A 41729-nucleotide genomic window follows, 5' to 3' on the forward strand; every position below is an offset into this window, starting at 1 on the left:
GTCGATGAAATTGACCCCGAGTTCGGGCAGCCGGCGCAGCACGGCGAGGGCTTCGCGCCGGTCGGCCGGTTCGCCCCAGACGCCCTTGCCGACGATCCGCATGGCGCCGAAGCCAAGCCGACGCACCGTGGCGGCCCCGAGATGAAAGGCGCCTGACGGCGCGGCGTTGAGCGTCATGTTGGTCTCCCTGCGCAAGAGCGGCGCGCCGGACCCTAAGCCATCAGGCGCCCTTCGTGAACCGGCGCCCGCATGACGATCTGGAGCGCGGCGCCGGCGCGCGTCCCCGCTCTGGCGGCGCCGGCGCCGCGCGCGTTATGATTTTTGCGCCATTATTCTTTCGCGACATGATTCTTTCGCGACATGATTCATGGACCGGGGGCGACGGGGCGGCGGCGTTCGCCGTTGGCCGGACAGGCGCGGCGCAGGCCCCGCCGGGAGCGATGACATGTCCGACATCAGGAAGCACGACGCGGCCGACGGCGCACGGGCGACCGTGCTCGCGCGTTTCGCCGGGCGCATGGTGGCCTTCGCCGAGCGCTGGTTTCCTGACGCCTATGTGTTCGTGCTCATCGCCGTGACGGCGGTGGCGGCCGGCGCGATCCTGCACGGCGCCGCGCCGATCGCCGTCAGCCGCGCCTTCGGCGACGGCTTCTGGAACCTCATCCCCTTCACCATGCAGATGGCCTTCGTCGCCATCGGCGGCTATGTCGTCGCGGTGTCGCCGCCGGCGGCGAAGGCGTTGCGCCGCCTCGCCCTGGCGCCGAAGACCGCGCGCGGCGCGGTCGTCTTCATCGGCCTGCTCTCGATCCTTCTGTCGCTCGTCAACTGGGGCCTGAGCCTCATTTTTTCGGGCCTTCTCGTGAGGGCGATCGCGCGCCGCGCCGACATCCGGCTCGACTATCGCGCCGCCGGCGCGGCCGGCTATCTCGGCCTCGGCTGCGGCTTCACGCTCGGCGTCTCCTCCTCGGCCGCGCAGCTCCAGGCCAACGCCGCCTCGATCCCGCCGAGCCTGCTGCCGATCACCGGCGTGATCGGCTTCAACGAAACCATCCTCACCTGGCAGAACGGCGTGACGCTTCTCGTCGTGCTCGCCCTGTCGGCGGCGATCTGCCATTTCAGCGCCCCTGCGGAAGGCGCCGGAAAGACTGCGCAGGACCTTGGCGTGGCCCTTGACGACGACGCCCCGGCCACGCCGCCGCGCGCGACCCGGCCGGGCGATGTCCTCGAACATTCGCCGGTCCTCACCGTGGTCGTGGCGCTGCTCGCCGGGGGCTGGCTGTGGCTGACGTTTTCGTCGGGCAATCCGCTCATCGCCCTGTCGGGCCTCAACACCTATAATTTCGTCATCCTGACGCTCGGCGTCCTGCTGCACTGGCGCCCGCGCAGCCTGCTCGACGCCTTCTCCCGCGCCATGCCGAGCGCGGCGGGCGTGCTGCTGCAGTTTCCCTTTTATGCGGGCATCGCGCAGATCCTGACCAAGGCGCAGAACGGCGCCGGCCACAGCCTGTCCGACTCGATCGCCCACGGGTTCGTCGGCGCCTCTGCGGGCGCGACGAGCTTTTCGTTTGTCGTCGGGCTCTATTCCGCGCTGCTCGGCTTCTTCATTCCGTCGGCCGGCGGCAAATGGGTGATCGAGGCGCCTTACGTGATGAAGGCGGCCAATGAGGTCGGCGCCCATCTCGGCTGGACGGTGATGGTCTACAACATCGCCGAGACCCTGCCGAACCTCCTCAATCCGTTCTGGATGCTGCCCCTGCTCGGCGTCCTCGGGCTGAAGTCGAAAGACCTCGTCGGCTACACGTCGGTGCAGTTCCTCATCCATTTTCCGGTCGTGCTGACGCTCGCGGCGGCGCTGATGGCGACCTTCGCCCATCATCCGCCGGTCATGCCATGACAGGTCCGGCGCCCTCAGGCGCGCAGCGGCGAAGGCTCGCGCCCGCTTTACGCAGGCGCGGAGCCCCTGGCCTCGTCCGCTCACCGTCGTCAATGAAGTGACGGAGGGCGACTGCGGCCATGCGGGGCGCCCGATCAGCCTCGAGGCGATCGCGGCCGCGGTGGGGCAGCCGCAGGACGCCCCCCGGATGCGATGGTCGCGGGCTTATTTTGCGCGCGCCATGAAGGCTGCGGCCTATCCAGCCGACGTGCTAGAATGGCGCCGGCGCGGCGCGGTTCGATCCTGCGGGGACGCAGAAGCTTTAATGGACAGAGGGCCGGCGGCATGAAACCTTTCTCGCCGCCGGCGCGGGCGTCGGACGGCCGCCCTGCGGCCCTGGAGACAGAAAGAGTCACATCGATGCGCGCAAACGCCTTTCTGGCCTGCGTCGCGGCCGCGGCTGCGGGTTTCCACGCCCCCGGCGCCCTGGCCGTCGAGGCGCGCTATCTCTGCGACGACGGCTCGAAAATCGCCGCGAGCTTCGTCGGGGGAATTGAGGCGCCCGGCGCCGTCACGCTGCGCTTTGCGGACGGACGAACGGTCACGCTCGCGCAAGCCGCCTCGGCGGACGGAGGCCGCTACGCCGACGCGGCCATGGAGTTCTGGTCGAAAGGGCGCGGCGCGACCCTGACGCGCGAAGGCCACGCCACGTCCTGCCGCCCTGCCCCCTGAGCGCCCGTTGCGGCGCGAGCCGGCTGACGACGGCCGGCGCCCGCGCCTCACCCGGTCGAGGCGTCCGTCAATTCGGCGATGCGGTCGTCAGCGCGGCGGAGCCGCCGACAAAGCTCACGGTTGATGTTCAGCATCACCATTACATAGGCGTGGATGTCCGCCTTGTAGTAAGCGTAAAGGTTTCGGGCTGTCAGCTCATACAGCAGAGTCGGACTTTCCGCGACGACGGTGGCCGATCGATTGTGCATTTCGATGAGCGTCATCTCGCCGAAGAAATCGCCCGGCCCGAAGCCCGCCATGCGGATCACGCGCCCGGAGCGCCCGAGCTTGCTCACGGCGAGCTCGCCGGCGTGAACGACATACATCGACCGGCCGGGCTCTCCCTCGGACACGACGACGGCTCCGACGTCGAACCGGCGCTCGACCAGCATCGAGATCAGCAGATCAAGGCTTGCGTCCGAAAGGCCGCCGAAGAAAGGCGTGGAGACGAGAAACGCTTTCAGATCGGGCGAGCTGTCGGCCATAGGGCCAATATAGGCGCGCGCTCCGGACTTGGAAGCGCCCTGTCGCCGCCTGAACGCGACGCGGCGCGATCGGGAAAACGCCCGCCGGTCCGCCAAAGCTCCCGCGCCCCACGGGGGCGGCTTCGATCCAAACGACGGCGACTCCGGCGCTCCCGGGCCGGAGATGACGCCCTCGCCTATGCCGGCATGATGATCACCTTCGTCTTGACCGGCGTGCGGTCATAAAGGTCGATCATGTCCTGCGTGAGAAGGCCGGTGCAGCCGCTGGTGACGCCCTTCCCGATCGACTCGGGGTCGCTGGTCGCATAGATCGTGCAGACCGTGTATTTGCCGTTCTGATAAAGATAGAGCGTGCGGGCGCCGAGCGGATTGTCGAGGCCGCCGGGCATGCCGGCGGCATATTTGGCCGCTTCCGGCTGCCGCTGGATCATCTCCTTGGGCGGGGTCCAGGTCGCCCATTCCGCCTTGCGCCCGACGTAAACGTCGCCGTTCCACAAAAAGCCCTTGCGGGGAACATTGGCGCCGTAGCGCGTGGCGTTTCCGTCGCCTTCGATGCGGTAGACATAATAATTTGCGGGATCGATGACGATCGTGCCGGGCGCCTCCCTGCTGTCGTAGCGCACCGTCCGGCGAACATATTTCGGATCGAGCTTGGCGACGTCGACGGCCGGGATCGGGAATTTCTTGTCGGGCACGGGCCCGTAGAGCTTCGCCGCTTGGGCCCGGACCAGATCGTCAGTCGTCGCGCAGCCGGCGAGCCCGAGCGCGCCGAGGCCGGCGGCGGAGCCGGTCAGGAACGTCCGGCGGCTGAAAAATTCCGGCCGAAGCCCATGCGAAGCCGCGTCGTCGCGCTCGCCGGCTTCGGTGATTTGACCGTTCGTGACCATGATATCGGAGTTTCCCATGTCCTGTCGTCCGGCCAGAGAATGCTTCGGCATTATTAAGATCAAGCTGAGATTGCCGTTACACGGCGCGATTGGCAAACTCAAGCCGCGCCGCGCCGTCAGGGTGAACTCAGAGCTGCAAGCCGCCGCCGTCCGAAAGCATGAACAGCTTCGCGCCCGGCTTGGCCTTCTTCAGTTGGATATCGGAAAGCGCCATGTTGGTACGGGGCGGAGTTGGTGTCGCAGGACACCAACAAACCTACCAACGATTTTGCTGGATTCAAGCGGACCGCGCGGGACAGGCTCGCACACGGAACGCGCGAAAAGCTTTATATATCTGTCATTTACGGATATGATCAGACGTTGCCGGAAAGGATTTTGGTGCCCAGGGGCGGAATCGAACCACCGACACTGCGATTTTCAGTCGCATGCTCTACCAACTGAGCTACCTGGGCCCTCGCGCCTTCGGCGCTTGCGAGAAGCGCCTTATAGGGGAGCCTCCGCGCTTTTGTCCAGCGTGAAAACACGCTTTTTCACGCCGACCAGCGCTGCGAGCGGAAAGCCTTCGCGATCGCCGCCGCGCGCGCGGCGCGCGTCGCTTCGAGCGCTTTCTCGGCGTCGAGGCCCGCCCTGAGCGCGTTCTCGTCGATCTCCGCGCAGGCCGCCCGCGCCGTTTCGAGCAGCGCCGCCTTGGGATAGGGCTGGCCCGCGCGGCCGGGATAGGCGCCATAGTCGCAGGCGCAGGCCTGCAGCAGCGCGTCGTAAAGCCCGGGCGCGTCGAAGGCGCCAAGACGCTCCAGCATCATGGCCACGGGGCCGGCGCGGACCTCGGAGGCGCGATGGACGCGCTCGCATTCGGCGAGCGTCAGGAGCGCCAGTTCGCGGCAGTCGTGCGGCGCGCCAAACCGCGCGGCGACGTCCTCGATGCGCGGGCGCCCGCGCTCGATATGGCGATAATGCGCCGGCAAATGCTCGGGCGGCGAATCCGACTTGCCGAAATTCATGACGAGAAGCGCGAAGCGCACGGGCAGCGGCGCGTCGCGGCGCGCCGCCTCGTCGAGCGCGTTCTGCAGATGCTCGCCAAGATCGACCCCCGCCGGATCGTCGGCGATCTGCGGCACGCCATAGAGCGCGTCCGCTTCGGGCAGCGCGACTTCGAGCGCGCCGCTGTCGCGCAGCGCGCGGATCATGCGCGACGGGAACGGCGCCATGAGGCCGCGCACGAGCTCGGGCCACATCTCGGCCGGCGCGACGCGCCCCAGAGCGCCCCGCTCGGTCTGGTCGAACATGGCTTCGAGCGCGTCGTCGTCCGGCTCGCCGGCGCTTTCGGCGAACAGCGCCGCCATCCGCAGCACGCCAAGCCCGGGACGGGTCTGCGCGAGGTCGGGCGGCAGAAAATTGGGTTCGTGATTCATGCGGCGAACGTCCTTCGTGGCGCGTCAGGCGCGTCAATGTGGAATCGGGCCCTCAGCCGAAAGACGCTTCATAGAGCTCCGGCCTGAACCCGACGACGAGCTGTTCGCCGAGATCGAGCACGGGGCGCCTGATCATGGACGGCTGCGCCAGCATCAGGGCGATCGCCCTTTTTTCGTCGAGGCCCGTCTTCTCGGCCTCGGGCAGCTTGCGGAAGGTGGTCCCGGAGCGGTTGAGGAGCTTCTCCCAGCCGATTTCGCGCGTCCAGGCTTCGAGGCGGGCCCGGTCGATCCCCGCCGCCTTGTAGTCGTGGAAGGCGTAGGCGACGCCGCGGCCGTCGAGCCAGGCGCGCGCCTTCTTCATCGTGTCGCAATTTTTTATGCCGTAGATCGTCGCCGTCATCGCGCGCTTCCCGCCGTGTCCCGGTCGAGATGAAGCCCGGGCGCGACCGCGGTCAAGCCTCGACCGCCCGCTCTGGCGCGATGCGCGAAAATACCGCAAAACCCGGGTGAGCCGAGCCGCGCGAAACCGCGGCCGCAGCCCCTCAATCGAGAGATGAGCCCATGCGAACGAAAGCCTATGCGGCGCAGGCGGCGACGACGCCGTTCGCGCCCTTCGAGATCGACCGCCGCGCGCCGGGCCAAAGCGACGTCGCCATCGACATTCTCTTCTGCGGCGTCTGCCATTCCGACCTTCACACCGCGCGCGGCGAATGGCCCGGCACGCGTTACCCCTGCGTTCCCGGCCATGAGATCGTCGGCCGCGTCGCCGCCGTCGGCGGCGACGTGACGAAATTCAGGGTCGGGCAATATTGCGAGCATGGCTTCGTCGCGACCTACAACGGCGCGACGACCGGCGTCGGCGAGAACACCTATGGCGGCTATTCGGCGCACATCGTCGTCGACGAACGCTTCGTGCTGAAAGTCAGCCACGCGGAGACCGATCTCGCCGCCGTCGCGCCCCTGCTCTGCGCCGGAATCACCACCTGGTCGCCGCTGCGCAAATGGGGCGCCGGCCCCGGCAAAAAGGTCGGCGTCGTCGGCATCGGCGGGCTCGGCCACATGGGCGTCAAGCTGTCTCATGCGCTCGGCGCCCATACGGCGGCCTTCACCACCTCGCCGGGCAAGGTCGCGGCGGCCAGGGCGCTCGGGGCCGACGAGGTGATCGTGTCGAAAAATCCCGACGAGATGGCCGCGCACGCCAATTCCTTCGACTTTATTTTGAACACGGTGGCCGCGCCGCACGATCTCGACCCGTTCATCGCGCTGCTGAAGCGCGACGGGACGATGACCGTGGTCGGCGTGCCGGCGACGCCGCATCCCTCCCCCAACGTCGCCGGCCTCATCTTCGGGCGACGCTCGCTCGCCGGCTCGCTGATCGGCGGGATCGCCGAGACGCAGGAGATGCTCGACTTCTGCGCCGAGCGCGGCCTCGTCGCCGACGTCGAGATGATCGCGATGCGGGAAATCGACAGGGCCTATGGGCGGATGCTGAAGAGCGACGTCAAATATCGCTTCGTCATCGACATGGCGACGCTGCAGAACGCCGCCTGAAGGCGTGCGGGCGGGCTGAGGCGCGCGCCTCAGCCGGCCGTCTCGAGCTCGGCCGCGCAGGCGGCGATCATGCGTTTCATCTCGGGGATGCAGGAGCCGCAGTTCGTTCCGGCCTTGAGCCGCGCGCCGATCGCCGCCGGATCGCGGCAGCCGTCCCTGATGGCGGCGAGAATCGCGCCTTGCGGCACGCCGAAGCAGGCGCAGACGTTGGGGCCGAGATCCGGGCCGCCGCCGACGCTCCGGCCGGAAAGCATGGTCCGGCGCGTCGCGGCGTCGAGGGTGTCGGCGGCGAAGGCGCCGCGCAGCGCGGTCCAGCCCGTCGCGTCGCCCGCGGGCGCAAGAAACAGGGCGGCGGCGAGCCGGCCGCCCGAGACGAGCGCCGCGCGACGGACGCCGCGCGCCGCGTCCGCGAAGCTGACCAATTCGGCGTTTTCGGGCGCGAGCGTCCGCAGGGCGGCGACCCAGAACTCGTCCGCGGCGTCGGTTTCGAGCTTCGCCGCATAGCCGCCCTGAACCGCCTCCCAGACCCAATAGGAGTCGCGCGGGAGGCGGGCGCGGGCGCGCGCCAGAAGGAAGCCCGTCCGCGCATGGGAGACGGGGGCGACCCGCGCCGGCGTCGCCTTGGAGTCCGGCTGTTTCGAGAAGGGGTCGACGAAGGGGTGGACCAGCGCGCCGGTGCGCGCGAAGCTCGCCGTCTCGTCGTTCCAGTGGATCGGCGCGAAGATCGCCCCTTCCTCCTGCGCGGGCGTGACGGCGACGCGGTAGATCGCCGCGCCATGGGCGCTCGAAACCCGCGCGAGGCCGCCGTCCGCGACGCCCGCCCGCGCCGCGTCGGCCGGATGGATCGAAAGCTTCGGCTCGCTCATGTGGCCGCCGAGGCGCTGCGACAGGCCGGTGCGGGTCATGGTGTGCCACTGGTCGCGCATGCGTCCGGTGTTGAGCAGAAGCGGATAGTCTTCGCTCGTCTCTGCGGGCAGGCGCGGCCGCTCGACGGCGATGAAACTGGCCCTGCCGCCCGCGGCGAAGAACCCGCCCTCGGCGAAGAAGCGCTTCTGGCCTCCGGAGGCCTCGGGCCGCAGCGGCCACTGCGCCGGGGCCATATGGTCATAGGCCTCGGGGCTCAGGCCGACGAGGCCCGAAAGGTCGAAATCGCGCGTCCCGTCGTTCTCGAAGGCGGACAGCCTTGCATGTTCGGCGAAGATTTCGGCCGGGCTCTCATAGTCGAAGCCCGAAAATCCCATCTTTTTGGCCACGCCGCACATCGCCCGCCAGTCTGGCCGAACCTCGCCCGGCAGCGGCAGGAACGCGCGCTGGCGCGAGATGCGGCGCTCCGAATTGGTCACGGCGCCGTCCTTTTCGCCCCAGGCGGCGGAGGGGAAGACGACATGCGGGCGCGCGTCCAGCGTGTCGTTGGAGGCGACGTTCTCCGAAACCACGAACAGCTCCAGCCGGCGCATGGCCTCGCGCGCATAATCGGCGCGCGGCAGGCTGACGGCCGGATTGGTGCCCATGACCCACAGCGCCTTGATCTCGCCGCGCGCGATCGCGTCGAACATCGGGACCGCCGTCAGGCCTTCCTCCCGCGCCATGCGGGGCGCGTTCCAGAAGCGGCGCACGCGGTCGATTTCGGGCGGCGAGAAGCCCATATGCGCCGCAAGCTGGTTGGCGAGCCCGCCGACCTCGCGCCCGCCCATGGCGTTGGGCTGGCCGGTGAGCGAGAACGGCCCCATGCCCGGCCGGCCGATGCGGCCCGTCGCCAGATGGCAGTTGAGGATCGAGACGACCTTGTCCGTTCCCTGCGCCGACTGGTTGACGCCCTGGCTGTAGAGCGTGACCACGCGCTCGGTCGAAGAAAACATCTCGAAGAAGCGCGCCACGTCCTCGGGCGCGAGGCCGGTTTCGGCGGCGGTCGCGGCGACGTCCGGCGCAAGCTCGCGCGCCCGCGCCAGCGCCGCGTCGAAGCCCTGCGTATGGTCGGCGATGAAGGCGCGGTCGAGCCGGCCGGCGTCGGCGAGATGCGCGAGAAGCCCGCAAAACAGCGCGGCGTCCTTGCCAGGGCGGATCGAAAGCTCGAGCGCCGCCGCCTCGCTCGTCGCGGTGCGGCGCGGATCGACGTTGACGATCTTCGCGCCGCGCGTCTCCTGCGCCTTGACCATGCGCTGGAACAGGATCGGATGGCACCAGGCGGCGTTGGAGCCGACGAGGACGAGCAGATCGGCCTCGTCGAGATCCTCGTAGCAGCCGGGCACGGTGTCGGCGCCGAAGACGCGCTTGTGGCCGGCGACCGACGACGACATGCACAGGCGCGAATTGGTGTCGACGTTGGCCGAGCCGATGAAGCCCTTCATGAGCTTGTTGGCGACATAATAATCTTCGGTGAGCAGCTGGCCCGAAAGATAGAAGGCGACCGCGTTCGGCCCGTGCTCGGCGACGATGCGCGAAAAGCCTTCGGCCACACGGTCGATGGCGTCGTCCCACCCGGCCCGCGCCCCGTCGATCATGGGGAAGAGCTGGCGCGTCTCGAGCCCCAGCGTCTCGCCGAGCGCCGAGCCTTTTGAGCACAGCCGTCCGAAATTCGCCGGATGTTCGGGATCTCCCGCGATCTGCGCCCCGCCATAGCCGTCCGGCGACGCGAGCACGCCGCAGCCGACGCCGCAATAGGGGCAGGTCGTGCGCGTCGCCGAATTGCGCGCGAGCGCGGCGGCGGCGCGGAGGGAGCTTTGTTCGTTCATGCGGCCTCGCTTTCGACGACCGAGCGGCCGAAGATCAGTGTGTCGCGGAAACCTTCGATCGAGGCGCCCTCGCGGATCAGCGCCTGGTGCCACAGCCCGTCGCCGGCGTCGCCATAGAGCACCGAGCCGACGAGCCGGCCGTCGCTGACCACGAGCTTCTTGTAGATTCCGGCCGAGGGGTCGTCGAAGACGATCGTCTCCTTGCCCTCGCCCTCGCCCATGAAGTCGCCGACCGAAAACAGCGAGACGCCGGCGACCTTGAGGTTCGTCGCCAGCACGGCGCCGGCGAAGGCGGCCGAAAAGTCGCCCGAGAGCCTGCGCGCCAGAATCGCCGCCTGCTGATAGGCGGGCTCGACGAGGCCATAGGCGACGCCGCGATGCTCGGCGCATTCGCCGAGCGCGAAAATGTCGGGGTCGGAGGTTCCCATGGCGTCGTCGACCAGCACGCCGCGGTTGGCCTCAAGCCCGGCGGCGCGGGCGAGGTCGGCGTTCGGCCGCACGCCGACCGCGCAGACGACGAGATCGACGGGAATCGCGCGGCCGTCGGTCAGGCGCACCGTCTCGGCCCGGCCGTCGCCCTCGACCGCCGCCGTGTCGGCGCCGAGCAGGACCTCGACGCCCCTGGCCTCCATCGCCTTGAGCAGGAGCTTCGCCGCCGGCGCGTCGAGCTGGCGCTCCATCAGCCGGTCCATGAGATGCAGCAGCGTGACCTTCGCGCCCGATTTGGCGAGTCCATAGGCCGCCTCGAGCCCGAGCAGACCGCCGCCGACGACCACGGCGCGGCGCCCCGGCTGGGCTTCGGCCAGCATGGCGTCGACGTCGCCCATGGTGCGGAAAGTGATGACGCCGGGCAGGTCCATGCCGGGCTTCGGCAGCCGGATCGGATGCGAGCCGGTCGCGAGCACGAGCTTGGCGTAGGAGAGCGTCGCGCCGTTCTCCAGGGTCACGGTCTTTCCGGCGCGGTCGATCGACGCGACCGACGCGCCGAAGAGATTGGTGACGCCCCGGCCGGCCCACCAGTCCTGCGGCTTCAGCTCGAGGTCGGCCGCGGCGATCTCGCCCGCAAGCAGCGACGACAGCATGACCCGGTTATAGGCGCGAAACGGCTCGGCCCCGATGACGATGACGGCGTAGCGCCCGAGCGCCCGTTTCGACAGCTCCTCGACGAACCGCGTGGCGGCCATGCCCTGGCCGACGACGACGAGCGCTTCACTCATGACGCCTCATGTCTTCGCGAAAACCCCGGAGCCCGAGGTTGCGTCTGCAAAAAAAGACGCCGCGCATCGAACGCCCGGAGGCATGATGAACGCGGCGTTGCTCAAGTTGGGGACCTGCCATTGAACGCGACCATCCATGCAAGCGTGGCGCCAGAGCCTTCGCGCAGGAGGCGGCCCGGCGCGGGCCGGCGCGGCGGGCGCGAGAGTGGCCTTGGGGCCACATTTGCGGGCGAAATGCACATCGGGCGCGCAGGAGGCGCGGAGCGAGCGGCGAAGCTCGCGCTCACGCCTTGCCGGGCCGGCGGCGGCGTGACAAAATCGACGGGAGATTCACGGATTGTCTTTTCAGGGGTGGCGGCCGATGGCGCGCAGCAAGCTTGTTTCCAGCCTCTTCGGCCTCGCGCTCGCCGCGGCGGCGCCCGCCGCGGCCTTCGCCAATTCGCTCGGCGACGTCGATGGCATGCCTTTCTTCGGCCGGCCCTACCCGTACGGCTATGTCTATCATCGTCCGCCGGCGGAATGCTTCGACGTGCGCCCGGTCGACACCCCGGCCGGCTGGCGCTGGCGGGTGACCTGGATCTGCGACGGCAACGTCACCGCGCGCTACTGAGGCGCATGCGCCAACGGCCCGCCTTTCGCGGCGGGCCGTCGCAAATGAGGACCCGCGACCGCGTCCGGCCGGACGCGGTCAGTTTTTTGAGGGGGCGGCGGGCGCCTCCGGCTTCGCCGCGGGATGGGCGGCGACGGCGAGTTCGGCGCGCAGCGCCTGCGGCGATTCGAGGCGGAATCGCGCCCGGGTCACGACGTCCGGCCCGCCGATCTTGACCGAGACGCCGCCATGGGCGTCCACATAGCAAAATCCGGCCTCGTCGGTCAGATCGTCGCCCGCAAACAGCGGCGCGCGCCCCGCGCAGGGAGCCTGCGCCATCAGCGCGGCGATCCCCGTCGCCTTGCTGTGGCCGGCCTGCTTCAGCTCCGCGACCATCTTGCCCGGCTGGACGACGAGGTCCGGCCCGTCGGCGAGCGCCTCCATGAACGCGAGGGCCTCCGCCGCAAGGTCCGGCCGCTGCCGGTAATGCAGCGCGATCGCCGCGCCCTTGTCCTCGACGCGCAGGCCCGGATGGGCGGCGGCGAAGACGCGCAGGCGGGCGCGGGCGAAATCGGCGATCACCTCGGCGGCGGCCTCGCGCGTCCCGTCGAAAAAGCGGATCTCCGCCCCGTGCAGCCCCGCCGCCGGCAAAACCAGCGGCGCGAAAATGCGGTCGAGGTCGTCGATGGCGCGGCCGCTGACGAGCGCCAGCGCCCCCCCGGCCTCGCGCGCGAGCGTTTCAATGAGCGTCCTGAGCCCGGGGTCGGCGCGCACGTCCTCGGGCCGGGGCGCGATGTCGAGCAGGGTGCCGTCGACGTCGAGGAAATAGGCGCTGCGCCCGGGCGGGGCGCGATCCGCCACTTCGCCCGGGCGCAGCAGGATCGGAGGGCGCTCCACCTACCAGACTCCCGTGTTGGCCATGGAGGCCCAGGGCTCGCGCGGCGGCAGCGCGCCGCCCTTCTGCAGAAGCTCGATCGAGATCGCGTCGGGCGAGCGCACAAAGGCCATGCGCCCGTCGCGCGGGGGCCGGTTGATCGCGACGCCGGCCGTCATCAGACGATCGCAGACGGCGTAGATATCGTCGACGGCGAAGGCGAGATGGCCGAAATTGCGGCCGCCCCCATAGGTCTCCGCGTCCCAGTTGTAGGTCAGTTCGAGCATCGGCGATTTCTCGGCGCGCGCCCTTTCGACGTCGCCAGGCGCCGCGAGGAAAACCAGCGTATAGCGCCCCGCCTCATGGTCGCTGCGGCGCACCTCCTCTAGGCCGAGCAGGCGCGTATAGAACTCGAGCGATTTTTCAAGATCGGACACCCGCACCATGGTGTGGAGATATTCCATGACGATACTCCCGCGCCAAGCGCGCTTATTGCAAGGGCGCGCGCGATATAGCATGGAAAGCTCGCGGCGTCCGCCGCGGTTCTGCGAGGCGTCATGTCCCATCCCCCGAGCCCCGCCGCCCCGGGCTCCGCGCCAGGCGGAGACCGCGGCGACGCCCAGGCGCGCAAGGAGCGCGTCGCGCTGGTCTCGATCTTCATCAGCCTCGGCATGGCGTGCCTCAAGCTCGCCGCCGGCGTCGTCTCCGGCTCGCTCGCCGTCATGTCGGAGGCCGGCAACAATTTCGGCGACGTCGTCACCACGACCCTCACCTATTTCGCCATCCGCGTCTCGAACAAGCCGGCCGACGACGACCACCCCTATGGCCATGGCAAGGTCGAGCCGCTCGCGGCGCTGATCGAGACGGGCTTTCTGTTCGCGCTCGCCGCCTTCATCCTGATCGAGGCGACACGCCGGTTTCTCGCCGGCGACGTCGAGGTCGAGGCGAGCCCGCTCGTCTTCGCCGTCCTGTTCGGCTCGATCGCGGTCGATTCCTGGCGCTGGCGCGTGCTGAGCCGGGTCGCCCGGGACACGGGAAGCGAGGCGCTCGCCGCCGACGCGCTGAATTTTTCGAGCGACATCGTCGCCTCCTCGCTCGCCATCCTGGGCCTCGCCGCCGCCCGCTTCGGCTATCCCCAGGGCGACGCCGTCGCCGCCCTCTGCGTCGCCGGCTTCATCGGCGTCGCCGGCTTCAACATCGGCCGGCGCACCGTCTCCGCGCTGACCGACGCCGCGCCGCACGGCCTCACCGAAAAGGTCTGGCGCGTCGCCGCCGAGGTGCAGGGCGTCATCAGGATCGATTCGCTGCGCCTGCGCCCGGCCGGAGCCGAAGTCCTGGGCGAGCTCGAGATCGCCGTGCCCCGCACGCTGGCGCAGGAGCATGTCGCCACGATCAAGGCGCGCGCGGCCGGCGCCGTCAGGGCCGCCCATCCCGAAGTCTCGCTCACCGTCGGGGCGAGGCCGGTCGCGCTCGACAGCGAGACGATTCTCGAACGCATCCTGCTGATCGCGGCGAAGCGGCGGGTGCCGATCCATCACGTCACCGCGCAGGAGATCGCCGGCCACGCCTCGGTCAGCTTCGACCTCGAGGTCGACGGACGCATGTCGCTCGGCGACGCGCATGAGATCGCCTCGATCCTCGAAGCCGAGATTCGCCGCGAGCTGGGCGCGAACGTCGAGGTCGAGAGCCATATCGAGCCGCTCGAGCCGCGCCAGCTCCCCGGCGCCGACGCGCCGGCCGAGACCCTGACCCGGATCGAGCAGACGCTCGGCTGGATCGCGCGCGAGCTCGGCGCGCCCTCGAACGTGCATGACGTGCGCGTGCGCGAGACCCCGGCCGGCCTGTTCGTCAATTATCACTGCTGCGTCGATCCGGAGCTCAGCGTCGACGCCGCGCATGAGCAGGTCGACGCGCTCGAACGCAAGGCGAGAGCCGCCTTTCCGCAGATCATGCGCATCGTCGGCCACGCCGAGCCCGAAAGCCTCGCCCACGAGCCGCCGCGGACGCTCGCGGACCTTTAGCGCCTCTGCAAAACAGACGCGGGCGCCCGGCGGTCGGGCCGAAGGCGCGCGCGGCGGCGCCTCAGGGCGTGCGGCGCAAAAACAGGCCGAAGGCGCGCGGTCCGTCTCCGACCCCGAACCTGTTCTCGATCTTGAGGGTCCGCGCGTCGATCGCGTAGACGTCGTTCGAGCCCCAGTTGACGACATAGAGCGTGCGTCCGTCGGCGCTCGCCTCGACGCCTTCGGGATGGTCGCCGACCTCGACGCCGCCCATGGGCTTCAGCGTCGCAAGATCGAAGGTCGAGACCGTGCCGGAATACTGGTTGGTGACGAAGCCGCGCCCGTCGGCGAGCGCGACCACATAGGGCCGCTGGCCGGTCGCGACGTCGCCGATCCGCGTCCTGGCCTTGAGGTCGACGACCGAAACATTGTCGCTTTCGACATTCGCCGTATAGGCCCGCGCGCCCTCGGCGTCGATGACGACCCCGAACGGATGACGGCCGACCGGAACCTTCGCGACCGGCGCGAAACGCGCCGCGTCGACGAGGGTCAGCGCGTCGTCGTCGCGCGCGGAGACCGCGATCAGCGCGCCGTCGGGCGTCACCGCCACGCCCGACGGCGAAGCGCCGATCTCGGCTCTTGCGACGATGGCGCGCCGCGCGAGGTCGAGCTTGTAGAGAAAGGGCTGGAAGAAGCCCGACACATAGAGGAATTTGCCGTCGGGCGAGACGGCGATTCCGAGCGGCGTGTCGGGCATGTCGATCTTCGCGACGAGCTTGCGTTCGGCGGCGTCGACGATTGAGACGAATTTGCCCTCGGTGCTCGTCGCATAGGCGAAGCGACCGTCGGGCGACATGGCGATTCCGGCCGGGCGCCCGCCGATGGCGAGCCGCGCCGCGACCTTTCCGGTCGAAAGGTCGAGGACGGCGAGGCTGTCGCCGCCCTGCTCGGTGACGAAGGCCTCGTCGGCGCGCGCCGACGCGCCGGCGAAGATGAGCAGCGCCGCGCCGAGGCCGACGCAAAACCGGCGCATCGACGTCAGTTGGTCGCCTCGAGTTTCTTCTTCAGCGCGTCGAGCCCCGTCCTGTAGACGGCGGAGACGGCTTTCTTCGAGTTCTCGTCGTTGAGTTCGGGCGGCGGATCATTGTTCATATAGCCGCGGTAGAAGGCGCCATGCCATTCGACGAGGCTCTTCTTGCCGTCGTCCTCGGGCGTCACCATGATCGTCGAGGAGTAGTCGTTGACGGGCAGCACCTTCACGTCGACCTTGTCGATACGATATGAATAGCTGTGCTTTTCCGCGCTGTATTTGTAGAGCTCCTCGTCGATCGTCTTGCCGTCGCCGAGGTCAAGCTGGCGCTTTGCGACATCCGGCTGGTTGCCGCCCGTTCCGGTGGTCTTCTTGACGATGGGCAGCCAGCTCATGTCCTGAAAATTGCCGATGACGCTCCAGACCTTGTCCGGCGTCGCATTGATCTCGACGCTTTCGACGACCTTCTGCCGCGTCGGGCCATGCGCGAGCGCCGCAGCCGACAGGCCGGCGGCGAGCGCGGCGCCGACAAAAGCCGATTTCAGGAAAATGCGGGCCATCATCCCCATCCCTTCAGAGTGTTTGGCGCGCACGCCGTCGCGACGACATGCGCGGCGTTTCTATGCGCCCGGGTCTCCTGCACTTTGCGCCGCGGCGGCGCAAGCCCTATGATCCGCAAAACTTCCTGATCGCGGCCGCCGCCGCCGGTCCGCCGCGCCTCGGGGGTCGCGGGGGCGGCGCGCCGCAAATCCGCCCGAGGCCCTCATGCGCACCGAGACCGCCGAACCCGTCCGCCTGAAGGACTATCGCGCGCCCGACTATCTGATCGACACGGTCGACCTCGTCGTGAAGCTGCATCCGACGCGCGCCCGCGTCGTCTCGCGCCTGCGCCTGCGGCCGAACCCGGCCGGCCGGCCCGGCGCGCCGCTGATCCTTGACGGCGACGGGCTCAACGCGCTCAGCGTGCGCCTCGACGGCGAGGCGCCCGAAGTCGGCGCGGCCACGGTCACGCCGCAGCAGCTCGCGCTGTCAGCCCCGCCGCGACGCGCCTTCACGCTCGAGATCGAGACCGAGCTCGACCCCTCCGCCAACACGCGGCTGATGGGGCTCTACAGGTCGGGCTCGGCCTATTGCACCCAATGCGAGCCCGAAGGCTTTCGCCGCATCACCTATTTCCTCGACCGGCCGGACGTGCTCAGCGTCTATTCCGTGCGCATCGAGGCGACGCGCGCCGAGGCGCCCGTGCTGCTCGCCAACGGCAATCCGGTCGAGGCCGGCGACCTGCCGCCCGGCGACGACGGCGCGGCGCGCCACTACGCCGTCTGGCGCGATCCGTTCCCCAAGCCGTCCTATCTGTTCGCGCTGGTCGGCGGCGACCTCGGCGCGATCCATGACGAATTCGCCACCATGTCGGGCCGCAGGGTCGCGCTCGCCATTTACGTCGAGCACGGCAAGGAGGCCGACGCCGCCTACGCCATGGAGTCGCTGAAACGCGCGATGAAATGGGACGAGGACGTGTTCGGCCGCGAATATGACCTCGACGTGTTCAACATCGTCGCCGTGTCGGACTTCAACATGGGCGCGATGGAGAACAAGGGCCTCAACGTCTTCAACGACAAATACGTGCTCGCCTCGCCCAGAACCGCGACCGACGCCGACTACGCCAACATCGAGGCGGTGATCGCGCATGAATATTTCCATAACTGGACCGGCAACCGCGTCACCTGCCGCGACTGGTTCCAGCTCTGCCTCAAGGAAGGGCTGACGGTCTTCCGCGATCATGAGTTCTCGTCGGACATGCGCTCGCGCCCGGTCCACCGCATCGCCGACGTGCGCGCGCTGCGCGCCGCGCAGTTTCCCGAGGACGCAGGCCCGCTCGCGCACAACGTGCGGCCGGAGGTCTACCACGAGATCAACAATTTCTACACGGCGACCATCTACGAGAAAGGCGCCGAGGTCATCCGCATGCTGAAGGTGCTGGTCGGCGACGCGGCTTTCGCGCGGGGCATGGACCTTTATTTCGAGCGCTGCGACGGCTCCGCGGCGACGGTCGAGGATTTCATCGCCTGCTTCGCCGAAACCTCGGGCCGCGACCTGACGCAGTTCTTCCGCTGGTACCAGCAGGCCGGCACGCCGCGTCTGCGCGTCGCGACGAGCTATGACGCGCAGGCCAGAACCTACGCCCTGCGCCTCAGCCAGAGCACGAAGCCGACGCCCGGCCAGGAGCGCAAGCAGCCCTTCGTGATTCCGGCGGCGCTCGGCCTCGTCGGCGAGGCCGGCGACCTGCCGCTCGAAAGCGACGGGGCGACCGCGCGCGAACTCGAAACCGGCGTGTTCGAGCTTTCGACGCCGGAGCGCGAGATCGTCTTCAGGAACGTGCCGGAACGCCCGGCGCTCTCGATCCTGCGCGGGTTTTCGGCGCCGGTGCGCCTCGACTACGCGGCCGACGAAGACGAGCTGCTGCGCCTCATCGCCCGCGACGGCGACAGCTTCAACCGCTGGCAGGCGGCGCAGACCTATGCGAGCCGCCTGCTGACGCGCTCGGTCGCCGACATCGTCGCGGGCCGCGTCCCGCAGGCGGCGGACGAGGGTTTCGTCGCGGCCTTCGCCGCGCTTGTCGAGGACGTCGGCGATCCGGCCTTCGCCGCGCAGATGATCGCGCTTCCAAGCGAGGGCGACATCGCCCGCGACATCGCCGAGAACGTCGATCCTGACGCCGTTCATGCGGCGCGCGAAAGCCTGCGCGCCGCGCTCGGCGCGAAGCTGTCGCCGCAGCTCGCCGCGGCCTATGCGCGGCTCGCGCCGGACGGCCCCTATTCGCCCGACGCCGCCTCGGCCGGGCGGCGCGCGCTGCGCAACGCCGCGCTCGACCTGCTTTGCGCCGGCGATCCCGAGACCGGCGCGCCGCTGGCGCAGCGCCAGTTCGAGACCGCCGACACCATGACCGACGAGCTCGCCGCGCTGTCGGCGCTCGCGCATCTTGGCGGCGCGGCGCGCGAGGCGGCGCTCGACGCCTTCTATGCGCGCCATGCGGCCGAACATCTCGTCATCGACAAATGGTTCGCGCTTCAGGCCTCGATCGCGGAGCCGGGCGCCCTCTCGCGCGTGAAGCGGCTGATGGCGCATCCAGCCTTCTCGCTCGCCAATCCGAATCGCGCGCGCGCGCTCGTCGGCGCCTTTGCGACCGCTAACCCCACCTGCTTCAACGCCGCCGACGGCTCGGGCTTCGACTTCCTCGTCGACACGGTGATCGAGCTCGATCCGAAAAATCCGCAGGTCGCGGCCCGCCTTCTTTCGGCCTTCAAGAGCTGGCGCATGCTGGAGTCCGGGCGCGGCGCGCGGGCGCGCGCGGCGCTCGAGCGCGTCAAGGCGCGCGCCGGGCTTTCGGCCGACGTGCGCGACATCGTCGACCGTTCGCTCGGCTGACCCTGAAAGATCGACAGATGACCGAGACGTTATGGACCGAGGTCGACGCCTATCTCTCCGGCCTTTTCGCGCCTGAGGACGACGCGCTGAAAGACGCCGTGAAGGCGGGCGTCGAGGCCGGGCTGCCGCAGATCCAGGTGGCGCCGAATCAGGGCATGCTGCTCCAGATTCTGGCGCGCGCCGTCGGCGCGAGGCGGATTCTCGAAATCGGCGCGCTCGCCGGCTATAGCGCCATCTGGCTCGCGCGCGCCCTGCCCGACGACGGGCGCCTCGTGACGCTCGAACTCGACCCGAAGCACGCCGCCGTCGCCGCCGAAAACTTCCGGCGCGCGGGGCTCGACGGCCGGATCGACCTGCGCGTCGGGAGCGCGCTCGACGCGCTGCCGCGCCTCGCGGGCGAGGCGCCCTTCGACCTCGCTTTCATCGACGCCGACAAGGAGAACATCCCGGCCTATTTCACGGCCTGCCTCGACCTCATGCGGCCGGGCGGCCTGATCGTGGTCGACAATGTGGTGCGCAGGGGGCTCGTCGCCGATCCCTCGACGGCCGACGCCGCGGCGCAAGGCGTCCGCCGCTTCAACGCGCTCGCGGCGCAGGAAAGGCGCGTCAGCGGAACGACGATTCAGACAGTCGGATCGAAGGGTTACGACGGCTTCGCGCTGTTGTTCGTCAACGCCTGAACGGCCGCGGCCTACTCGGCTCAGTTGTGGACAGTCTGTTGACGGCGTAGCATATGGGCTTATTTTTCCACATCTATTCTTGCATTCCGCGCCGCGGCGAGGACAGCGAGGAAAGTGCGGTTCATGATTTTTCAATCATTTATAAACTAAGCTGACGCAAACCTTTGAAATTTCCCGTCAAGCTCAAAATTTACAGTCTTTGTTAATGTTTTTTCTGGACAAGCCGGCCGCCTCGGAGTCTCATGATTCTCGGCTCGGGGGAGATGCGGCACATTTGCCCCGGCCAGTTTCGAGGGGCACCCATGGCGCGCGCAAATGCAGCCAATGCGTCCGCGCATGCGGACGCATTGCGTAATTTCGCCCGTACGACGGCGGGCGACGCCGCCGGCGAGCGCGCAGCTCCGGCTATCGGACGCGCGGAGATCTGGGTCCGCCGCGCGGTCCCGGGCATGGTGCTGCTGTTCGTCGCGGCGCTCGCCGCCATGACCGTGGCCATGGCGCGCGACGCCCACGAACGCGCGACCGCCGACGCCGTCGCCGATCTCGAACAGCTCGGCTCCCTGCTGTTCCACGATCTGCGCGACATGCAGAAGCGCGCGCCGAAGGCCGACGCGGCGACGCTGCTCGCCGACGCCATGCCCCAGCGCGCGACGGCGCGCGGCCAGCAGGCGCTCGTCGCCGACATGAACGGCGAGATCGTCGCCGCGACGTCCAACCTGCCCCATCCGCCGCAGGGCGCGCTCACCGATTATCTGGGCCCGACCCAGCCGCTCACCATCTTCGCCGAAAAGGCCGGCGTGCTGCGCATCACGCTGCCCGACGGGACCGAGGCGCTCGCCGGCGTGCGCACGCTCAGTCCGCCGCTCGGCCAGATCGCGCTGGTCTATCCGATGCGGGCGGTGCTCGCCGACTGGCGCGCCGCCTCGCTGCGTTCGGGCGTGCTGTTTGGCGCGACCGCGCTGGCGCTGCTGTCGCTCGCCCTCGCCTATTTCTGGCAGGCGTCCCGCGCGCGCGAATCAGACCGCGTCTGCGACCTCGTGCGCGACCGCATCGACACTGCGCTGAGCCGCGGCCGCTGCGGCCTGTGGGACTGGGACCTCGCGCGCGGGCGAATCTACTGGTCCGACTCCATGTATGAGATCCTCGGCCTTTCGCCGGTCGGGAACTATCTGTCCTTCGGCGACGTCAACGCCCGCGTGCATCCGCAGGACGGCGACCTCGCGGCCATCGCCGAAATGGTCACCGCCTCGCGCGCCGAAAGCGTCGACCACGCCTTCCGCATGCAGAACGTGCGCGGCGAATGGGTGTGGCTGCGCGCGCGCGCCGAGCTCGTGCGCGAGCGCGCCGGCTCGACGCCGCATCTCGTCGGCATCTGCGTCGACATCACCGAGCAGAAGACGCTCGCCGAACGCACCGCCACCGCCGACATGCGCCTGCGCGACGCGATCGAGTCGGTGTCCGAGGCCTTCGTGCTGTGGGACGCTGACAACCAGCTCGTGATGTGCAATTCGAAGTTCCAGAAGTTCCACAATCTGACGCCCGACGCGGTCGTCGCCGGGACGCCCTACGCGCGTGTGATGGAGCGCGGCACGGCGCCGACCATCCAGGCCGAGACTGCGCTCGGCCCGCGCGCGCAGGCCGGGGCGCGCACCTATGAGGCCCGCCTCGCCGACGGGCGCTGGCTGCAGATCAACGAGCGCCGCACCAAGGACGGCGGCTATGTCTCGGTCGGCACCGACATCACCGCGCTCAAGCGCCACGAGGAGCAGCTCATGGAGAGCGAGCGGCGGCTGATGGCGACCGTCGCCGACCTGCGCCGCTCGCGCCAGGCGCTCGAAACCAACGCGCAGCAGCTTGCGACGCTGGTCGACCGCTACTTCGAGCAGAAGGCCGAAGCCGAGACGGCGAACCGCGCCAAGTCCGAATTCCTCGCCAACATGAGCCACGAGCTGCGGACGCCGCTCAACGCCATCATCGGCTTCTCGGACATGATGCGGCAACAGGTGTTCGGCCCGCTCGGCTCGGACAAATACGTCGGCTACATGAACGACATCCACCAGTCGGGCGAATATCTGCTCGGCGTCATCTCGGACGTGCTCGACATGTCGCGGCTCGAATCCGGGCGCGTCACCCTGCAGAAGGCCGACTTCGAGGTGGACGAGGCCGTCTCCGGCGCGCTTTCGAGCGTCGAGGCCGCGGCGCGCGAGAAGAACGTCGCCCTCTCGGCCGAAGCGCTTTCCGGCCGCAAGGTCCACGGCGACCGCGACGCGGTGCAGCGCATCCTGTCGATCCTGTTGCGCAACGCCGTCAAGTTCACCCCTTCGGACGGCCGCGTCAGCCTGCGCGCGCGTTTCGTGCAGGGCGCGCTCAACATCTATGTGGAGGACACGGGCGTCGGCATCTCGCAGGCGGCGCTCGCCCGCATCGGCCGCCCGTTCGAGCAGACGGGCGCGGGCCTCGACAACGGCATGAAAGGGTCGGGGCTCGGCCTCGCCATCGCCCGCTCGCTCGTCGACCTGCACGGCGGCTCGATGCGCATCCGCTCGACCGTGGGCGCCGGCACGATCGTGCTCGTGCGCCTGCCGCTCGCGCGCGACGCGCCGATGCAGAAGCTGCTGCACTCCTCCGCCGTCCTCGGCGCCGCCCCGCCGCGCCGCGCCCATTCGCAGAAACCGCCGAAGCTGCGCGCCGCCGCCCGGCACTAGCGCGCGTCCGGATTTCATCGAATCGATGAACGCGCTCGAACATCTTGTTTTTCCGCATTTTCTTGACGTAAAAGTCTGCAACTTCTACTGAAAATGCTCCAGCGCGCGTTCGGATTTCATCGAATCGCGAACACGCTCTAACATCTTGTTTTTCCGCATTTTCTTGACGTAAAAGTCTGCAACTTCTACTGAAAATGCTCCAGCCGCCGGCGCCCCGGCTCAGGACGCTCCGTCCTCCTGTTCTGGAGCCGGCTCCGGCGCGTCGGGATCGCGCTTCAGCACGCCGCGGAAACTCTCGCGCACCTCGCGCCGCGCCTCCTTCAGCGCCGCTTCGAGCGCGCTCAGGGTCGGCGCCTCGCCGGCCGCGGCGAGCCGGCGCTTGACGCCCTCGCTCGCCTTGCGCGGATCGCCGTCCCCGTCGATCGCAAGCCGCATCATCTGCGTGACGTTGGTCATGAGATCATGGCCGCGCAGCAGGGCGGCGCGGCGCTGCGGCGAAATGAGGCCAAGGTCGCCCGCCCTGGCGAGGACGGTCGCCGGCGCGGGATCGATCAGCTCGGGATGACGGGCGGCGTGGCGCAGCACCAGATATTGCGCGCAGAACTCCACGTCGATCAGCCCGCCCGCCGCGAGCTTCAGGTCCCACGGCTCCTTGTCTCCCTTCACCCTGGCGATCAGGCGGCGCATCTCGACGACTTCGCGCGCGAGCCGGTCGTCGCGCTCGCGACGCAGCACCGAGCGGATCACCTCCCCGATCTCGACCCTGAGGCCCGGGTCGCCGGCGATCGTCCGGGCGCGCGTCAGCGCCATATGCTCCCACGGCTCGGCGCTTTCGGTCTGATACTGGACGAAGCTCGCGAACTGCGTCGCGACCGGTCCCTGGCGGCCCGACGGACGCAGCCGCATGTCGACCTGGTAAAGCTCGCCGCGCCGCGTCGCCGAGGTGAGCGCGGCGACAAGGCGCTGCGTCATGCGGGTGTAGTACTGGCCGGCGTGGAGTTTCTTCGGGCCGTCCGACTCCGGGTTCTCGCGGTCGAAGTCGTAGATCAGCATCAGGTCGAGATCGGAGGCCGCCGTCATCTCGCGCGAGCCGAGCTTGCCGAGGCCGACGACGGCGACGCGCCCGCCCGGGACGCGGCCATGGTCGGCCGCGAACATGCGCTCGATGAAGGCGAGCGAGGCGGCGACGATGGCCTCGGCCAGCGCCGAATAGGCGCGGCCCGCCTCCCGCGGCGCAATAGCCTCCGACAGAAGCTTGAGGCCGATGTGAAAATTCTCCTCGCGCGCGAAATCGCGCAGCGCGTCGAGGAACACCTCGAAGACGTCGGCGCGCGCGACGAGCTGCAGCGCGCGCTCGCCATAGGCGCTCTCGTCGATCGGCGCGTCGAGCACATGCGGATCGACCGTCGCGTCGAGGATGTGCGGATGGGCGGCGATCATCCGCGCAAGCCGCGGCGCGCCGCCGAGAATGTCGGCGAACAGCTCGCAGATGCGCGGGTTGGACTTGAGCAGAGAGAACAGCTCGACCGCGCCCGGCATGCGCGACAGCGCCTGGTCGAGCCCCGCGAGCGCGGCGTCGGGCTCGCCCGAATTGGCGAAGGCCTGCAACAGGCCGGGCACGAGTTCGGTGAGCACTTCGCGCGCGCGCGCCGTGCGCACCGCCGGCCGCCGGCCGAAATGCCAGCCGCGGATGGTTTCGAGCGCCAGCGCCGGATCCCTGAAGCCGAGCCGCGTCAGGGTCTCGATCGTTTCGGGGTCGGGCTCGGAGCCGGCGAAGACGAGGCTGCCGGCGTCGGCGTCGAGCGAAGGCGCGTGCTCGAACAGGCGCGCGTAATGATGCGAGACGCGGCCCATGTGGCGCATCATATGAGCGTCGAAATCCTCGCGTGTCGCAAAGCCGCAGAATCTGGCGAAGCGTTCGAGCTCGGCCTCGTCCTCGGGCAGGCGCTGGGTCTGCTCGTCGGCGACCATCTGGATGCGGTGCTCGACTTCACGCAGGACCATATAGGCGGCGGACAGATCCTCCACCGCGTCTGGCGTCACCCAGCGCTCGGCGCCAAGCTCGGCCAGCATGTCGAGGGTGCGCGAGCCGCGCAGGGCGGTCCGCTTGCCGCCGAAGATCAATTGCTGCGTCTGGACGAAGAATTCGATCTCGCGGATGCCGCCGCGCCCGAGCTTCACGTCATGGCCCGGCACGGTCACTTCGGCGTGGCCGCGCACGGCGTGGATCTGCCGCTTCATGGCGTGGATGTCGGCGAGCGCGGCGTAGTCGAAATAGCGCCGCCACACGAAGGGCGCGAGCGCCGCCAGGAAGGCGCGGCCGAGCGCGACGTCGCCGGCCATCGGACGCGCCTTGATATAGGCCGCGCGCTCCCAGTTCTGGCCGAGCATCTCGTAATAGCTCATCGCCGCCGACAGCGAGATGGCGACGGCGGTCGAGCCGGGGTCGGGCCGCAGGCGCAGGTCGACGCGCAGCACGTAGGAGTCGACGGTCGTCTCCTGCAAAAGCTTCACGATGCGCTTGGCGATCCGCACATAGACGGCGGCGGGCTCGGCCTTCAGCGCCGGCGCCGCGGATTCATAGAAGACGACGAGATCGACGTCGCTCGAATAGTTGAGCTCGTTCGCGCCAAGCTTGCCGAGCGCGAGCACGACGAGGCCGCAGCCCTCCTCCGGCGCGTCGAGCGAGGCGAGCGCGAGCCTGCCCGCGTGATGCGCCTCGCGCAGCAGGAAGCGCAGCGCGGCCCTGACGAAGACGTCGGCCGCGCGCGAGAGCATGGCGGTGGCCCTGACCACGTCCGCGACGCCGCCGAGATCGGCGAGCGCGATCAGCAGCGCGCTCTCCTGCTTGGCCTTGCGCAGCGCGCGCATCGCCGTCGCTTCGTCCTGCGTCGCGTCGATCGCCGCGTCGAGCCGGGCGCACAGCGCGTCGAGGCAGTCGTCGGGGTCCATGGCGAGGCAGCGCGCGAGCCGCGCCGGATCGAGCGCGGCGAGGCGCCACAGGAACGGCGAATGATCGGCGATCCCTTCGAGCAGCGCGCGCGCCGCGGGGCGCGCGGCGATCTCGCCAAGCGCCTGCGCGCCCTCCGCCGCGAGCAGCTCGTCGACGCGTTCGCGCGCCCGCCGCGCGTCGGCGACGACGGGCGCCCGGACGAGGCGCGCGAACAGCGGGCCGGAGGCTGCGGCGCTCACGCCGCGGCCTCCGGCGGCGGCGCGACGGCGCGCGGCGGCGCCTCCCGCGCGGGCGCCGCAGGCAGGCGCAGCACGACGCGCAGGCCCGGCGTATTGTCCTCGAGCCGCAGCGCGCCCCTGTGCAGGCGCGCGACCGCGGCCGCGAGCGACAGGCCGAGGCCAGAGCCCGGACGCGAGCGCGAATTTTCAAGACGCACGAAACGGTCGAGCACGCGGTCGCGGTCGGCCTCGGGCACGCCCGGCCCATGGTCGGCGACGGAGATTTCGACCGCGCCGCCGACGCGCCGCGCGGCGAGTTCGACGCGGCGCGGCGCGGGCGCCGCCTCGCCCGTCGCCTCCGTCTCCGGGGCGGGCGCCGCGCCATATTTCAGGGCGTTGTCGACGAGATTGACCACGGCCTGTCCAATCAGTTCGCGGCTGCCGCGCACGATGAGGCCCGGGGCGACGTCGAGGCCAAGCGTCAGGCCCTGATCCTCGACCGCGGGCTCATAGAGCTCGCCGACGTCGGCGACCAGCGCGCCCGCGTCGAAATCCGTCGCGCCTTCGGGCGGCGAGCCCGCCTCGGCGCGCGCGATCTTCAGGAGCGCGTCGAAAATCTGGATCAGGCGGTCGGATTCGTCGATCACCTTTTCGAGCGCCTCGCGATAGTCGTCGGAGGTCCGGCTGAACCGCAGCGCCGTCTCGGCCCGGCCGCGCAGGCGGGTGAGCGGCGTCTTGAGGTCATGCGCGATATTGTCCGTGACCTGCTTCAGCCCGGTCATGAGCAGCGCGATGCGGTCGAGCATGGCGTTGAGGTTGACGACGAGCCGGTCGAGCTCGTCGCCGGTGCCGGCGACGGGCAGCCGGCCGGAAAGATCGCCGATCACGATGGCGTGCGCCCGTTCGGTGATGGCGTCGACGCGGGTCAGCACGCGGCGCGCCACCCACAGCCCGCCGAGCGCGCCGATGGCGACGAGCCACAGCAGCGAGGCGAACAGCGCGTCGCGCAGGATGTTGCGCAGGCTCTCGCCTTCTTCAAGGTCATGGCCGACGACGAGGCGGAAGCCGCCCGGAAGCTGGAAGATGCGGGCGAGCGCGTGGCGCCTGCGCCCCGGCTCGGCGCCCGCCGGCTCGTAGGAGGTCTCGACGAGGCCCTGGCGGTCGAGGATTTCGGGCGGCAGCTTGGCGATGTTGCCGACGATCGGCTCGCCGGCCTTGGTGGTGAGGAGATAAAGGTCCGCGCCCGGCCGCTGGATGCGGTTCTCGACGCTCTCGGCGAGGCGGCGGATGCCGCCCTGCGCATATTGCTCCGAAAGGCCCGAGATGTCGGCCTCGACCGTATTGGCGATCTGCTGGTCGATCAGCATCTTCACATTGTCGCCGACGCTCGACAGCACGAGGCCCGCGCCGATCGAAGTGATCAGCAGAAACGCCAGCGTCACCTTGAAGACGGTCGTGCGGAACAGCTTAACGAAGGCCGTCACGGATCATGTATCCTGCGCCGCGCACGGTCTGCAGCAACGGCGGCTCGAAGCCCTTGTCGATCTTGCCGCGCAACCGCGAGATATGGACGTCGATCACATTGGTCTGCGGGTCGAAGTGATAGTCCCAGACGTTTTCGAGCAGCATGGTGCGCGTCACCACCTGCCCGGCGTGACGCATGAGATATTCGAGCAGGCGGAATTCGCGCGGCTGGAGCTGGATCTCCCTGCCCTCGCGCGTGACCTTGTGCGCCAGCCGGTCGAGTTCGAGACCGCCGACGCGATAGATCGTGTCCTCGCCGCCGCCGGTCTGCTTGCGCCGCGCCAGCGCCTCGACGCGGGCGAGCAGCTCAGAGAAGGCGTAGGGCTTGGCGAGATAGTCGTCGCCGCCGGCGCGCAGGCCCTTGACGCGGTCGTCGACCTGGCCGAGCGCCGACAGGATCAGAACCGGGATGAAGATCTTCTGCGAGCGCAGATTGCCGATCAGGGAGAGCCCGTCGAGCTTCGGCAGCATGCGGTCGACGATGAGGACGTCATAGTCCTCCTCGCGCGCGCGGACGTAGCCCTCGAGCCCGTCGCCGACGTGGTCGGCCACATGGCCCGCCTCCCGAAACGCCTTGGCCATGTAGTTGGCCGCTTCCGAATCATCTTCGACGATGAGTATGCGCATATTTGCATGATACGCTTTTTTGGCCCCGGGAAAGCGGCCGACGGCGGGGCTTTGGCGCGAAATGCGGCGGGCCGGGAGTTTCCTCCCGGCCCGCGTCTCGAGCCTGACCGCCGGCGGGGCGTCCGGCGGCTGGGCTCAATCCGTGCGCGAAGCGTCAGGACGCCGGATTGACGGCGACGGCGACGAAACGGGCGCCTTCGGCGTTCTTGACGCGCAGCAGCACGGCCTTGCGGCCTTCCTTCTTGGCGTCGGCGAGGACCGAGGCGATGTCTGAAGGCTTCGCCACGGTCTTGCCGCCGGCTTCGAGAATCACGTCGCCGACCCTCACGCCCTTCTGGCCGGCCGGGCCGTCCGGATCGACGTCGGCGACGACCACGCCCTCGCCGCCCGCGCCCTGCACGCTCGCCGCCGGGGCGAGCTTGAGGCCGAGGCCGGCGAGCGCCGAATTCTCGGTCATGCCGGTCGCCTTGTTGCTCGCCTCGCGATCGTCGGGCAGCGAGCCGAGCTTGACCGAAACGGTCTTCTCGGAGCCGCCGCGCCAGTAGAGCAGCTCGGCCTTCGCGCCCGGCCCGATCGCCGCGACGCGCTTTGCGAGATCGCGCGGCCCGTCGATGCGTTCGCCGTTGACGCCGAGGATCACGTCGCCCGACTTGATGCCGGCTTCGGCGGCCGGCGCATTGGCCTGGGCGTCGGCGACAAGCGCGCCCTTGGCGGCCTTGAGGCCGAGGCTGTCGGCGACCTCGTCGGTCACCGGCTGGATCTGCACGCCGATCCAGCCGCGCGACACCGACCCCTTGTCCTTGAGCGTCGAGACGATGGTCTGCGCGGTTTCGGCCGGAATGGCGAAGCCGATGCCGACGCTGCCGCCGGACGGCGAGAAGATCGCCGTGTTGACGCCGACGACCTCGCCCTGCGAGTTGAAGGCCGGGCCGCCCGAATTGCCGCGGTTCACCGGGGCGTCGATCTGCAGGAAGTCGTCATAGGGGCCGGCGCCGATGTCGCGGCCGCGCGCCGAGACGATGCCCGCCGTCACCGTGCCGCCGAGGCCGAACGGATTGCCGACCGCGATCACCCAGTCGCCGACGCGGGGCGTGGCGCCTGCGAACTTCACATGCGGATAGGTCCCGGGCTCCTTGATCTTGAGCAGCGCAAGGTCGGTCTTCTTGTCGGTTCCGACCACCGTCGCATGCAGGGTCTTGCCGTCGTCGGTGGTGAGCGTGACGTCGCTCGCCTTTTCGACGACGTGGTTGTTGGTGACGACATAGCCGTCGGGCGAGATGATGAAGCCCGAGCCCTGCGCCTGCGCCTGCTGGTGCGGGCGCCCCTGCTGGCCGAACGGGCCGCCGGGGCCGCCGGGGCCGCCCGGCTGGCCGAAGCGGCGGAAGAAGCGCTCGAGCGGATCGCCGGGCTCAAGGCGCGGGATGCGGCCGCGCGGCGCGGCGTCTTCGTCATCCTCGTCGTCCGAGGCGTTGGCGATCTTGACCTTGACCGAGACCACCGCGTCGCGGACATGGTCGACGACGTCGGCGAAGGACGTCGGATGAGCGGAGGCGGTCAGCGCGGGCGCGGCGGTTTCGGCGACCGCGACGGGCGCGCCGACGAAGGAGCCCGCGACCGAGCCCGTCACGACGGCCGCGGCGACGGCGCCGAGCAGCGCGGCGCGCAGCGGAGACTTGGTCGGGCGCGAGGCGGCGGGGCGGTCAGTTCCGGCGGACTGGTGGGAAGCCATGCTTTTGCTCTCCATAAAGCTGCGCGACATGCGGACTGCTTGGATCGACCGGCGCTCACGGGCCGGACAGGGTATGACCGCGTTATGCAAGGGCGCGGCTTACGCCTGTGTTTCGGCGGCGTGAAACTTCGGAAAGGTTGCCGCGCCGGCCGGCGTCGGGCGGCGTGGACGACCGCGCGGGAAAGCCGCGCGCGGGCCGCACGCAAAGATTTGGGTCGATCTCGGCGAAAGCAAGGGCGCCCGCGGCCGCCTCGTTCAGAAGCGGTCGTCGGGGAAGCCGCCGCGCGGCGCGGACTGGGGAATGTCGCCCGGCGGCAGGGGCGCGTCGAACGGGTCGGCGGCGGGCGCCTGCCGGCGCTGGCGGCGCGGCTGCTGTTGCGGCGGCGGCGCGCCCGGCGCCTCGAAGCCCGGCGGCGGGCCGACCTCGACCGGACCCTCCCCGCCCCGCTGGTCGCGAAGGGCGGGATCGGCGGCGAAGGGGTCGATCGGCGCCGGCGTCTGCGGCTGCACGCGGCGGGGCTTGGTCTTTTTGGGCTCGGGCGCGGGCTGCGGCGCGGCGCTCTGGGGCGTCGGCGGCGTCTGCGCGCCCGGCGCGTCGGGGCTTGGCGTCGTCTCCTTGCCGCCGCGGCAGTCGGTCAGCCAGACGTCATAGATCGGGTGTTCGACGCCATGCAGGCCCGGGCTCGCCGCAAACATCCAGCCGGAAAAAATCCGCTTGTACTGATTCTTGGCGTCGACCTCGTCGACTTCGAGAAAGGCGATCGTCTGCGGCGTCTCGGTCGCCGGCCGCGTGTAGCAGGCGCGCGGCGTGAGCTGGAGCGTGCCAAACTGCACGGTCTCGTCGATGGCGACCTCAAAGGAGATGATGCGGCCGGTGATCTTGTCGAGCCCGGAGAAGACGGCGACCGGATGGGCGATCCGGTCCGCGCGCGCCGCGCCGCCGAGCGCGAGCAGGCCGAGCGCGCCGACGAGGGCGGACAGGACGCCCCGGCGCGGACGAAAGCGCATGCGCAGGCTCCTAGCCTTCAGGGCTCCACGCCTCATAGTCGCCCGTGGCGTGCGGCCGGGCGTTGGCGCGCAGCGTCGATCCCGGCGGGCGCCAGGCCTCGGGCGTGCCCGTGAGGTTCGGCAAATGCGGAAGCTGCCACTCGCGCGGCGTGTAATTTTCTTCGGTCGGGGGGGTCGCGACCGTGTGGTGCAGCCAGCCGTACCAGCCGGGCGGCGTCATCGAGCCTTCGGCGTAGCCCTTGTAGATCACCCAGCGGCGCTCGAAGCCGAGCGCCGGGTCGATCTTTTTCGAGCGGTAATAGCGGTTTCCGAACTCGTCCTCGCCGACGGGGACGCCATGCAGCGCCGTATGAACCCAGGTGTTGAGGGTCTGTCCGTTCCACCAGGTGAACATCATCAGGAGATATTTCATCGACGCCGGGCCTTGTGCGGCCAAGCCTTGGCTTGGCGGAAACGGACTTCGCGGAAACGGGCTTCGCGGAAACGAAACGGCGGCGCGCGGCTTCGCCCGAACGGGCGCTCCAAGCGTCAAGGCGGCTTTATGGCCAAGCGGAGGCGCGCTGTCCAGTCCGGCGCCGGCGATCAGCCGCGCGCGCCGATTCACCACGCGCTGTGCGAATCGGTGGCAACCTCGAAATCTCGCGAGTCAAGACTCGACTCTTAAGGAAATAGGGAGAAACTACCCCACATATAGAAGATGCCGCCGATAGCGGCCACAAGATGTAGCTCAGCTTTAGGATATCGCTCATGCAGATCGCACGCCGTTACACGAAACAAGGAGAGTCGGCCTACGCCGGCGTCGAATTTCGTCCGGCGACCAGCGAGATCCGCAATCCCGACGGCTCGGTGGTGTTCCGGCTTGAAGGCGTCGACGTGCCGGCCGGCTGGAGCCAGGTCGCGGCCGACGTGCTGGCGCAGAAATATTTCCGCAAGGCCGGCGTGCCGGCGCGGCTGAAAAGGATAGAGGAAAACGGCGTTCCGTCGTTCCTTTGGCGCTCCGTCGCCGACGAGGAGGCGCTCGCCGCCCTGCCCGAGGCCGAACGCCTCGGCTCCGAGATTTCGGCGCGTCAGGTGTTCGACCGTCTCGCCGGAACCTGGACCTATTGGGGCTGGAAGGGCGGCTATTTCGATTCGGAGGCGGACGCCTCGGCCTTCTTCGACGAGTTGCGCCATATGCTGGCGAGGCAGGTCGCCGCGCCCAATTCGCCGCAATGGTTCAACACCGGCCTCCACTGGGCCTATGGAATCGACGGGCCGGGACAGGGCCATTTCTACGTCGACCCCTTCACGAAAGAGCTCGTCGCCTCGGCCTCGGCCTATGAGCATCCCCAGCCGCACGCCTGCTTCATCCAGTCGGTCGCCGACGACCTCGTCAACGAGGGCGGCATCATGGACCTCTGGGTGCGCGAGGCGCGCCTGTTCAAATATGGCTCGGGCACCGGCTCCAATTTCTCCAAGCTGCGCGGCGAGAACGAGAAGCTTTCGGGCGGCGGCAAATCGTCCGGCCTGATGTCGTTCCTGAAGATCGGCGACCGCGCGGCCGGCGCGATCAAGTCGGGCGGCACGACGCGCCGCGCCGCCAAGATGGTCGTCGTCGACGCCGACCACCCGGACATCGAGGATTACATCGACTGGAAGGCGCGCGAGGAAAGCAAGGTCGCGGCCCTCGTCGCCGGCTCGAAGGCGCTGCGCAAGGCGCTCAAGGCCGTCGTGCGCGCCTGCGTCAATTGCGACGGCCCCGGCGACGACTGCTTCAACCCCGAGAAGAACCCCGCGCTCAAGAAGGAGATCCGGCTCGCGCGGCGCGCCTTCGTGCCCGACGCCTCGATCAGGAAGGCGATCCAGCTCGCGCGCCAGGGCCTGACCGACATCGAGGTCGAGACGTTTTCGACCGACTGGGACAAGGAGGCCTATCTCACCGTCTCGGGCCAGAACTCCAACAATTCGGTGCGCCTCGCCGACGCATTCCTGCGCGCCGTCGAGGACGACGGCGACTGGCGCCTCACGCGCCGGCTCGACGGCAAGACGCACAAGACGCTGAAGGCGCGCGCCCTGTGGGAAAAGATCGGGCAGGCGGCCTGGGCCTCGGCCGACCCGGGCCTCCAGTTCCACACCACCATCAACGACTGGCACACCTGCCCCGCCGCCGGGCCGATCGTGGCCTCGAATCCGTGCTCGGAATACATGTTCCTCGACGACACGGCCTGCAATCTCGCCTCGCTGAACCTGTTGCAGTTCCGCGACGCGGCGAGCGGCGCGATCGACGTCGAAGCCTTCGAGCACGCCTGCCGGCTGTGGACGGTCGCGCTCGAAATCTCGGTCATGATGGCGCAGTTTCCCTCGAAGGAGATCGCGCTCAACTCCTATAAATACCGCACGCTCGGGCTCGGCTTCGCCAACATCGGCGGCCTTTTGATGTCGGCCGGCGTGCCCTATGACAGCGCCGGGGGCCGCGCGCTCTGCGCCGCCTTCTCGGCGCTTCTGACGGGCGCGGCCTATGCCGCCTCGGCCGAAATGGCGCGCGAGCTCGGCCCCTTCCCCGGCCACGCCGAAAACGCCGCCTCGATGCTGCGCGTGATCCGCAACCACAAGCGCGCGGCCGAAGGCGAGACGTCCGGCTATGAAAGCCTCTCCGTGGCGCCCGTGCCGCTCGACGCCGCCTCGCTTCCCGCGTTCGGGCGCACGCTCGGCGAGCGCGCGGCGGCGGCGTGGTCCGAGGCCCATGCGCTCGGCCAGGCGCATGGCTTCCGCAACGCGCAGGTCTCGGTCGTCGCGCCGACCGGCACCATCGGCCTCGTGATGGACTGCGACACCACCGGCATCGAGCCCGACTTCGCGCTGGTGAAGTTCAAGAAGCTCGCCGGCGGCGGCTATTTCAAGATCATCAACCGCGCCGTGCCCGAGGGCCTGCGCGCGCTCGGCTATCCGCAGGCGCAGATCGACGAGATCATCGACTACGCCGTCGGCCGCGCCACGCTGAAAGGCGCGCCCGGCGTCAACCCCGAAACGCTGAAGGCGAAGGGCTTCACGCCCGAAAAGCTCGACCTTCTTGAAGGCGCGCTCAGGAGCGCCTTCGACATCCGCTTCGTGTTCAACAAATGGACGCTCGGCGAAGACTTCCTGACCGGAACGCTCAAGGTCCCGGCCGAGAGGCTCGACGACGCCAGCTTCAGCCTGCTCGCCCATCTCGGCTTCACGAAAGCCGAGGTCGAGGCCGCCAACGCCTTTGTCTGCGGCGCGATGACGGTCGAGGGCGCGCCATATCTGCGGCCCGAACATTACGGCGTGTTCGACTGCGCCTCGCCCTGCGGGCGCGTGGGCCGGCGCTTTCTTTCGGCGCAAAGCCACATCCGCATGATGGCGGGCTCGCAGCCCTTCATCTCGGGCGCGATCTCGAAAACCATCAACATGCCGAACGAGGCCAGCGTCGAGGACTGCAAGAACGCCTATATGCTGTCGTGGCGGCTGGGGCTGAAAGCCAACGCGCTCTACCGCGACGGCTCGAAGCTGTCGCAGCCCCTGAACAGCCAGCTCATCGAGGCCGACGACGACGAAGCGGATGACGCGGTCGAGGCGCTGATCGCCGCGAACGCCCCGGCGCGGGCGGCGAGCGTCGCCGAAAAGATCGTCGAGCGCGTGGTGGAGCGCGTCGAGCGCCTGCGCGAGCGCGAGCGCCTGCCCGACCGGCGCAAGGGCTATACGCAGAAGGCCGTGGTCGGCGGCCATAAAGTCTATCTGCGCACCGGCGAATATTCCGACGGACGGCTCGGCGAGATCTTCATCGACATGCACAAGGAGGGCGCGGCCTTCCGCTCGCTGATGAACAATTTCGCCATCGCCATCTCGGTCGGCCTGCAATATGGCGTGCCGCTGGACGAATATGTCGAGGCCTTCACCTTCACCCGCTTCGAGCCGGCGGGCTTCGTGCAGGGCAATGACGCGATCAAGAACGCGACCTCGATCCTCGACTACATCTTCCGCGAGCTGGCCATCTCCTATCTCGGCCGCAACGACCTCGCCCACATCGACCCCTCCGACATCGGCCATGACGTGCTGGGCAAGGGCGAGGCGCAGGGCAAGGACCCGAAAGCCGTTCAGGGAGATGCGCCGCAGGCGGCGCGCCTGATCTCGAGCGGCTTCGTGCGCGCCAAGGGCGACAAGCTGACGCTGGTGGCGGGCAACGCCGCCGTGGCGCTGAAGGACGACGCCGGCCTTGAGGCCGCGACGCTCGAAGCGGGCTTCGCCGCGCTCGACTGGTCAGCCCCGGCCGACGCCGCCCTCGCCGAAAAGCGCAGCCAGGCACGCATGAAAGGGTACACGGGCGAAGCCTGCGGCGAATGCGGGAATTTCACGCTGGTGCGCAATGGGACCTGTTTGAAGTGCGACACGTGTGGCGCGACGACGGGGTGCAGTTGAAACCCACTTCACAAAAAACAAATTTTGCTTCCCAAAAATAGGCGATGTAATGTCAACCCAGATATCCTTATTTAATCATAAAGGCGGCGTAAGCAAAACAACTACGGCTTTTAATTTGGGCTGGATGCTTGCATCAAAAGGAAAACGTATACTTTTAGTAGATTGCGATCCCCAGTGCAATCTTACCGGAATGTTCCTCGGGTTCACAGGCATGGACGAATTCGATTCGATATATAATCAAGCCGGGATCAGAAACATCCGTGATGGATTAGCTCCGGCATTTGAATCTAAGCCGGTTCCCTTAGAACCGGTTATATGCGAGACGATGAAAGGTCAAAGCAACCTATTCCTGTTGCCAGGACACATTGGCTTGGCCGAATACGAAACAACCTTAGGTATCGCCCAAGAGCTTTCTGGATCGCTTGTAACACTTCAGAATCTTCCTGGATCTCTGCATTATCTATTTGATATAACGGCAACAAAGTATAATATAGATATAGTAATAGTTGATATGAGCCCGAGTTTAGGGCCAATTAATCAAAATTTGCTGGCAACGAGCGATTTTTTTATCGTCCCGATGGCTCCAGATTATTTCTCTGTCATGGCTACAGAATCACTTTCTAAAGTGCTTCCGAAATGGAAAGAATGGGCAAATACAGCTAAGTATAATAAGGTGTTGCAAGCAGCGACTTATCCGCTCCCGCAATGTAATCCGCGATTTTTAGGTACAATCCTTCAGCGCTATCGTGTGAGGGAAGGAAACACTCCGTCTACAGCATTTCAAAGATGGATTGAAAAGGTTGAAAACAAGGTCGAAACTGTACTCTTGCCAGTTCTTAAAGAAAACAGCATGCTTCTGCCAGAAACTGCGTATACAGCCGCCAAAATGGGTATCGGTGGAACTATTGCGCAGCTTGGCGAGTTCAACGGATTAATTGCGCAATCGCAAAAACACAAGCAGCCTGTTTTTAACCTAACAGACGAGCAACTTGAACAAACAGGAATTGTTCTAGAACGTACAAAAAAATCTATGCGCAAGTTCAACACGCTTTTTTCTGATGCAGCCACAAAGGTGCTTACGTTGGTCGACAATGCGTAGCGCGATCGAGCAGCTAAAAATAAATATTAGTAGAGTTAGACATCTTGGCGGATTATTTGATGTGTTTAGTCTGAAAACAACGAAAGCTATAGATGCTACTGACATTTTACGTGCGCAATATGTACTTTCTGTTAGCGCACTTGACCAATATATTCATGAGATAACTCGCATAGGAATGCTCGAGATATTTGACGAAATTAGGCCAAGCTGCAAGCGGTTTTCTAATTTTAGAGTGTCGTTAGAATTTTTAAACAATGATAAAAGCGGAACACCACTTCGCTCAAGGCTTGAGGCGGAAATTAGAAACCAACATAGTTATAAATCTTTTCAGCACCCCGACAAGATTGCGGATGCTGTCCGATTATTTAGCGATGTAAGTCTGTGGGCAGCAGTAGCGAAACGGATGGGGCACAACGAGAAAGACATAAAAGCGAGAATGATACTTATTGTAGAAAGACGCAACAAAATTGCACATGAAGCTGACCTGGATCCGACATACCCTAACACCAGATGGCCAATATCTAGCAAAATGGTATCTGACGTTGCAGAATTTATAGAAACCGTTTCGGAACATATTTTTGCAGAACTCGATCAAAATAGATAATCTTCTGCCTATTAAGCGGAGTCGTTTTATATATGAAGCTCGGTCGTGGCGGCGACGAAAGGCGTTGATTGACCGCGCCAACGCGGTGCAGAACATGATGTAGGCGAAGGCGATGCCCACGAGACGCCCGCCGTTGTCGCCGCGTCGCTGGTCGACGTCCTACACCACATGTTTGACCAGTCGCTCAAACAGGCGACGAGCGGAGACAAGGCATGGCTGAAATCGAACAAATCGAAATGGACCGCCACCGCGCCCAGCTCGCTTCCGACGTCAAAGCCCTCGTCGAGAAATATCGCGCGATCTTCGACTAGGACGTGCCCGACATTGACCAGGGCGCGGCCGACCGGCTGATCCTCGCCGAAATCAGGACCGCGCTCGACGCTGTCGAGACCGAGATTGCGCCGAAGGGCTGAGAATCCTCATCCTGAGGAGCCGCCAAAGGCAGCGTCTCGAAGGATGCGGCGGCGCGCGCTCCGGCCCGCACGGTTCGAGACGGGCTCTTCGAGCCCTCCTCACCATGAGGGCCTTTGGGAAGACAGGTTTCAGACCGTCTGAGCGCCCCCTTTCCGAATCGCCCGCGCGACCGGTCGCATCGTCGCATGTCCGACGCTTCCCTCTCCATCCTGCGCGAATTACGCTCCGACCGCGCGCTCGGGCGAGGCGCACGGCGGCGCAAAAGCAGTTTCGCGCGCTGGCGTGAGCCTCTATAGCCGAAGCGTGACAGTCGCGCGCCGTCCGGCGCCTCCATGGCGGCCCTGACCCATGCCCTTTCCCTTATCGCTGTTCGCTTCGCTCGCCGAATCCAGCCTCGGCCTGCTCGCCCTCGTCCTGTTCGCCTGCCTCGCCGCCGCCGCCGAGGCCGGTTTTCATATCGGCCGCCGGCAGGCGCGCCGCCATCCCGACCACAAGACGCGCGAAGGCGTCGGCACGCTGGTGTCCGGCATGCTCGGCCTTGTCGCCTTCTCGCTCGGCGTCACGCTCAGCATCGCGCAGAGCCGGCACGAGTCGCGCCGCGTCGAGGTGGTGCAGGAGGCGAACAGCATCGGCACGGCGTGGCTGCGCGCGAAACTCGTCGGCGGCGAGGCCGGCGAGGCGATCGCCGCCGCGGTCGAAGACTACGCGCGCGTGCGGCTCGACTATACGAGGCTCGATCAGGGCGGCGACGAACGTGCTCTGATCGCCCGCGCCGGCGCGATGCAAAACGCGATGTGGGCGCAGGCGACGCAGATCGCGCGCGCGACGCCGACCGCCGTCGCGGCGTCGCTGGTCGGCGCCCTGAACGACATGTTCGACCAGTCGCTCACGCAGCGCGCGGCCTTCGAGAGCCGCGTGCCCCATGTGCTCAACGCCATGCTGCTGTGCGGCTCGATGCTGGCGCTCGGCGCGCTCGGCTTCCAGTTCGGCCTCGGGGGCTCGCGGCCGCTGACGCTCGGAACGCTGCTGCTTTCGATGTGGGTCGGCGCGATGGTGGTGATCGTCGACTTCAACCGGCCCCGGCTCGGCTTCATGCGCGTCGACGCGTCGCCGCTGGTCTGGACCATCGAGGGATTTTCGAGCCCGCCCGCCGCCCGCTGAAGCGACATTTTGACGGAACGGCGCGCGCCCGATCGACCCGCGGGCCTCCTGTTTCAGGAAACGGCGGCGGCCGCGGTCAAACATATTGAAGTGGGTCGCTGTCGCGCAAACGCGCCAGCGACGTCAAAGCCCTCGTCGGCCGTCACCGCTTCGCCAGTCCATGGCGCGCAATGGGCGCGGGGCTTCGGACGCCAGACGCCGATCGAAAAGCTTGGCCTGACGGCCGAGACGACGCACACATGCTGGGCCGCCGGCGCCATGACCTTTGATCGGTCGTAGCGCCGCCGCGTCGTCATGGGCTCGTTTCTGAGGCTTCCCGTTTGAAGGCCTCAAATCGCCTCAAAGATAAAACCACAAGATAATCAATGAGATTTTATCCTAAGGCGCGCCCCGTCGCCCCATCATCCCCATGACCAGCGTCACGAGGAAGATCACCAGAAAGACGAAGAACAGAATCCGCGCGACGTCGGCGGCGCCGGCCGAAATGCCGGTGAAGCCGAACAGCGCCGCGACCAGCGAAACGACCAGAAAAATAAGCGCCCATCTTAGCATGAGCCGTCTCCTTCGCGCCTGAGGCCGGGCCCTGCGCCCGCGTCGCGCCTTGAACGGCGAAGCCCCGTCCGCGTTCCGCGCCAGAAGCTCCGGCCGCGCGATTCATGACGCCGCCGGGACCGCCAAGCCCGTCCGCGCCGCGCCGGGACGTGCGCCGGACCATGTCACGACGCGGTCTTAACCTTTCATTAGGCGTGTGGCGGCTTTTTGCTGGCGCGGGCGTTTGCAGGCGCTAGGAAAGGCGCGAAAGCAGGTTCTGACCGGGCTGGGTCATCCGGGCGCAGAACAGGCCCAACCTCATGATTCTGGAGCGTTTTCAGCCAGGCGCCGCGGTTCGGCCGAAAAACGCTCCTGACGCTGGCCCGGTCTTTACTCGATAATTTCTATCAACTAATCTCGTCCAGAGGCGAGCGGCCAGACCCGCCCGCCACGCTTGAAATTCTTCCATACTGCACAAATCTCTTGCAAACAGGCGCCAAAACGCCTCCTTTGCAGTCTTCCGCCCCAACCTCCGGATGCGCCCCATGGCATTGACGACGCAAGGCGAAACGCTGGGTCTCTTCCCCGAAACCATCACTGTCTCCTCACGGGTCATGATCAGGGAGCGCAAGCCGGCGCGGCAGATCAAAGAGGCCCAGGCCGAAGCCCAAAAGCCGGCGGCGGTCGGCGCCCGCGAGACGCGCCTTGCCCCCGCGTCCCTCCCGGCCCGTCGCGGCCCCGCCCATTTCTGACCAAATCTTCCGCGCCTTGCGCTTCGCCGCCGCGCCCGCGCAAGCGCCCGGGCGCCTCCTGAGGAGACGCCCATGAGCCAGGACCTGAAACCGGAAACGCTCGCCCTCCACGCCGGATGGCGCGCCGACCCCGCGACCGGCGCGGTCGCCGTGCCGATCTACCAGACCACCTCCTACCAGTTCCACGACACGCAGCACGCGGCCGACCTGTTCGCGCTGCGCGAACTCGGCAACGTCTACACCCGCCTCGGCAATCCGACGACCGACGTGCTGGAGCAGCGCGTCGCCGCGCTCGATGGCGGCGTCGCCGCGCTCGCCCTCGCCTCGGGTCAGGCGGCCTCGGCCTTCGCCGTGCAGAACCTCGCCCGCGCCGGCGACAATATCGTCAGCGGCACGGACCTTTACGGCGGCACCTGGAACCTGTTCGCCAACACGCTGAAGGATCAGGGCCTCGAAGTCCGCTTCGTCGACCCGTCCGACCCGGACGCCTTTCGCGCGGCGACCGACGCGCGCACGCGCGCCTACTACATCGAGACGCTGCCCAATCCGAAGCTCGTCGTGCCGCCGATCGCCGAGATCGCCGCGGCCGGGCGCGAGGTCGGCGTTCCGCTCGTCGTCGACAACACCGCCGCCCCCCTGCTCTGCCGCCCGCTCGAGCACGGCGCGGCGGTCGTCGTCTATTCGGCGACGAAATATCTCGGCGGCCACGGCACGTCGATCGGCGGCATCATCGTCGACGGCGGAAACTTCGACTGGGAGGCGCACGCCGAACGCCAGCCGGCGCTCAACACGCCGGACCCAAGCTATCACGGCGCGGTGTGGACGCAGGCGACGAAGCCGCTCGGCCCGGTGGCCTACATCATCAAGGCGCGCACGACGCTGCTGCGCGACGTCGGCGCCGCGCTTTCGCCGTTCAACGCCTTTCTGCTGCTGCAGGGGATCGAGACCGCGCCGCTGCGCGTCGCCCGCCACTGCGAGAACGCCGCCGCCGTCGCCCGCTGGCTGTCGCGCCGCGCCGGAGTGAAAAAAACGATCCACCCCTCGCTGCAGACGGGCGCGGCGCGCGAGCGCGCCGACCGCTACCTCAGGGGCGGCCATGGCGGCCTCGTCGGCTTCGAGCTTGCCGGCGCCGAGGAAGGCCGCAAATTCATCGATTCGCTGAAGCTGCTCTACCATGTGGCCAATATCGGCGACGCGCGCAGCCTTGCGATCCACCCGGCCACGACCACCCATTCGCAGCTTTCGGCCGAAGAGCAGCGCGCGACGGGCGTGACGCCGGGCTATGTGCGCCTGTCGATCGGCATCGAGCATATCGACGACATTCTGGCCGATCTCGACCAGGCGCTGGCGGCGGCGACGGGCCTCGCCGAGGCGGCCTGACGCTGCGGCGCGGCCTTGGTCCGAAGCCGCGCCGAGCCTCATGATTTATTGACAACTCTAGTAATCTTATAGAGTATGCGGCGGCTGCGCGCCGCCGCGGGTTGACGCGCCGGCTTTTCCGGCGCGAGACGCCGGAACTCCCGGCCGACGCCTCCCGAGCCGAACGTCTTCAGCCCCGGCTGGAGCGCGTCTTACTGTGAATGGAGCCTCGCCCATGGCGCAAGCCGCCGTCAAAGCCGAATCCCCCGCGCCGGCGCATGCGCCCGGACGCGGACGCATCTATAATTCGATCACCGAGACGATCGGCGACACCCCGCTGGTGCGGCTCGCCAAGATCGAGCGGGAGAAGGGCCTCAAGGCCCGGCTGCTCGCCAAGCTCGAGTTCTTCAACCCGCTCGCCAGCGTCAAGGACCGCATCGGCGAGCACATGATTTCAGCGCTCGAGGCCGAGGGCAAGATCACCCCCGGCAAGACGACGCTGATCGAGCCGACCTCGGGCAACACCGGCATCGCGCTCGCCTTCACGGCGGCGGCGCGCGGCTACAAGCTCATTCTCGTCATGCCCGAATCGATGTCGATCGAGCGCCGCAAGATGCTCGCCCTGCTTGGCGCCGAACTGGTCCTGACCCCTGCGGCGCAGGGCATGAAGGGCGCGATCGCGCGCTCGCTCGAACTCGCCGAATCGACCCCCGACTCGTGGATTCCGCGCCAGTTCGAAAATCCCGCGAACGTCGAAATCCACAAGAAGACGACGGCGGAGGAGATCTGGAACGACACCAGGGGCGAGATCGACTATTTCGTCGCCGGCGTCGGCACCGGCGGCACCATCACCGGCGTCGGCGAGGTGCTGAAGCCGCGCCGTCCCGGCCTCAAGGTCGTCGCGGTCGAGCCCGAGGATTCGCCGGTGCTGTCGGGCGGCCAGCCGGGCCCGCACAAGATTCAGGGCATCGGCGCAGGCTTCGTGCCGGCGATCCTCGACCGTTCGGTGATCGACGAGGTCGTGACCGTCGGCAACCAGACGGCCTTCGACACGGCGCGCCATCTCGCGCGCGCCGAGGGCATTCCGGTCGGCATCTCCTCC

Annotated in this window: 33 protein-coding genes and 1 tRNA gene (1 of these 34 cut by a window edge); 15 read left to right on the top strand and 19 right to left on the bottom strand. The window is 67.9% G+C overall.

Translation table 11 applies throughout. The annotated features are described in order from the left end of the window. Positions 1-177: the 5' end (the start) of an aldo/keto reductase gene (locus tag ACILRB_RS07335; protein ID WP_395665644.1), read on the bottom strand. Its footprint begins 690 nt before the window's first position; 177 of the gene's 867 nt are visible here — the first part of the coding sequence; its start codon is at positions 175-177; its stop codon lies off the left edge, out of view. Between the two features lie 268 nt (positions 178-445). Here ACILRB_RS07335 and ACILRB_RS07340 point away from each other — a divergent pair, with 268 nt between their 5' ends. Together ACILRB_RS07340 and ACILRB_RS07345 are read left to right on the top strand one after the other, a co-directional pair. After that, entirely contained in the window at positions 446-1894 is a 1449-nt protein-coding gene (locus ACILRB_RS07340) for a short-chain fatty acid transporter (protein ID WP_395665645.1), read from the top strand. A 399-nt stretch (positions 1895-2293) separates the two neighbouring features. Beyond that, positions 2294-2605 (top strand): MliC family protein, encoded by a 312-nt coding sequence (locus ACILRB_RS07345; RefSeq protein ID WP_395665646.1) that lies wholly within the window; start codon positions 2294-2296, stop codon positions 2603-2605. Positions 2606-2652: 47 nt separating this feature from the next. On the opposite strand, the gene ACILRB_RS07350 is transcribed toward ACILRB_RS07345, so the two are convergent. The 5 genes from ACILRB_RS07350 to ACILRB_RS07370 form a co-directional block, all read right to left on the bottom strand. Next, entirely contained in the window at positions 2653-3129 is a 477-nt protein-coding gene (locus tag ACILRB_RS07350; protein ID WP_395665647.1) for a Crp/Fnr family transcriptional regulator, read from the bottom strand. Between the two features lie 176 nt (positions 3130-3305). Next, positions 3306-4034, bottom strand: a complete 729-nt coding sequence (locus ACILRB_RS07355; RefSeq protein ID WP_395665648.1) for a L,D-transpeptidase — start codon at positions 4032-4034, stop codon at positions 3306-3308. 358 nt (positions 4035-4392) lie between these two features. Next, positions 4393-4468, bottom strand: a tRNA-Phe gene (locus ACILRB_RS07360). Between the two features lie 78 nt (positions 4469-4546). Continuing rightward, entirely contained in the window at positions 4547-5428 is an 882-nt protein-coding gene (locus tag ACILRB_RS07365) for a tRNA nucleotidyltransferase (RefSeq protein WP_395665649.1), read from the bottom strand. A gap of 52 nt (positions 5429-5480) precedes the next feature. Then, positions 5481-5828, bottom strand: a complete 348-nt coding sequence (locus ACILRB_RS07370) for an ArsC family reductase (RefSeq protein WP_395665650.1) — start codon at positions 5826-5828, stop codon at positions 5481-5483. A gap of 161 nt (positions 5829-5989) precedes the next feature. On the opposite strand from ACILRB_RS07370, the gene ACILRB_RS07375 reads away from it, so the two are divergent. Beyond that, on the top strand, positions 5990-6979 hold the full coding sequence (locus tag ACILRB_RS07375; protein WP_395665651.1) for an NAD(P)-dependent alcohol dehydrogenase: 990 nt from the start codon (positions 5990-5992) through the stop codon (positions 6977-6979). Between the two features lie 29 nt (positions 6980-7008). On the opposite strand, the gene ACILRB_RS07380 is transcribed toward ACILRB_RS07375, so the two are convergent. Both ACILRB_RS07380 and ACILRB_RS07385 read right to left on the bottom strand, forming a co-directional pair. Then, positions 7009-9711, bottom strand: a complete 2703-nt coding sequence (locus ACILRB_RS07380; protein WP_395665652.1) for a molybdopterin-dependent oxidoreductase — start codon at positions 9709-9711, stop codon at positions 7009-7011. Continuing rightward, positions 9708-10928, bottom strand: coding sequence for an NAD(P)/FAD-dependent oxidoreductase (locus tag ACILRB_RS07385; RefSeq protein ID WP_395665653.1), 1221 nt, complete (start codon positions 10926-10928; stop codon positions 9708-9710). Before ACILRB_RS07385 ends, ACILRB_RS07380 begins: the two co-directional genes overlap by 4 nt. A gap of 361 nt (positions 10929-11289) precedes the next feature. Between ACILRB_RS07385 and ACILRB_RS07390 the strand changes: the two genes are divergently transcribed. Next, positions 11290-11538, top strand: coding sequence for a hypothetical protein (locus ACILRB_RS07390; RefSeq protein WP_395665654.1), 249 nt, complete (start codon positions 11290-11292; stop codon positions 11536-11538). Between the two features lie 78 nt (positions 11539-11616). Here ACILRB_RS07390 and otsB read toward each other — a convergent pair whose 3' ends face one another. Together otsB and gloA are read right to left on the bottom strand one after the other, a co-directional pair. Continuing rightward, the gene (gene otsB / locus ACILRB_RS07395; protein WP_395665655.1) at positions 11617-12414 is read right to left on the bottom strand and encodes a trehalose-phosphatase; all 798 of its coding nucleotides are present in this window, start codon (positions 12412-12414) and stop codon (positions 11617-11619) included. Then, on the bottom strand, positions 12415-12855 hold the full coding sequence (gene gloA / locus ACILRB_RS07400) for a lactoylglutathione lyase (RefSeq protein WP_395665656.1): 441 nt from the start codon (positions 12853-12855) through the stop codon (positions 12415-12417). Between the two features lie 93 nt (positions 12856-12948). Between gloA and ACILRB_RS07405 the strand changes: the two genes are divergently transcribed. Then, a complete protein-coding gene (locus ACILRB_RS07405; protein ID WP_395665657.1) occupies positions 12949-14412 on the top strand; it encodes a cation-efflux pump in 1464 nt (487 codons plus the stop codon). A 61-nt stretch (positions 14413-14473) separates the two neighbouring features. On the opposite strand, the gene ACILRB_RS07410 is transcribed toward ACILRB_RS07405, so the two are convergent. Both ACILRB_RS07410 and ACILRB_RS07415 read right to left on the bottom strand, forming a co-directional pair. Next, entirely contained in the window at positions 14474-15424 is a 951-nt protein-coding gene (locus ACILRB_RS07410) for a YncE family protein (protein WP_395665658.1), read from the bottom strand. A gap of 5 nt (positions 15425-15429) precedes the next feature. Then, complete coding sequence (locus ACILRB_RS07415) at positions 15430-15981, bottom strand: SRPBCC family protein (RefSeq protein WP_395665659.1); 552 nt, start codon at positions 15979-15981, stop codon at positions 15430-15432. A gap of 205 nt (positions 15982-16186) precedes the next feature. Here ACILRB_RS07415 and pepN point away from each other — a divergent pair, with 205 nt between their 5' ends. From pepN to ACILRB_RS07430, 3 genes are all read left to right on the top strand, one after another. After that, entirely contained in the window at positions 16187-18847 is a 2661-nt protein-coding gene (pepN, locus tag ACILRB_RS07420; protein WP_395665660.1) for an aminopeptidase N, read from the top strand. A gap of 17 nt (positions 18848-18864) precedes the next feature. Then, on the top strand, positions 18865-19527 hold the full coding sequence (locus ACILRB_RS07425) for an O-methyltransferase (protein ID WP_395665661.1): 663 nt from the start codon (positions 18865-18867) through the stop codon (positions 19525-19527). A gap of 302 nt (positions 19528-19829) precedes the next feature. Then, the gene (locus tag ACILRB_RS07430) at positions 19830-22232 is read left to right on the top strand and encodes a PAS domain-containing sensor histidine kinase (RefSeq protein WP_407070198.1); all 2403 of its coding nucleotides are present in this window, start codon (positions 19830-19832) and stop codon (positions 22230-22232) included. A 219-nt stretch (positions 22233-22451) separates the two neighbouring features. On the opposite strand, the gene ACILRB_RS07435 is transcribed toward ACILRB_RS07430, so the two are convergent. The 6 genes from ACILRB_RS07435 to ACILRB_RS07460 all read right to left on the bottom strand — a co-directional run bounded on the left by ACILRB_RS07435 (position 22452) and on the right by ACILRB_RS07460 (position 30703). Further along, positions 22452-25424, bottom strand: coding sequence for a bifunctional [glutamine synthetase] adenylyltransferase/[glutamine synthetase]-adenylyl-L-tyrosine phosphorylase (locus ACILRB_RS07435; RefSeq protein ID WP_395665663.1), 2973 nt, complete (start codon positions 25422-25424; stop codon positions 22452-22454). Next, a complete protein-coding gene (locus tag ACILRB_RS07440; protein ID WP_395665664.1) occupies positions 25421-26887 on the bottom strand; it encodes a sensor histidine kinase in 1467 nt (488 codons plus the stop codon). Before ACILRB_RS07440 ends, ACILRB_RS07435 begins: the two co-directional genes overlap by 4 nt. Next, on the bottom strand, positions 26871-27554 hold the full coding sequence (locus tag ACILRB_RS07445; protein WP_395665665.1) for a winged helix-turn-helix domain-containing protein: 684 nt from the start codon (positions 27552-27554) through the stop codon (positions 26871-26873). Before ACILRB_RS07445 ends, ACILRB_RS07440 begins: the two co-directional genes overlap by 17 nt. Positions 27555-27708: 154 nt before the next feature. Next, positions 27709-29283 (bottom strand): Do family serine endopeptidase, encoded by a 1575-nt coding sequence (locus tag ACILRB_RS07450; protein WP_395665666.1) that lies wholly within the window; start codon positions 29281-29283, stop codon positions 27709-27711. Between the two features lie 255 nt (positions 29284-29538). Continuing rightward, positions 29539-30291 (bottom strand): DUF2155 domain-containing protein, encoded by a 753-nt coding sequence (locus ACILRB_RS07455; protein WP_395665667.1) that lies wholly within the window; start codon positions 30289-30291, stop codon positions 29539-29541. A 10-nt stretch (positions 30292-30301) separates the two neighbouring features. Beyond that, on the bottom strand, positions 30302-30703 hold the full coding sequence (locus ACILRB_RS07460) for an NADH:ubiquinone oxidoreductase subunit NDUFA12 (RefSeq protein WP_395665668.1): 402 nt from the start codon (positions 30701-30703) through the stop codon (positions 30302-30304). A 335-nt stretch (positions 30704-31038) separates the two neighbouring features. Here ACILRB_RS07460 and ACILRB_RS07465 point away from each other — a divergent pair, with 335 nt between their 5' ends. From ACILRB_RS07465 to ACILRB_RS07480, 4 genes are all read left to right on the top strand, one after another. Beyond that, the gene (locus tag ACILRB_RS07465; RefSeq protein ID WP_395665669.1) at positions 31039-34707 is read left to right on the top strand and encodes a vitamin B12-dependent ribonucleotide reductase; all 3669 of its coding nucleotides are present in this window, start codon (positions 31039-31041) and stop codon (positions 34705-34707) included. A gap of 49 nt (positions 34708-34756) precedes the next feature. Further along, positions 34757-35806: a ParA family protein gene (locus ACILRB_RS07470; RefSeq protein ID WP_395665670.1), complete on the top strand. Its 1050-nt coding sequence runs from the start codon at positions 34757-34759 to the stop codon at positions 35804-35806. After that, positions 35799-36410, top strand: coding sequence for a HEPN domain-containing protein (locus ACILRB_RS07475; protein ID WP_395665671.1), 612 nt, complete (start codon positions 35799-35801; stop codon positions 36408-36410). The genes ACILRB_RS07470 and ACILRB_RS07475 overlap by 8 nt, the downstream gene beginning before the upstream one ends. A gap of 762 nt (positions 36411-37172) precedes the next feature. Further along, the gene (locus tag ACILRB_RS07480) at positions 37173-37985 is read left to right on the top strand and encodes a hypothetical protein (RefSeq protein WP_395665672.1); all 813 of its coding nucleotides are present in this window, start codon (positions 37173-37175) and stop codon (positions 37983-37985) included. Between the two features lie 378 nt (positions 37986-38363). Here ACILRB_RS07480 and ACILRB_RS07485 read toward each other — a convergent pair whose 3' ends face one another. Then, positions 38364-38537, bottom strand: coding sequence for a DUF1328 domain-containing protein (locus ACILRB_RS07485; protein WP_395665673.1), 174 nt, complete (start codon positions 38535-38537; stop codon positions 38364-38366). Positions 38538-39061: 524 nt separating this feature from the next. On the opposite strand from ACILRB_RS07485, the gene ACILRB_RS07490 reads away from it, so the two are divergent. From ACILRB_RS07490 to cysK, 3 genes are all read left to right on the top strand, one after another. Next, positions 39062-39268 carry a hypothetical protein gene (locus tag ACILRB_RS07490; RefSeq protein ID WP_395665674.1) on the top strand — a complete coding sequence of 69 codons (207 nt, stop codon included), beginning with the start codon at positions 39062-39064 and terminating at the stop codon, positions 39266-39268. Positions 39269-39340: 72 nt separating this feature from the next. Beyond that, positions 39341-40648, top strand: coding sequence for an O-acetylhomoserine aminocarboxypropyltransferase/cysteine synthase family protein (locus tag ACILRB_RS07495; RefSeq protein ID WP_395665675.1), 1308 nt, complete (start codon positions 39341-39343; stop codon positions 40646-40648). A gap of 214 nt (positions 40649-40862) precedes the next feature. Next, a partial coding sequence (gene cysK / locus ACILRB_RS07500; RefSeq protein WP_395665676.1) for a cysteine synthase A occupies positions 40863-41729 on the top strand: 867 nt, incomplete at its 3' end.

This window comes from Methylocella sp. (assembly GCF_044226135.1).
In the GTDB taxonomy this organism is placed as follows: domain Bacteria; phylum Pseudomonadota; class Alphaproteobacteria; order Rhizobiales; family Beijerinckiaceae; genus Methylocapsa.

Coding starts and splice junctions, on each gene's coding strand:
- ACILRB_RS07485 (WP_395665673.1), bottom strand. CDS start 38,537: ATGCTAAGATGGGCGCTTATTTTTCTGGTCGTTTCGCTGGTCGCGGCG.
- ACILRB_RS07345 (WP_395665646.1), top strand. CDS start 2,294: ATGCGCGCAAACGCCTTTCTGGCCTGCGTCGCGGCCGCGGCTGCGGGT.
- ACILRB_RS07460 (WP_395665668.1), bottom strand. CDS start 30,703: ATGAAATATCTCCTGATGATGTTCACCTGGTGGAACGGACAGACCCTC.
- ACILRB_RS07415 (WP_395665659.1), bottom strand. CDS start 15,981: ATGGCCCGCATTTTCCTGAAATCGGCTTTTGTCGGCGCCGCGCTCGCC.
- ACILRB_RS07455 (WP_395665667.1), bottom strand. CDS start 30,291: ATGCGCTTTCGTCCGCGCCGGGGCGTCCTGTCCGCCCTCGTCGGCGCG.
- ACILRB_RS07480 (WP_395665672.1), top strand. CDS start 37,173: ATGCCCTTTCCCTTATCGCTGTTCGCTTCGCTCGCCGAATCCAGCCTC.
- ACILRB_RS07375 (WP_395665651.1), top strand. CDS start 5,990: ATGCGAACGAAAGCCTATGCGGCGCAGGCGGCGACGACGCCGTTCGCG.
- ACILRB_RS07380 (WP_395665652.1), bottom strand. CDS start 9,711: ATGAACGAACAAAGCTCCCTCCGCGCCGCCGCCGCGCTCGCGCGCAAT.
- ACILRB_RS07340 (WP_395665645.1), top strand. CDS start 446: ATGTCCGACATCAGGAAGCACGACGCGGCCGACGGCGCACGGGCGACC.
- ACILRB_RS07385 (WP_395665653.1), bottom strand. CDS start 10,928: ATGAGTGAAGCGCTCGTCGTCGTCGGCCAGGGCATGGCCGCCACGCGG.
- ACILRB_RS07410 (WP_395665658.1), bottom strand. CDS start 15,424: ATGCGCCGGTTTTGCGTCGGCCTCGGCGCGGCGCTGCTCATCTTCGCC.
- ACILRB_RS07430 (WP_407070198.1), top strand. CDS start 19,830: ATGGCGCGCGCAAATGCAGCCAATGCGTCCGCGCATGCGGACGCATTG.
- ACILRB_RS07470 (WP_395665670.1), top strand. CDS start 34,757: ATGTCAACCCAGATATCCTTATTTAATCATAAAGGCGGCGTAAGCAAA.
- ACILRB_RS07405 (WP_395665657.1), top strand. CDS start 12,949: ATGTCCCATCCCCCGAGCCCCGCCGCCCCGGGCTCCGCGCCAGGCGGA.
- ACILRB_RS07370 (WP_395665650.1), bottom strand. CDS start 5,828: ATGACGGCGACGATCTACGGCATAAAAAATTGCGACACGATGAAGAAG.
- ACILRB_RS07425 (WP_395665661.1), top strand. CDS start 18,865: ATGACCGAGACGTTATGGACCGAGGTCGACGCCTATCTCTCCGGCCTT.
- ACILRB_RS07355 (WP_395665648.1), bottom strand. CDS start 4,034: ATGGGAAACTCCGATATCATGGTCACGAACGGTCAAATCACCGAAGCC.
- ACILRB_RS07365 (WP_395665649.1), bottom strand. CDS start 5,428: ATGAATCACGAACCCAATTTTCTGCCGCCCGACCTCGCGCAGACCCGT.
- ACILRB_RS07495 (WP_395665675.1), top strand. CDS start 39,341: ATGAGCCAGGACCTGAAACCGGAAACGCTCGCCCTCCACGCCGGATGG.
- ACILRB_RS07490 (WP_395665674.1), top strand. CDS start 39,062: ATGGCATTGACGACGCAAGGCGAAACGCTGGGTCTCTTCCCCGAAACC.
- gloA (WP_395665656.1), bottom strand. CDS start 12,855: ATGGAATATCTCCACACCATGGTGCGGGTGTCCGATCTTGAAAAATCG.
- ACILRB_RS07450 (WP_395665666.1), bottom strand. CDS start 29,283: ATGGCTTCCCACCAGTCCGCCGGAACTGACCGCCCCGCCGCCTCGCGC.
- ACILRB_RS07390 (WP_395665654.1), top strand. CDS start 11,290: ATGGCGCGCAGCAAGCTTGTTTCCAGCCTCTTCGGCCTCGCGCTCGCC.
- ACILRB_RS07350 (WP_395665647.1), bottom strand. CDS start 3,129: ATGGCCGACAGCTCGCCCGATCTGAAAGCGTTTCTCGTCTCCACGCCT.
- ACILRB_RS07465 (WP_395665669.1), top strand. CDS start 31,039: ATGCAGATCGCACGCCGTTACACGAAACAAGGAGAGTCGGCCTACGCC.
- ACILRB_RS07445 (WP_395665665.1), bottom strand. CDS start 27,554: ATGCGCATACTCATCGTCGAAGATGATTCGGAAGCGGCCAACTACATG.
- ACILRB_RS07475 (WP_395665671.1), top strand. CDS start 35,799: ATGCGTAGCGCGATCGAGCAGCTAAAAATAAATATTAGTAGAGTTAGA.
- pepN (WP_395665660.1), top strand. CDS start 16,187: ATGCGCACCGAGACCGCCGAACCCGTCCGCCTGAAGGACTATCGCGCG.